This is a genomic window from Enterobacter cloacae complex sp. SHL022 (assembly GCF_049237785.1).
Lineage (GTDB): Bacteria > Pseudomonadota > Gammaproteobacteria > Enterobacterales > Enterobacteriaceae > Enterobacter > Enterobacter hormaechei_C.
Genome location: NZ_JBMKJH010000002.1, coordinates 496,338 through 552,641 on the forward strand (window position 1 = coordinate 496,338; position 56,304 = coordinate 552,641).

Consider the following 56,304-nt stretch of genomic DNA (forward strand, 5'->3'; position numbering starts at 1 on the left):
GATATTCAGGTGGAAGCCACCTTCCCGGACGGATCCAAGCTCGTCACCGTCCACAACCCGATCGTGTAAGGAGCGCGTGATGATCCCAGGTGAATACCGGATCCAGTCCGGCAACATTGCTCTCAACGTCGGGCGCGAAACCCGAAGTGTGATAGTGGAAAACCACGGCGACAGGCCGATCCAGGTGGGATCGCACTATCACTTTTACGAGGTCAACCCGGCGCTGAAGTTCGATCGCGAGGCCACCCGAGGCTACCGGCTGAACATCCCGGCGGGCACCGCTGTGCGCTTCGAGCCCGGCCAGAAGCGGGAAGTGACGCTGGTGCAGGTGACGGGCGCACAGCGCATTTTCGGTTTTCGCGGCGAGATCATGGGCGAGGTGAAACATGGCTGAGATTTCACGCCAGGCGTATGCCGATATGTTCGGCCCCACGACCGGGGATAAAGTGCGGCTGGCCGACAGCGAACTGTGGATCGAAGTAGAAGACGATCTCACGATCTACGGAGAAGAGGTTAAATTCGGCGGCGGAAAAGTGATCCGCGACGGCATGGGACAGGGGCAGATGACCGCCGACGACTGCGTGGATCTGGTGCTCACCAACGCGCTGATCGTCGATCACTGGGGGATCGTGAAAGCGGATATCGGCGTAAAAAATGGGCGGATCTTCGCCGTCGGCAAAGCCGGAAACCCGGACATTCAGCCCGGCGTGACGATCCCGATTGGCGCAGCAACGGAAGTGATCGCCGCCGAAGGCAAGATTGTCACCGCTGGCGGGATCGACACCCATATCCACTGGATCTGTCCGCAGCAAGCGGAAGAGGCGCTGGTCTCTGGCGTCACCACCATGATCGGCGGCGGCACCGGGCCCGCGGCAGGTACAAACGCCACCACCTGCACGCCGGGGCCATGGTATATCGCCCGCGTGTTGCAGGCTGCCGATACGCTGCCGGTGAATATTGGCCTGCTGGGCAAAGGGAACGGTTCAAACCCGGACGCGCTGCGCGAGCAGATCGCGGCAGGTGCCATCGGGCTTAAGATCCACGAAGACTGGGGTGCGACGCCTGCGGCCATCAACTGCTCGCTGGAGGTCGCTGAAGAGATGGATATCCAGGTGGCGCTGCACAGCGACACGCTGAACGAGTCCGGTTTTGTCGAAGATACGCTGGCCGCCATCGCCGGGCGCACCATCCACACCTTCCACACCGAAGGGGCGGGCGGCGGCCATGCGCCAGATATCATCACCGCCTGTGCGCACCCGAATATTCTGCCCTCCTCCACCAACCCGACGCTGCCCTACACGGTCAACACCATCGACGAGCACCTGGACATGCTGATGGTTTGCCATCACCTCGACCCGGATATCGCCGAGGACGTGGCGTTTGCCGAATCCCGCATTCGCCGGGAGACCATCGCCGCCGAAGACGTGCTGCACGATATCGGCGCGTTCTCACTCACCTCGTCAGATTCACAGGCAATGGGCCGCGTGGGGGAAGTGATTATCCGCACCTGGCAGGTCGCGCACCGCATGAAGGTTCAGCGCGGCGCGCTGCCGGAAGAGACCGGCGATAACGACAACTTCCGGGTGAAGCGCTATGTCGCCAAATACACCATTAACCCGGCGCTGACCCACGGCATCGCCCATGAAGTGGGCTCGATTGAGGCGGGCAAGCTGGCGGACCTGGTGGTCTGGTCCCCGGCGTTCTTCGGCGTCAAGCCCGCCACCATCGTCAAAGGTGGGATGATCGCCTGCGCACCGATGGGCGATATCAACGCCTCGATCCCCACGCCGCAGCCGGTGCATTACCGCCCGATGTTTGGATCGCTGGGCGCCGCGCGCCACGCCACGCGGCTGACGTTTGTCTCGCAGGCCGCCAGTGCGAACGGCATCCCGCAGCAGCTCAACTTGCAGAGCGCCACGGCGGTGGTGAAAGGCTGCCGGACGGTGAAAAAGGCGGACATGATCCACAACGCTCTGCAACCGAACATCACCGTCGACTCGCAAACCTACGAGGTGCGCGTCGACGGCGAACTGATTACCAGCGAACCGGCTGACGTTCTGCCGATGGCACAACGCTATTTCCTGTTTTGAGGAGTGATGATGATTTATCTGACCCAACGCCTGGACCACGCACACCCGACTACCGCCAGCGTCACGCTGCCGATTGACGTGCGGGTGAAAAGCCGCGCCCGCGTGGCCCTGAACGACGGTCGCGAAGCCGGGCTGATGCTGCCGCGCGGTTTGCTGCTGCGCGGCGGCGATCTGCTGACCACCGACGACGGCAGCGAGGTGATCGAAGTGATCGCGGCCCCGGAGTCGGTTTCCGTGGTGCGCTGCGCCGATCCGTTCCTGCTCGCCCGCGCCTGTTACCACCTGGGCAACCGTCACGTGCCGCTGCAAATTATGCCCGGCGAGCTGCGCTACCACCACGACCACGTTCTTGACGACATGCTGCGTCAGTTCGGGCTGGAGGTGACCTTCGCTAGCCTGCCGTTTGAACCGGAAGCGGGGGCTTACACCAGCGATGCCCACAGCCATGGCCACTCCCACTCTCATTCACATTAAGGACTCATCATGCGCAAGTATTTACCGCTGTTTCTGCTGGCATTTTCCGTTCCGGCGCTTGCCCATCCGGGCCACGGGACCGACAGCTTCCAGGCCGGATTTCTCCATCCGCTGACCGGGCTGGATCACCTGCTGATGCTGACGGGGGCTGGCGTGCTGTCCGCCCTGAGCGGCCGCAAGCTGCTGCTGCCGTTAGCAACGCTCGGCATGATGCTTGCTGGCGCCGTTGCGGGCAGCCTGCTCGGCGGTTTTAGCGGCATGGAAATGCTGATTATCGCCTCGCTGGCGGTCTGCGGCGTAATGATGTTCAAGACTGAAAATCGCCTGCTGCTGGCGGTGCCAGCCCTGGCGATGTTCCACGGCTGGGCGCACGGCGTGGAGATGTCCGGCCACAGCTTCTGGCTCTTCACCAGCGGGTTTATGTTAGCCAGCGCCACGGTGCTGTGCGCCAGCTTCGCGGCAGGGCTGCTGCTGCGCCGTCACGACGGCCTGCGTAAAACCTTCGGTGGCGGGCTGATCGTCTCTGCCCTGCTGGCGCTGATGAGCTGATGGAGCACGCCCGCCAGCGGCTGCGCCTGATGCAGCTCTCCAGCAGTAGCCTGCCGGTCGGATCGTTTACCTGGTCGCAGGGGCTGGAGTGGGCTGTCGAGGCCGGGTGGGTCACGGACGCTGAGGCCTTCAGGCGCTGGCAGATCCAGCAGATGGAGCAGAGCTTTTTCTGCGTCGACCTGCCGCTGTTTATCCGCCTTTATCGTGCCTGCGAGAAGCAGGACGTCGCGACAGCAAAACGCTGGACGGCATACCTGCTCGCCTGCCGGGAAACGCGCGAGCTGCGCGATGAAGAACGCAACCGTGGCGCGGCCTTTACGCGCCTGATTAAAAGCTGGGAACCCGCCTGCCCGCCAGAATGGTTGCCGCTGTTGACGCAGAGCCAGCTCTGCGGCATGGCGTGGCTCGGCGTGCGCTGGGGCATTAGCACGCGTGAGCTGGCGCTGAGCCTGGGCTACAGCTGGATTGAGAGCGCGGTGATGGCGGGCGTCAAGCTGGTGCCGTTTGGGCAGCAGGCCGCACAACAGCTGATTATCGACCTGAGCGACCATTTTGCCGCCGGGTTTGAACAGGCATTTTTACGTGGCGACGACGCGCTGGGGGCCGCTACGCCGCTGTCCGCCATCGCCTCCGCGCGCCACGAAACCCAATATTCACGACTATTCCGTTCCTGAGGAGTCAATATGGCTGATTACAAACATCCCCTGCGCGTTGGCGTGGGCGGCCCGGTAGGGTCGGGCAAAACCGCCCTGCTGGAAGCGCTCTGCAAGGCGATGCGCGATACCTATCACCTGGCGGTGGTGACTAACGATATCTACACCAAAGAGGATCAGCGCATCCTGACCGAGGCGGGTGCGCTGGAGCCAGAGCGCATCGTGGGCGTGGAAACGGGCGGCTGTCCGCACACCGCCATCCGCGAAGATGCTTCAATGAACCTGGCGGCGGTGGAAGCACTCAGCGAGAAGTTCGGCAATCTGGATCTGATCTTCGTCGAAAGCGGCGGGGATAACCTGAGCGCGACCTTCAGCCCGGAGCTGGCGGACCTCACCATCTACGTCATCGACGTGGCCGAAGGGGAAAAAATCCCGCGCAAGGGCGGGCCGGGGATCACCAAATCCGATTTTCTGGTGATCAATAAAACCGACCTCGCGCCGTACGTGGGGGCGTCGCTGGAGGTAATGGAACGCGACACTAACCGCATGCGCGGCGAGCGTCCGTGGACCTTTACCAACCTGAAAGCGGGTGACGGGCTGGCGACGATCATTGCGTTTCTGGAAGAGAAAGGGATGCTGCGGGTGTAGTGCGGGTTATTGCCGGGTGGCGGCTTCGCCTGACCCGGCCTACGGTTTTGTAGGCCCGGTAAGCGCAGCGCCACCGGGCAAAAAAACTCACGCCTCCGGCAGCTCCGCCAGCGGCCAGCGCGGACGCACGGACACGCTCAGGTCAGCCGTTGCGCCAGCGTTCAGGCGCACCATCCCGGCGTAGGCGATCATCGCCCCGTTATCGGTACAAAATTCAGGACGCGCGTAGAACACTTCCCCACGACGCTTTTGCATCATCTCTGCAAGCTTCGCGCGCAGCGTACGGTTGGCGCTCACGCCGCCTGCCATCACCAGGCGCTTAAAGCCGGTCTGATCCAGCGCGCGTTTGCACTTGATCATCAGCGTATCCACCACCGCATCTTCGAACGCACGAGCGATGTCGGCACGCGTCTGCTCGCTGTCGTCGTTATTGCGGATGGTGTTCGCCGCGAAGGTTTTCAAACCGGAGAAGCTGAAATCCAGCCCCGGACGATCAGTCATCGGCCGTGGGAAGACAAAGCGCCCTTCCGTGCCCTGTGCGGCCATTTTCGAGAGCATCGGGCCGCCCGGGTAATCCAGCCCCAGCAGCTTGGCGGTTTTGTCGAAGGCTTCACCGGCTGCATCGTCAATTGACTCGCCCAGCAGCTCATACTTGCCAATACCCGTTACGCTGATCAGTTGGGTATGACCACCGGAAACCAGCAGCGCCACAAACGGGAACGCTGGCGGATTGTCTTCCAGCATCGGCGCCAGAAGGTGCCCTTCCATATGGTGAACCGGAATGGCCGGAACATCCCACGCGAAGGCCAGTGAACGCCCTACCGTTGCGCCGACTAGCAGCGCGCCGACCAGGCCCGGTCCTGCGGTATAGGCCACGGCATCAATATCTTTTGCACTCAACCCGGCCTCTTTCAGCGCCGCCTGGATCAGGGGAACCGTTTTACGCACGTGGTCACGAGAGGCCAGTTCAGGCACGACGCCGCCGTAGTCAGCGTGCAATTTCACCTGACTATACAGTTGGTTGGCCAGAAGCCCTTTTTCGTCGTCGTAAATCGCGATGCCGGTTTCATCGCAGGATGTTTCAATACCCAGTACACGCATGACTTGTTTTACCTCGTTTCAATACCGCGCAGTGTAGAGCCTGGGCGGATTGTTGTAAAACTTTGTTCGCCCCAGGAAGAAGCCTCGTGTATACTCCTCACCCTTATTAAAGTCCCTTTCAAAATCGCATCGGTGCTTTACAAAGCAGCAGCATTTGCAGTAAAATTCCGCACCATTTTGAAATAAGCTGGCGTTGATGCCAGCGGCAAACCGAATTTATTAAAGGTGAGAGTTACATGCCGGTAATTAAAGTACGTGAAAACGAGCCGTTCGACGTAGCACTGCGTCGCTTCAAACGTTCATGCGAGAAAGCAGGTGTTCTGGCTGAAGTTCGTCGTCGTGAGTTTTATGAAAAACCAACGACCGAACGTAAGCGCGCTAAAGCTTCCGCTGTGAAACGTCACGCGAAGAAACTGGCTCGCGAAAACGCACGCCGTACTCGTCTGTACTAATCTGTTGAGGGCCACAGCCCTCAATTGACAGACAGAGTTGTAGTCGTAAGGCCGTGCTTCCGGAAGGAATGCGCGGCTTGTTTTCGTTTATAAGTCGCTTAAATTTTTGGGGCATATGGCCGGAAGAATCCCACGCGTTTTCATCAATGACCTGCTTGCCAGAACCGACATCGTCGATCTCATCGACGCGCGGGTGAAGCTAAAAAAGCAGGGCAAGAACTACCATGCGTGCTGTCCGTTCCATAACGAAAAAACCCCCTCTTTCACCGTAAACGGTGAAAAGCAGTTCTACCATTGCTTCGGCTGTGGCGCACACGGTAATGCCGTTGATTTTTTGATGAACTACGACAAGCTCGAGTTCGTTGAAACCGTCGAAGAGCTGGCGGCGATGCATAACCTTGAAGTGCCGTATGAAGCGGGCAGTGGGCCAAGTCAGATCGAGCGCCATCAGCGGCAAACGCTGTACCAACTGATGGATGGCCTGAATTCGTTTTACCAACAGTCTCTTAAGCACTCTGCGGCTGAGCCTGCGCGTCAGTATCTGAACAAGCGCGGACTGAGTGACGATGTGATTGCGCGTTTCGCTATTGGTTACGCCCCGCCCGGCTGGGACAACGTGTTAAAGCGTTTTGGCGGCAATAGCGAAGATCGTAAATCCCTCATCGACGCAGGCATGCTGGTCACCAACGACCAGGGACGAAGCTACGACCGCTTCCGTGAACGGGTGATGTTCCCGATCCGCGACAAGCGTGGCCGGGTGATAGGTTTTGGTGGTCGCGTGCTGGGTGATGCCCTGCCGAAATACCTTAACTCCCCGGAAACCGATATTTTCCATAAGGGCCGCCAGCTTTACGGTCTTTATGAGGCACAGCAGGATAATGCGGAACCTCCGCGTCTTCTGGTCGTCGAAGGCTATATGGATGTTGTTGCGCTGGCGCAGTACGACATTAACTATGCCGTTGCGTCGCTGGGAACGTCCACCACGGCGGACCATATCCAGCTGCTGTTCCGCGTCACCAACAACGTGATTTGCTGTTACGACGGTGACCGCGCAGGACGCGACGCCGCCTGGCGAGCGCTGGAAACCGCGTTGCCGTATATGACCGACGGGCGTCAGTTACGCTTTATGTTCCTGCCCGACGGTGAAGACCCGGATACGCTGGTGCGTAAAGAGGGCAAAGCGGCGTTTGAAGCGCGGATGGAGCAGGCTCAGCCGCTCTCCACGTTTCTGTTTAACAGCCTGATGCCGCAGGTTGATTTGAGTACCCCTGACGGGCGCGCGCAGCTCAGCACGCTGGCGCTGCCGTTAATCAGCCAGGTGCCCGGCGAAACGCTGCGCATCTATCTGCGTCAGGAGTTAGGCAACAAGCTCGGCATTCTGGATGACAGCCAGCTTGAACGTTTAATGCCGAAACAGGCTGAAAACGGCACGGTACGCCCCGCGCCTCAGCTAAAACGCACAACCATGCGTATACTGATAGGGTTGCTGGTACAAAACCCCGAACTTGCTCCGCAAGTGCCGTCGCTGGCGGGTTTGAACCACGAAAAATTGCCCGGGCTTGGCTTATTTTCAGAATTGGTCAACACTTGTTTGTCTCAGCCAGGTCTGACCACCGGACAACTTTTAGAGCATTATCGCGGCACAAAAGAGGCCGCTACCCTTGAAAAACTGTCGATGTGGGACGATATAGCAGATAAGGATATCGCAGAAAAAACGTTCACCGACTCACTCAACCATATGTTTGATTCGATGCTTGAGTTGCGCCAGGAAGAGTTGATAGCTCGCGAGCGCACCCATGGCCTAAGCAGCGAAGAACGCCGGGAGCTCTGGATGATTAACCAGGAACTGGCGAAGAAATAAAAAATTTAACGGCTTAAGTGCCGAATATCGATCGGGAAGCCCCCGGCAGCCGCACTGAGAGGCAGCGGCAAAAATATAAGTACGCCCTCGCTTTAAAGGTTGGCAGCCCATCGCCGACACCAATCAAACGAATTAAGTGTGGATACCGTCTTATGGAGCAAAACCCGCAGTCACAGCTGAAACTTCTTGTCCAACGCGGTAAGGAGCAAGGCTATCTGACCTATGCCGAGGTCAATGACCATCTGCCGGAAGATATCGTCGATTCAGATCAGATCGAAGATATCATCCAAATGATCAATGACATGGGCATTCAGGTGATGGAAGAAGCACCGGATGCCGATGATCTGTTGCTGGCTGAAACCTCCAACAACACTGACGAAGATGCGGAAGAAGCTGCTGCACAGGTCCTGTCCAGCGTGGAATCTGAAATCGGGCGTACCACTGACCCGGTCCGCATGTACATGCGCGAAATGGGTACCGTTGAACTGTTGACCCGCGAAGGCGAAATTGACATCGCAAAACGCATCGAAGACGGGATCAACCAGGTTCAGTGCTCTGTTGCCGAATACCCGGAAGCGATCACCTATCTGCTGGAGCAGTACGATCGCGTTGAAGCAGAAGAAGCGCGTCTGTCCGATCTGATCACTGGCTTTGTCGACCCGAACGCTGAAGAAGATATGGCGCCAACCGCCACTCACGTCGGTTCTGAGCTGTCTCAGGAAGAGATGGATGACGACGAAGACGAAGATGAAGAAGAAGACGACGACAGCAGCGATGACGACAACAGCATCGACCCTGAACTGGCGCGTGAGAAATTTGCCGAGCTGCGTACCCAGTACGAAGTGACGCGTGACACCATCAAAGCGAAAGGCCGCAGCCATGCCGCCGCTCAGGAAGAGATCCTGAAGCTGTCTGAAGTGTTCAAACAGTTCCGCCTGGTGCCAAAACAGTTCGACTACCTGGTGAACAGCATGCGCGTGATGATGGATCGCGTACGTACCCAGGAACGTATCATCATGAAGCTGTGCGTTGAACAGTGCAAAATGCCGAAGAAGAACTTCATCACCCTCTTCACCGGCAACGAAACCAGCGAAACCTGGTTCAACGCCGCTATCGCGATGAACAAGCCGTGGTCTGAAAAGCTGCACGACGTGAAAGAAGACGTACAGCGCGGCCTGCAAAAACTGCATCAGATTGAAGAAGAGACCGGCCTGACCATCGAGCAGGTGAAAGACATCAACCGTCGTATGTCCATCGGTGAAGCGAAAGCCCGCCGTGCGAAGAAAGAGATGGTTGAAGCGAACTTACGTCTGGTTATCTCTATCGCCAAGAAATACACCAACCGTGGCCTGCAATTCCTGGATCTGATTCAGGAAGGCAACATCGGTCTGATGAAAGCGGTAGATAAGTTTGAATACCGTCGTGGTTACAAGTTCTCCACCTATGCTACCTGGTGGATCCGTCAGGCGATCACCCGCTCTATCGCAGACCAGGCGCGCACCATCCGTATTCCGGTGCATATGATTGAGACCATCAACAAACTCAACCGTATCTCTCGCCAGATGTTGCAGGAGATGGGCCGCGAGCCGACGCCGGAAGAGCTGGCTGAACGCATGCTGATGCCGGAAGACAAGATCCGTAAAGTGCTGAAAATCGCTAAAGAGCCAATCTCCATGGAAACGCCAATCGGTGATGATGAAGATTCGCATCTGGGTGATTTCATCGAGGATACCACCCTCGAGCTGCCGCTGGACTCTGCCACCACCGAGAGCCTGCGTGCCGCTACGCACGACGTGCTGGCTGGCCTGACCGCCCGTGAAGCCAAAGTGCTGCGTATGCGTTTCGGTATCGACATGAACACCGACCACACGCTGGAAGAAGTGGGTAAACAGTTTGACGTGACCCGCGAACGTATCCGTCAGATCGAAGCGAAGGCGCTGCGTAAACTGCGCCATCCGAGCCGCTCTGAAGTGCTGCGTAGCTTCCTGGACGATTAATCGGTCCTGAAATGAAAAAGCTCCCAATCGGGAGCTTTTTTTTGTTTATTCCCTCTCCCTGTGGGAGAGGATCAGGGTGAGGGCATCAGGCCGCAGAGGAGCTAAAGCCCCCTCACCACAAGCGCCTCATCAAGTTCCCGATACGCCTCCACCAGCTTGTCCAGCGTCGCCCTGTTCAGCCCGCTGGGGTTCGGCAACACCCAAACCTGCGTTACGCCAATGGTAATGTTCTGCTTACCCCACTTCACACCGCGCTGGCTGAACGCCTGCTCGTAGGCCTGCTTGCCGAGGATCGCCAGCGCCGCGGGCTGATAGTCTTCAATTTTCGCGATCAGCTCACGCCCGCCAGCGCGCAGCTCATGCAGATTCACTTCGCTCGCCTGCACCGTGGGTCGCTCGACCAGCATGGTGATGCCACAGCGCGTATCCAGCAGCTGCTGCTCTTCTTCCGGCTTAAGCTGTTTGTCGGTAAATCCGGCCTGGTGGATCACCTTCCAGAAGCGATTTCCCGGATGAGCAAAGTGAAAACCGGTGTGCGCCGATGACTTGCCCGGATTAATACCGCAGAACACCACCCGCAGGCCAGGGGCCAGAATATCGTTGATCATCTCTACTCCTGTCTATGCATCTTAAGAAAAGTATAAAGGATTGATTATGCGTTGTTTATAAAAACAGCAGGCAGGTGTGAATGGCTGGATTGCTGAGGGGAGTTACTTTATAATTCACCGCCACGGCCCCTTAGCTCAGTGGTTAGAGCAGGCGACTCATAATCGCTTGGTCGCTGGTTCAAGTCCAGCAGGGGCCACCAAATTTTAGCTTTAGAATCATCCAGTTAAGCCACTCGATTGAGTGGCTTTTTTGTAAGTAATCCACCACACGTAGCCCGGCCTGCCGCTTCCCCTCACAAACCCTAAAAACTAAAGAAATCCCCCATCGCGCCGATCATCATCCGTGTGTATTATTTCCTGTAGCTTTTACAACAACTAACCTTAACTCAAATACTTAAGCGCCAGAGCGAAAGGCATCATGAGCACACCGATCAAACGGCTAGAAATCATTAAAAATGCCATTGAGCTGGAAGATGACGACATCATCCGGAGCCAGTTGAAACGTCTCAAAGAGGAAGCCTTTGACGATGAACTCCTGTCCATCGTCGCGGCGCTTGAGCAGAAAAACTACACCGCAGCCCTTCGCGCTATCACCACCTGGCTGCAAAGCCAGCGCGCCGTTACCCCGTGGCGTGACCCGCAACTGGCGGCCAGCAAGCTGGAGCTAAAAGCCCTGGAAGAGCGTCTGCGCGATCTGATTGATCGTCGTAACGCCCGGGTACAGCAGCTTGACGAATTCAACGATCTCTATTTCTCCCGCCTCGGGCCGTTGATGCAGCAGATCCTCGCCCTGCGTAAAACGCTGGCGGAGCTTAACCTGCGTCGTCAGCAGGCGGAGACGCGTCGCCGGGAAGAGGATTACCGCCGCTGCCAGAGCTATATGGCGCAGGCCGTAGAGGTTCTGACAACGCTCACCCGGCGCTGGCGAGATCTGCCTGCGGATTCCGTTCAGGCGGCAGAGGCGCGCAAGCATCTTCAGCAGCAAAGTAATCTGATTGCCAACCTGCTGGCCGAAGCGATGGAGCTGGAGACCGGTTTAACGCGTGAAGAAGAGCCAGCACGTCAGGCGCGCGATGAGGCCAACGAAGAGTACAAGAAGTATCGCGAACAGCATCATGATGCCGAAGTGCGCCTGCGTAAAGGCAAGGATCTCTCTGAAGAGGATCGGAACGAGCTGAAGCGGCTCTGGCGTCAGGCGAGCAAGTTATGCCACCCGGATCTGGTTGCCGATGATTTAAAAGAAGAAGCCAACAGGATGATGGTGCAACTCAACCAGGCCAAACAGCGCGGCGACGTGAAGGCCATTCGCTTGCTGGTCGCCCGTCTGCAACAAGGGTTTGAACCGATGATGGCGAGCGACAGGCTGAACGACCTGGAACGTATTCGTAAAAAGATGGCGCAGGTGCGTGAGCAAATCGACACCCTGGTGAACGAGCTGGCAGAGCTGGAGAAAGAAGAGTCCTGGCTGCTCGTCTCGTCGCTCAGCAATATGGAAGCCTACTTTGCCCAGCAGGAGAAAGCGCTGAAAGAGGTATGCGCCTCGCTCGAACATCAGGTGAGCGAAGCGCAGCTGGATCCCGCTGCCTGATTATTTGGCGTGCCAGTACGCGCTGGCACGCACCAGCTGTGGGTCAATTGCGTCGGTTTCAAACTGACGGCTCAGGCGTTTCACCCCCTTCCCCTCCCCGGTCAGCCAGATAAAGTAATCCTCTTCCGGCACGGCCAGCGCTGCAAGATGGTCGGCTACCGCCTGCTCGTTGTGGCCAATAACCCAGGTGATGTTGAACCCGCTCAGGTGCGCCAGATAGTCCTGGTACGTCGCATCGCCCACGGTGACGATGGCGTGGATCGCCGGGCGAACAGGCAGTTTTGCGATGCTTTCTAAACGGCGGCGCAGCGCGGGCATGCCCGACTCGTCGCACACGTACAGCTGCCAGGCGTAATCTTCCGGCACCACCAGCGAACCACGCGGACCGCCGATGGTCAGCTTGTCGCCCACCTTCGCCTCTACCGCCCAGTTGCTGGCAATGCCACCATCATGAACGAAGAAATCGAGCGCCAGCTCATGTTTTTCGTCATCGTACAGCGGGGTATAGTCACGCGCTTGCGGACGCACGCCGTCGCCCCAGTCGATGCCTTCATCAGTCACCACAGGCGGCACGAAAGTGGTGCCCGGTGCCGGGAAAAAGACTTTGGTATGGTCGTCAAAGCCGCGAGAGCTAAAGCCCTCCAGCGCCTCGCCGCCTAGCACAATGCGCTGAAATCCTGCACTGACTCGCTCAGTGCGCATCACGTTCAGCTCACGAAAACGCAGGTCATTGCGGACACGTTGAGGGTAACGGGTAGATGCCATGTTGATGCCCTTCTCAGGTGAATACGATATATCGGAATGAATTTTTAATGATAATGATTGCTATTAACTCAGAAATCAAGATTTTTTAGATTGCATCTGAATATATCTTAGATATAGTTTAGATATATCAAATTGAGGAAGAAACATGCGACACGAACACGACGGCGGCGGACGCCGGCCACGATTTTTTGGTCATGGCGATCTGCGGCTGGTGATCCTGGATATCCTGACCCGCAACGCGAGCCATGGTTATGAGCTGATCAAAGAGATCGAGAACCTGACGCAGGGACATTACACGCCAAGCCCTGGCGTGATCTATCCGACGCTGGATTACTTGCAGGATCAGGCGCTTATCACCATTACCGAAGAAGAGAACGGCCGTAAGCGGATTGCGATTAACGCCGCCGGAGAACAGTGGCTGGAAGATAACCGGGAACAGCTGGAGCAGATCCAGACGCGTATCAAGGCGCGCTCCGTCGGTTTCCAGCTGCGCAAAAACCCGCAGATGAAGCGGGCGCTGGATAACTTCAAAGCGGTTCTGGATCTGAAGGTTAATCAGGGAGAGCTCAGCGACGCGCAGTTAAAACAGATTATCGGCGTGATTGACCGCGCGGCACTGGAGATCTCCCAGCTGGATTAAGCCAGCACGCCGTCGCTCACGCGGAACACGCGGACCAGCTCTTTCAGGTGCATGGCCTGTTCGTTAAGGGATGCCGCCGCCGCAACGGACTCCTCCACCAGCGCGGAGTTCTGCTGGGTGGTGGCGTCTATCAGGCCAATCGCGCTGTTGATCTGCGAGATGCCTTCCGTCTGTTCGTGGCTGGCCTGGCGAATCTCACGCAGGATGACGTCCATCTCCTCCACGTTGCCGACCATGCCGTTGATAAGCCCGCTGGCTTTCTCCACAAGGTTCATGCCGTCCTGCGTCTGGCTTGTGGAGCTTTCAATCAGCTGGCGGATCTCACTCGCGGATGTTGCACTTTTCTGCGCGAGCTGGCGTACCTCGCCCGCCACCACCGCAAAGCCGCGACCATGCTCACCCGCGCGCGCTGCTTCGACCGCCGCGTTCAGCGCCAGAATGTTGGTCTGGAAGGCAATGGCGTCGATCAGGTCGATAATGTCGGACATCCTGTTCGATGTTTCGTTAATCAGGCGCATTTTACTGGTGACCTGCTTCATCATCTCGCCGTTGTTTTTGACTACGGCAGCCGCATCGGCAGACAGGTTCGTCGCTTCTCCGGTGTGAGACGCGGTGTTCTTCACCGTGGCGGTGATCTGCTCCATCGACGCGGCCGTCTGTTCAACGGAACTGGCCTGCTCCTCCGTGCGGGCAGCCAGATCCTGGTTGCCCGCGACAATCTGCGCGGCGGCGCTGGAGATGTTTTCCGATCCGGTTTGCACCTGCTGCACAATCTCCAGCAGGCGCGTTTTCATCTCCATCAGTGCGGTGAGTAGCAGTCCGGTTTCATCTTTACCGTGCGAGGTAATGCTGCCGGTGAGATCGCCATCGGCAATGGCCTCCGCAAAATTCACCGCGTCGTTCAGCGGGCGGGTAATGGATCGCACAATGAACCAGCCAGTCAGGCTGGCTGCCGCGACGCTAAAAAGCGTAATCAGGATCAGCAGGAGACGATTGGTGCGGAAATCACCTTCCACCTGCTCGCCCGCACTCTGCATTTCATGGTCCTGGATCGCAATCAACGCCTGCACTTTCGCTTTATAGGACTGTTGCAGGTTCAGGGTGTTGGTCATCATTTCGTTTATCGCGCCCGCACGGTCGTTATTCTGCACGGCCTGCAAAATGCGGTAGCGCGAGTCAAGATATTGCTGGCGCACGCCGTGGATATCGGCCAGCACCTGTTGGGATTTTTTATCCTTGAGAGCGTTGTCCAGCTCGCTCAGGATTGCGGCGATGCGCTCGCTGATCGCCTTCAGACGCTGCTCTGATTGCGCCGTGTACGTCCCCTGTTCGTCCAGCAGCATGAGCTGCTGCGTGCTGATAAATTCCTGGAAGTTGTCGATTAACTGGTTCGCTTTTACCGTCGTTGGATAATCGCTGGTAAGGATGGTTTGCATTCCATTGTTTGCCCGATTCAGGCTCATCAGAGACAAACTTGCGCTGACGACCATCAGGACAATAAATAATCCAAACGCCAGAAATAATTTCGTGCCGATCTTTACGTCATGTATGAACATATTTACCCCATCGATGTGATTATTTCTCAGACGATCGCTGTTATCGACAGGAAACTCTCTAACTTTATGACTTTGATCGTTTTTTTATTTCACACTTTCAATAAATCCGGGGCGTAGCAATTAAAAATCGGGTGCTTTTTTTAGTTACTTAATATTTCATTAACAACATAACTTATTCTGAAAAACAAAAAAGCCGTTTACCCCGGAGGAATAAACGGCTTTATCGAAGCATGCATTTCTTAATGCAGCACGGTAACCGCATCTTCAAGACGTCCGGCCCGGTGCTTAACCATCGCGGAAATCTGCGCGCTCTCTTCGACCAGGTCAGCATTTTTCTGCGTAATGCTGTCCAGTTCTGCCACGGCACGGGTCAGCTCTGTCAGGCCTGTCGCCTGCTCGGAGGTGGCGTGGCTGATCTGCGCGATAAGCTGCGTGACGTTTTTCACCTGCTCGACAATATCATCCATGGTACGTCCCGCGGCGTGGACCTGATCGGCGCCCGACTGCACTTTGCTGGCGCTGGCGTCGATCAGCTTACGAATATCGTTAGCTGCATTCGCGCTGCGGCTGGCAAGATGACGCACTTCGCCCGCCACCACCGCAAAGCCTTTCCCCTGCTCGCCCGCGCGTGCCGCCTCAACCGCGGCGTTCAGCGCCAGAATATTGGTCTGGAAGGCAATGTCATTGATAAGCGAGGTAATAGAGCCAATGCGCTGGGTACTGTCGGCAATGTCATCCATGGTTTTCACCACGGTCTGCATCACGGTGCCCCCCTGCGTGGCCGCGCTGCTGGCGGCCATCGACAGCTTGTCGACTTCGGCTGCGGTCTCAGAGTTACTCTGCACCGACGCCGCCATCTGGTTCATTGTTGCCACGGTCTGCTGCACGTTAGCCACGGTCTGGCGCGTGCGGTCGTTGAGATCTTCATTGCCCTGCGCCAGCCTGTCGCTGCCGTCGCGCACGCTCACCACCTGGCTGGAGACGTCGTTGATCAGCCAGCGGCACATCAGCCCCAGCTGTCCGACGGCCCGCAGCGTCAGCCCCAGTTCATCGCTGCGGTTAAGATGCTGCACGCTGTTACGCTCTCCGGTAGCGACCCTGAGCGCCTGCCGTGCGACGTTTTCCACCGGGCGGACAATCTGTTGTTCAAACACCAGGGTGCCAAGCAGCATCACCACGGCTGCCGCCACCAGCGAAGCCCAGCCCGCGGCACTGGCAACCAGCGTTGCGGCCATCACCGCAAAAAGTACCGCCATTACGCTGCGCACGCGCCAGCGCAGCGGCATCGCCGGTAATTTGCCGAGCCAGCCTTTGCGCACCACCAGCCCTTTATGAATGCGTTTTTTGCTACGTCCTTCGTTGAGCGCCTTATAAAGCGGCTCCACTGCGGCGACCTCGTCCTCGGTGGCGCGGGTACGAATGGACATATAGCCCGTCATCTGGCCGTTACGCACCATCGGTACCGCATTGGCGCGTACCCAATAGTGATCGCCATTTTTACGTCGGTTTTTGACAATCCCGCTCCAGGGTTCGCCCTTTTGCAGCGTGTACCACATGTCGGCAAAAGCCGCTTTCGGCATATCCGGATGGCGCACAATGTTGTGCGGTTGCCCGAGCAGCTCCTGGAGCGTAAAGCCGCTCACTTGCACAAAGGTGTCGTTAGTGTGGGTCATGTAGCTGTGGAGGTCGGTGGTCGACATAAGCGTGGTGTCATCGTCCAGCGGATATTCATTCTGGGTGACATAGTCAGGAGAGGACATAGTGAGCATCCCTTGCAGGTTATTTGAATGTTAATTTTGTGGCTTATGTTTTTTCGGCGATAAAAAATTTATCTTTAGTTGTTAAATATGATTGAGATCGCAAATCTCGGTTAAACCGCACTTTTCGTGCGTTTTTCTAATTAATTGATTTAAAATACTTTCGAGACGAAACTACCTACAAAGCATGATCCCCCGGCGCACACTTAAGGCGCATTTCCTGCCCTGGGGTAGTGCAATTGACGACACCCCATCCCCGGCTCGTTATCCCTTATCCCGTGCGGCGCGCAATGGCATGATTAAATATTGTGCAAATTTGATTTCACCTGGCGTTTATCCCGATTTTTGTTAAGGCATCTGAGGTGGCGTAATCCCTGCAATAATTAACTCAGTATCATGTGATACGCGATCCCCGGGAGCATATTTTGAACAGGTTACCTTCCAGCGCCTCGGCTCTTGCCTGTACCGCGCACGCACTGAATCTCATTGAAAAGCGAACGCTTGATCATGAGGAGATGAAACAACTTAACCGTGAGGTCATTGATTACTTTAAAGAGCATGTAAATCCTGGTTTTCTGGAGTATCGCAAATCTGTTACCGCCGGCGGGGATTACGGAGCCGTAGAGTGGCAAGCGGGCAGTCTGAATACGCTTGTCGACACCCAGGGACAGGAGTTTATCGATTGCCTGGGTGGTTTTGGTATTTTCAACGTGGGGCACCGTAATCCAGTTGTGGTTTCCGCCGTACAGAATCAACTTGCGAAACAACCTCTCCATAGCCAGGAACTGCTCGATCCGCTTCGCGCCATGCTCGCGAAAACGCTGGCAGCCTTAACGCCCGGCAAACTGAAATACAGCTTCTTCAGCAACAGCGGCACCGAATCGGTCGAAGCGGCGATTAAACTCGCCAAAGCGTACCAGTCGCCACGCGGGAAATTTACCTTTATCGCCACCAGCGGCGCGTTCCACGGGAAATCTCTGGGCGCGCTGTCGGCGACCGCTAAATCCACTTTCCGTAAACCGTTTATGCCGCTGCTGCCGGGCTTCCGCCACGTACCGTTCGGCGACATCAACGCCATGCGCACCATGCTCGGCGAATGCCGTAAAACCGGCGACGACGTGGCGGCGGTGATCCTGGAGCCGATTCAGGGTGAAGGCGGCGTCATCCTCCCGCCGCAGGGCTATCTGCCCGCCGTGCGTCAGCTGTGCGATGAGTTTGGCGCGCTGCTGATCCTCGACGAAGTGCAGACCGGGATGGGGCGCACCGGCAAGATGTTCGCCTGTGAGCATGAGAACGTTCAGCCGGATATTCTGTGCCTGGCAAAAGCGCTCGGCGGCGGCGTGATGCCGATTGGCGCAACGGTCGCCACTGAAGAGGTGTTCTCGGTGCTGTTCGACAATCCATTCCTGCATACCACCACCTTTGGCGGTAACCCGCTGGCCTGCGCGGCCGCGCTGGCGACCATCAACGTGCTGCTGGAGCAAAACCTGCCTGCGCAGGCGGAGCAGAAAGGCGACATGCTGCTGGACGGCTTCCGCCAGCTGGGCCGGGAATACCCGGATCTGGTACAGGATGCGCGCGGGAAAGGGATGCTGATGGCGATTGAGTTCGTTGATAACGAAACCGGTTATAGCTTCGCAAGCGAGATGTTCCGCCAGCGGGTACTGGTGGCGGGAACGCTTAACAACTCCAAAACCATCCGCATTGAACCACCGTTGACGCTCACCATTGAGCAGTGTGAGCAGGTGCTGAAGGCGGCGCGTAAGGCGCTGGCGGCGCTGCGGGTGAGTGTGGAAGAGGCGTAAAAAAAGCCGGGTGGCGCTACGCTTTCCCGGCCTACAACATACTGCATATGCAAGCCCGGTAAACGTAGCGCCACCGGGCTGCTTTTTATCGGTGAAACTCTGCCACCGTCATGGTGAAGCGAAGCACGGTATCGCTTTCATTGGCATAGCCGTGCGCCGCTTCCGTTTTCGCCACCGCCGACGCCCCGGCAGCTACCTGCGTTACCGTCTCGTCCACCGTCAGGGTTAACATGCCTTCGTTCACGTGCAACAGCTCAAACGTTCCCGCCGGATGTCCCGGAGAGGTGAACGTTTCTCCCGGATGCATCTCCCACTGCCACAGCTCAATCATATCCGGGCCTGCGGTGCCTGCCAGCAATCTGGCGTAACCGCCCTGTGCGCCCTGCCACAGAACCGGGATCGCCTCTTCCTGAATAATGTGTATCTGCGGCTCGCTGGAGACGTTAACGATATCTGCCACCGAGACGCCAAGCGCGGCGGCCAGTTTACACAGAATGGCAATGCTGGGGTTGGCAGCCCCTTTTTCGATCTCTACCAGCATGCCTTTGCTGACGCTGGCGCGGCGAGAAAGCTCGTCCAGCGACAGTTTTTTCTCTTTCCGCCAGCTGCGGATACGGTTCGCGACGGCCAGGCTTACCTGGGCAACATCGGCACCCGCATCGGTCATTATATTGACTTTATCAGTCATTGGTCACTACCATGATATAAAACAGTCAATACAGGATTATTTATGTCTCTTGTAACACCGTCAATAGATTCGCGACTTGTCGGGATCGCGCCCGGCTTTCGGGCGCTGAGCATTCTGGTTGAAGCTGCCCCGATTACCCAACCGGAGGTTACGCCCGCTGCGCTGGCGCAGGCCTGCCAGCAGATGCTCAATGATGATGTGCCCTGGGCAGAAAATCATCTCGCCGCCTGGGATGAGGTGTTTAAAGCCTTTGGTGCAAAACCCAAACGTACGCCCTGCTCGGCCTCGGCCCTGCGCAAGCGCGTGATGAGAGACGGTTCGCTGCCACCGCTCGACCCGGTGGTGGATATCTATAATGCCATCAGTATCCGCTACGCTATTCCGGTAGGGGGAGAAAATCTGGCGGCTTACTCGGGAGCGCCGCGCCTGACGCTGGCCGACGGCAGCGAGCCGTTTGATACCGTCAAAGAGGGTGAGCCGGTAGTCGAAAATCCGGAGCCAGGCGAAGTTATCTGGCGTGACGATCTTGGCATCACCTGCCGCCGCTGGAACTGGCGACAGGGGATACGCACGCGTCTGGACAGCCAGGCGCAGTCCATGTGGTTTATTCTCGAAAGCCTGCCGTCGATGCCGCTGGCGGCATTACAGGAAGCTGGCGATGAGCTGGTGAGCAATCTGCAAAAGCTGATGCCGGGCGCGACGGCGCGTATTCAGTTGCTGGAGCTGGCGTGAACAACGCCGGGTGGCGCTGCGCTTACCCGGCCTACAAAATCAACACCCCCCGTACCCGTAGGCCCGGTAAGCGCAGCGCCACCAGGCAAAACCGCTACTCCGGCAACAATCCGACAAAGCTGCGTTTTTTGCGCGGCTCCGACATCAGCTCCTCCAGCTTATCCACGCACGCGAGATAGTGCGGGGTTTGCTTATGCGCCAGCACCGCCTCTTCGTCTTTATAGGCTTCGTAGATAAAGAACCGGGTTTTCACCCGCGGGTCCTGCAATACGTCGAAGCGCAGGTTGCCCGGCTCCTTGATCGCCCCCTCGTGGTTGGCGCGAAATACCTCCAGAAACTCGTCCACCCGCTCGGGCTTAATGTTGATCTCCACCAGCGTCACGTTCATTTTGCTTCTCCCTGTTTCTCTTCCTGCCAGAACTGGAACGCCTCCCGGGCGCTCATGTTCTCATGAACCACTTTCTTCACCGCCTTCAGCATGGCGAGCGGCGCGCTGGACTGGAAGATGTTGCGCCCCATGTCCACGCCGGACGCGCCCTGGTCTATCGCGCGCCAGCACATCTCCAGCGCCTCGTGCTCCGGCAGCTTTTTGCCCCCTGCGATAACGATCGGCACCGGGCAGCTGGCGGTCACTTTTTCAAAACCCTCATCCACGTAATAGGTTTTGACGAACTGCGCCCCCATTTCGGCGGCGATGCGGCTTGCCAGCGAAAAATACCGAGCGTCACGCGCCATCTCTTTCCCCACGCCCGTCACCGCCAGCGTCGGCATGCCGTAGCGCGCCCCTGCATCGACCAGCTTGATGATATTGTTGATCGACTGATGCTCAAACTCGCTTCCGATGTACACCTGCGCCGCCACCGCGCAGACGTTCAGGCGCAGCGCGTCTTCCATCGCCACCGCCACGCACTCGTTAGACAGCTCGCCCAGAATCGAGTTACCGCCGGAGGCGCGCAGCACCACCGGTTTATTCGTCGCGGCAGGTACCTGGCTCCTGAGGATGCCGCGGGTGCACATCAGCACGTCGGTTTCGCCAAACAGCGGCGCGATGGTGAGATCGATACGCTCAAGGCCGGTGGTCGGTCCCTGAAAGTAGCCGTGGTCAAAGGCCAGCATCACCGTGCGGTTGCTCTGCGGGTTGAAAATGCGCGAAAGCCTCGACTGCATGCCCCAGTCCAGCGAGCCGCAGCCCTTCAGGGTGTACGGCACATTCTGCTGCGGCGTACCGATGCCAAAATCCTTGCCGTCTTTGATGTCGTCTAAATCAGCCATTTGCTCCCCCGTCAGAAATCGTATTTGCTGATGTTCTCTTTGGTGAACACCACGCGCTCCGGCAGCAGCACGATGCCGTTGCCCTTCGCCTCATACTGGTAGCCCTGCACGCTGTTCGGCTCGACCTTCAGCGTCCCGATATTTTTCACGTCTACGCTGTCGCCGACGTTAAGATCGCCTTTTTTCAGCAAACGATCGGCGACATTGACCGCAATTTTGCCCTGTTGCACCACATCCCACAGGCCGAAGGCTTTCACCGTGCCGCGCTCAACGTACGGACGCATCACGTTTGGCGTGCTGAAGCCGACAATCGCCACCCCTTCCCGTTTTAGGTTTTCCGCCGCCTGTGCCGCGGCTGGCAGGGCGTTGGCGTCCGGGGCGATGATCGCATCCAGATCCGGATAGGCCTTTAAGATCCCTTCGGCGGTTTGCAACGATTTGGTGGCGTCGTTATAGCCAAACTGCGTGGTGACGACCTGCCACTGAGGATGATCTTTCTCGATTTTGGCCTTCGCCTCTTTCACCCACTGGTTCTGGTCGGTGACGGTCGGGCTGGAGTAGAAGAACGCCACTTTCGCGTTCGGTTTGGTGACCTGCTTGCCCGCCATCTCCACCAGCAGGCCGCCCAGCTGTTCCGGCGTCCCCTGATTGATGTAGATGCTGCGGCACTCCGGTTTGGTGTCGGAATCCCAGGTCAGGACCTTGACGCCGCGCTGCATCGCGCGCTTCAGCGCCGGGCAGAGACCGTCCGGTGACACGGCAGAGACGATGATGGCGTTATAGCCCTGGTTGACGAAGTTATTGATGAGCTGCACCTGACCGGAGACGCTCGGCTCGGTCGGGCCGTCGTAGGTCACGTCCACGCCAAGATCTTTCCCCGCCTCTTTCGCGCCGTTGCCGCCGCTGGTGAAGAATCCCACGCCTACCAGTTTCGGGATAAAGGCAATGCGGTCCGCCGCCTGCGCCGAAGCGAAGCTGAGGGCCATTGCCAGGACGAGCAGTTTTGTTTTCATCTTACGCTCCGGATAGTTTTCTGAAGAGAGATCGCACCCATTCGCGGTGCAGACTCAGCGAACGCCCCATTACCACCACAACCAGTAGCGCCCCCGACAGCGCGCTCGACACCTGGTTGGGGATGCCGACCATCTGTAATCCCTGCTGGAGATACCCCACCAGCAGCGCCGCCAGCGCCGTACCGACAACAGAACCTGACCCGCCGTAGATATTTGCCCCGCCGAGTACGGCGGCGGTGAGCGCGGGCATCAGCAAATCGCGCCCCAGATCCGAACGCGCAGAGCCGAAATAGGAGACCATCACCAGCGCGGCCACCGCCGACGCCACGCCGACCAGACCGTACAGCGCGTAGGGCATGCCGTTCACCGACAGCGCCGCATAGCGCGCCGCGCGCGGATTCTGGCCGATTAAAAACAGATGGCGGCCAAAGCGCCCGCGATGGGTAATCAGCCAGAAGAAGGCGGTAATCACCGCGAACAGCACCAGCGGGATCGGCAGCCCCAGCACCGTGAGGTTAGCGAAGGCGGTAAAGCTGTCCGGGAAGCCGCCGATGCCCTCGTAGCCCGTCGCCCCCGCCATGCCGGAGAGCAGCAGCGCGCCGCCGCCGTAGAGGTAGAGCGTGCCGAGGGTAATGACTAAAGGGCTAATGCCGGTGTAGTGGATCAGCGCCGCATTCACCAGCCCACACAGCAGGCCAAGCAGCAGCGTCAGCGGAACGGCGATCGTCATGGGCCACCCCGCCTGCATCATCACCCCCAGCGCAATCGCGCACAGGCCGATGGTTGAGCCGAGGGAGATGTCGATCCCGCCGCTGATGATCACCAGCGTAAGCGGCAGCGCCACGATGCCAATACAGATGAAATCGCTGGTGCTGAACAGCAGCATGTTGATATCAAGCATGCGCGGGTTGATGGCGCCGAAGAGCAGGATCTCCAGCACCAGTAAAATCAGCAGCGCGCTTTCCCAGTTAAGCCTCATTTACGCCACCTCTTTTTTGCGTTTGGGAAACGGGGTAACGTGCTTTCCCCCTTTGTTACCGGGCTGGAAACGGCTGTATTTCAGCGCCCGCTGATGCCGCGCCAGTGCCTGACGCAGACGCCCGTCGAGCACCAGCACGCCCAGCAGCACCAGCCCGGCGATAAAGTCGTTCCACCACGCCGGGAGCCTGAACAGCACCAGCACGGTATCGATTTGGGTGAGGAAGAACGCGCCGAGGAACGCACCGACCAGCGTGCCGGTGCCGCCCAGCAGCGAGATGCCCCCCAGCACGCAGGCAGCGATGGCTTTCATCTCCAGCCCGCTGCCGGTCTGGTTGGGCACAAAGCCTATCTGCGCGGCAAACACAATCCCGGCGCAGGCCGCCAGCATGCCGTTGAGGGTAAAGGCGATCATGCGGGTGCGGTTCACCGCCACGCCCAGCTGGCGCGCGGCGGCGAGGTTATCCCCCACGGCGTAAAAATCCCGCCCAAAGGCGGTGCGCGACAGCGTCCACGCGCCGGTGGCCGCGATAATCAACACCAGCATGCCGAGCGGCGAAATGCCGACGGCGGCAGGCTCAGAGAGGGATTTCAGCCCCGGCGGCAGCCCTTCTATCCACTTCCCGCCGGTCCAGAGCAGCATCGCCCCGCGATAAAGCCCCAGCGTGCCGAGGGTGGCGACAATCGCCGGAATGCGCAGGCCCACCACCAGAAAACCGTTGAACGCCCCGGCCAGCGCGCCGATCGACAGCGCGAAGAGAATGGAAACGGGCAGGCTGTAGCCGCTGTTAAGCGCCACGCCGACGGCAATGGCGGACAACCCGACCGTGGAGCCGACGGAGACGTCAATATTGCGGGTCAGCATCACCAGCGCCGCGCCGATAGCCAGCAGGATCAGGATCTGCGAGCTGGCGAAGATCATCCCCAGCGTCTGTAAGCTCAGGTACGACGGGTTCAGCGCCACCAGCACGGCGAACAGCGCCAGAATGGCGAGAAACGCGCTCAGCTCGCGATTTTTCAGTAAGATCTTCATGATTGCCCTCCAAACGCCAGCGCCATCATCCGGTCGAGGCTGACGGCGTGGCGCGGCAGCTCGCCGCTGAGCACGCCCTGATGCATTACCAGCACCCGATCCGCGAGGCCGGGAAACTCATCGAGATCGCTTGAGATCATCAGCACCGCCACGTTCTGCGCCGCCACGCTTTTCAGCAGCTGATAAATATCGGCGCGCGCCGAGACGTCCACGCCGCGCGTCGGTTCATCGACGATCAGCAGCAGCGGGTTGGCCTCCAGACAGCGCGCCAGCAGCACCTTCTGCTGATTACCACCGGAGAGCGTGCGCACGGTTTGATCCGCATGGTTGAGCTTGATCCCCAGCGCCCGGTGATAGCGTTCCACTACCGCAGACTCCCGCTTTCGCTGCTGCCAGAGCGACGGCTCGTTCAGCGCCACGGTGTTCCAGCGGATCGGCGCGTCGAGAAACAGGCCGGACACCTGCCTGTCTTCCGGCAGATAGACCAGCCCTTTTTCCAGACGTGAACCCACCGGTTCGGTGGTGATCTCCTGGTTCTCCAGCCAGACGCGCCCCCCGCGAACCGGACGCAGGCCGTAGAGCGTTTCGGCAAACTCGGTGCGCCCGGAGCCTACCAGCCCGGCCAGGCCGACGATCTCCCCGGCGTAGATCTCAAGGCTGAGATCGATAAACCCTTCCCCGGTAAGATCCTCCACCCGCAGCACGGGAAAATCCTGCGCCTGGGTGCGGCGGTTGCCCGGCAGCGCCAGCCACAGCTTTTGCGTATCGCTCAGGGAGGTCTCCCGGCTTACCGGCGTCATGGCGGCGATCAGGGCGTTATCGTCAAACTGCGCGGTTTCGCCGCTGAGCACCACGGCGCCGTCGCGCATCACCGAGACGTGACTCGCCAGCTGCCGAATCTCCGGCAGCTTATGCGAGATAAAAACAATCCCGACGCCAAGATCCTGCAAGGCGCGGATCTGGCGAAACAGCCGTTCGGTTTCACCTGGCGTCAGCGAGGCCGTGGGTTCATCGAGGATCAGAATTCTGGCGTTGCGCATCAGCCCGCGCAGGATCTCCACCATCTGCTGGTCAGCCACCTCGAGGGTGCTGGCGGTGGCGTCGAGGTTAAGCTGGCATTGCAATTGCCGGAGTTTTTCCGCCAGACGTTTTTCCCGATCGCGCTCTCGCGGCAGACGAAACAGGATGTTTTCCCGCACCGTCAGGTTGGGAAACAGCAGCGGCTCCTGCGGCACCAGATAAATGCCTAACCTGTGCGCCTGAGCCGGGGTAAGCCGTGTAAAAGACTCACCCGCCACCGAAAGTTCACCGCAATCCGGGGTTTCTACCCCGGCGATGATCTTCATCAGCGTCGATTTTCCCGCGCCGTTACCGCCCATCAGCGCATGCACCTGCCCCGCAAGCAGCGTGAAATCAATGCCTTTTAAGACCGGCACGCCTGAAAACTGCTTGCTGATATCACGCGCGTCGAGAAGTGGTGTCATCATCGCTCCGCTATTGAACAAATGATTTTTAGATTTAATAATGTTCAAAAGCGTAGACGGTGAACTATATTTACAACCGTGCAGGGATCACAATTTTATCGATTGAGATTTAGATAAACCGGAATCGATCGAAATGATCCGTTTTGTCGCGTGGCTCACATTTTCACGTCGCGCCATCACGAACATATGATCTAAATTTTTATAAGAGTTCAATTATGAGCGATAAACGCACTGCGGAAGAAGGACGGTTTGCCGGGCTGGCACTGGCGGAAGAGGAGCTGGTGGCGCGCGTGGCCTGGTGCTACTACCACGACGGGCTGACCCAGAACGACATCGGCGAACGGCTCGGGCTGCCGCGCCTGAAGATCTCCCGCCTGCTGGAGAAGGGCCGTCAGTCCGGGGTGATCCGCGTGCAGATCAACTCCCGCTACGAGGGCTGCCTGGCGCTGGAAACCGAGCTACAGCAGCGCTTTGGCCTGAAGCTGGTGCGCGTGATGCCTGCCCTGAATACCCCGCCGATGAACGTGCGGCTGGGCATTGGCGCGGCGCAGTCGCTGATGGGCGTACTGGAGCCCGGCCAGCTGTTAGCGGTGGGGTTCGGTGAAACCACCATGAGCAGTCTGCAACACTTAAGCGGCTTTATCAGCTCGCAGCAGATCCGCCTGGTGACGCTCTCCGGCGGCGTCGGGCCGTATATGACCGGTATCGGCCAGCTGGATGCGGCCTGTAGCGTCAGCATGATCCCCGCCCCGCTTCGCGTGTCATCCGCTGAAGTCGCCGGGATCTTAAAGCGCGAAACCAGCGTGCGGGACGTGATCCTCGCCGCCACCGCGGCTGACGTGGCGGTGGTCGGGATTGGCTCGGTAAACCAGCGCCGCGACGCAACGATCCTGCGCTCCGGCTATATCAGCGAAGGTGAACAGCTGATGTACGCCCGCAAAGGCGCGGTGGGCGATATCCTCGGCTATTTCCTCAATGCCGAAGGGGAATGCGTCGAGGAGCTGGAGATCCACAAAGAATTACTGGGCGTCACGCTCGATGAACTGGCGCAGCTGCCCACCATCGTCGGCGTGGCCGGAGGGGAAGAGAAAGCCGATGCGATTTATGCCGCACTGAAAGGTCGCCGTATTAATGGCCTGGTGACGGAAGAGACGACAGCCCGCGCGGTGCTGGCTCTGGCCGGATAAGAGCAGCCCTGCGCTAACAGCGAGGCAAGCTCATGAGTTACCTTTTAGCGTTAGATGCAGGGACAGGCAGCGTTCGCGCCGTGATTTTCGATTTACAGGGCAACCAGATTGCCGTTGGCCAGGCCGAGTGGAAGCACCTGAGCGTGGAGAACGTGCCGGGCTCGATGGAGTTCGACCTCGACACCAACTGGCGGCTGGCCTGCCGGTGTATTCAGCAGGCGCTGGAGCGCGCACGGCTTAGCGCGGCGGATATTCAGTCCGTCGCCTGCTGCTCGATGCGCGAAGGGATTGTGCTGTACGACCGCAACGGCGAGGCTATCTGGGCCTGCGCCAACGTCGACGCCCGCGCCAGCCGCGAGGTGGCTGAACTCAAAGAGATCCACGACTACCGGTTTGAATCCGAAGTGTATGAGGTCTCCGGCCAGACGCTGGCGCTGAGCGCCATGCCGCGCCTGCTGTGGCTGGCGCACCACCGTCCGGATATTTACCGCAAGGCTGCGACTATCACCATGATCAGCGACTGGCTGGCGGCGAAGCTCTCCGGCGAGCTGGCGGTGGACCCGTCCAATGCGGGCACCACCGGTATGCTGGATCTCTTCTCCCGCGACTGGCGTCCGGCGCTGCTCGACATGGCCGGGCTGCGCGCCGATATCCTTTCCCCGGTGAAAGAGACCGGCACCGTGCTGGGGGCCGTCACGAAAGAAGCCGCGCAGCAGTGCGGCCTGCGTGAAGGCACGCCGGTGGTGATGGGCGGCGGCGACGTGCAGCTGGGCTGTCTGGGGCTGGGCGTGGTCCGCGCCGGACAAACGGCGGTGCTGGGCGGCACCTTCTGGCAGCAGGTGGTTAACCTGCCGCAGGTGCGCACCGATCCTGAGATGAACATCCGCGTAAACCCGCACGTCATCCCCGGCATGGCACAGGCGGAGTCGATCAGCTTCTTTACCGGGCTAACCATGCGCTGGTTCCGCGACGCCTTTTGCGCCGAGGAAAAGCTGATTGCCGAGCGGATGGGGATGGACACCTATTCCCTGCTGGAAGAGATGGCGAGCCGCGTCCCGGCGGGCTCCCACGGCGTAATGCCAATCTTCTCCGACGCGATGCATTTTAAGCAGTGGTATCACGCCGCGCCGTCGTTTATTAACCTCTCCATCGACCCGGAAAAGTGCAACAAAGCGACGCTGTTCCGCGCCCTGGAAGAGAACGCGGCGATCGTCTCGGCCTGCAACCTGGCGCAGATTTCGCGCTTCTCCGGCGTGACGTTTGAGAGTCTGGTGTTTGCGGGCGGCGGGGCCAAAGGCGCCCTGTGGAGTCAGATTTTAAGCGACGTTACCGGCCTGCCGGTGCGCGTGCCGGAAGTTAAAGAGGCAACGGCGCTCGGCTGTGCCATTGCCGCAGGAGCTGGCGCGGGGCTGTTTGCGGATATGGCTTCGACGGGCGAGCGGCTGGTGAAGTGGAGCCGCGAGTTCACGCCAAACCCGCAGCACCGGGAACTGTACGACGGCATGATGCAGAAATGGCAGGCGGTGTACGCCGACCAGCTCGGGCTGGTGGACAGCGGGCTGACCACGTCGATGTGGCAGGCACCGGGGCTGGTGCGGGCATCCCCCTCACCCCGGCCCTCTCCCTAAGGGAGAGGGAGATTAAGTCCCCTCTCCCTTAGGGAGAGGGGATCAGGCCACACCAATATTTGAATCCCATCACATTCACCGCATTCCCCTTTTCCCTTTTACTCCCCGCTGGCTAAATTAGTAACTCATCCGACCACATAACAATAATTTTACACTGGAAGAGACTATGAGCCGCTACCCGTCGTTATTCGCCCCTCTCGATCTGGGGTTCACCACCCTCAAAAACCGCGTGCTGATGGGCTCAATGCACACCGGGCTGGAGGAGCGTCCGGACGGGGCTGAACGTCTGGCAGCCTTCTATGCCGAACGCGCGCGCCACGGGGTGGCGCTGATTGTCACCGGCGGCGTAGCCCCTTCCCCTTCCGGGGTGACGATGGAGGGCGGCGCGGTGTTGAATGATGCGTCACAACTGTCGCACCACCGCATTGTGACCGACGCGGTCCACCGCGAGGGCGGCAAAATCGCCCTGCAAATTCTGCATACCGGGCGCTACAGCTATCAACCGAACCTGGTTGCCCCCTCGGCTATTCAGGCGCCGATTAACCGCTTTACTCCTCACGCCCTTAGCCACGACGAGATCCTGGCGCTGATCGACGATTTTGCCCGCTGCGCCGCGCTGGCAAGGGAAGCAGGCTACGACGGCGTGGAGGTGATGGGCTCTGAAGGCTATCTGATTAACGAATTTCTCGCCGCACGCACCAACCAGCGCGACGACGAATGGGGTGGCGACTATGCCCGCCGCATGCGTTTTGCCGTGGAGGTGGTGCGCGCGGTGCGTGAACGTGCGGGTGCGGATTTTATTATCATCTTCCGCCTGTCGATGCTCGACCTGGTGGAAGGCGGCGGCACCTTCGACGAAACCGTGCAGCTGGCGCAGGCAATTGAAGCCGCCGGTGCCACCATTATCAACACCGGGATTGGCTGGCACGAAGCGCGCATCCCCACCATCGCCACGCCGGTGCCGCGTGCGGCGTTCAGCTGGGTAACGCGCAAGCTGAAAGGCAAAGTCTCCGTTCCGCTGGTAACAACGAACCGCATTAACGACCCGCAGGTGGCGGACGATGTGATCTCCCGCGGCGACGCCGATATGGTCTCGATGGCGCGTCCGTTCCTCGCGGATGCCGAACTGCTCTCCAAAGCGCAAAGCGGTCGTGCGGATGAGATCAACACCTGCATCGGCTGTAACCAGGCGTGTCTGGACCAGATCTTCGTCGGCAAAGTCACCTCCTGCCTCGTTAACCCCCGCGCCTGCCATGAAACCAAAATGCCGATCGTTCCGGCGGTCAATAAAAAACGCCTGGCCGTGGTGGGCGCTGGCCCCGCTGGGCTGGCGTTTGCGGTCAATGCCGCCTCGCGCGGGCACAGCGTGACGCTGTTTGATGCGCTGGCGGAGATCGGCGGGCAATTTACTATCGCCAGACAGATCCCCGGCAAAGAGGAGTTCTACGAAACGCTGCGCTATTACCGCCGGATGATCGAGGTGACGGGTGTCGATCTGCGGCTTAACCAGTTTGTCAGCGCGGCGGATCTGATCGGTTTCGACGAGGTGATCCTCGCGAGTGGGATCGCCCCGCGCACCCCTGCGATCGAGGGTATCGATCATCCGAAGGTATTGAGCTATCTGGACGTGCTACGCGACAAAGCACCGGTTGGCGAGAAGGTGGCGATTATCGGCTGCGGCGGGATCGGTTTTGATACCGCGATGTATTTAAGCCAGCCGGGCGAGGCCACCAGCCAGAACATCGCCGAGTTTTGCGTAGAATGGGGCATTGATACCAGCCTGAGCCAGTCCGGCGGATTACGGCCGGAAGGGCCGCAGCTGCCAAAAAGCCCGCGCCAGATCGTGATGCTCCAGCGTAAGGCCAGCAAGCCGGGTGAAGGGCTGGGCAAAACTACTGGCTGGATCCACCGCGCCACCCTCCTCTCGCGCGGGGTGAAGATGATCCCGGCGGTGAGCTACCAGAAGATCGACGACGACGGGCTGCATGTGCTGATCGGTGGTGAACCGCAGCTGCTGCGCGTGGATCATGTGATTTTGTGCGCCGGACAGGAGCCAAAGCGCGATCTGGCCGATCCGCTGCGCGAAGCGGGTAAAACGGTGCATTTGATCGGCGGGTGCGACGTGGCGATGGAGCTGGATGCGCGGCGGGCGATTGCGCAGGGCACCCAGCTTGCACTGGTTATTTAGCGACGACGCCCCAGCTTCACCGATTTCAGCACCACGAATTTGTTATTGGTGGCAATGGTGACGCAGTTGCCGAAAATCTTCTTCAGCTTGTGGAAGTATTCCAGGTGGCGGTTCGCCACGATATACAGCTCGCCGTTGATTTTCAGGCAGCGGCGCGCGTGGTGGAACATCTCCCACGCGACGTTATCCGTCAGGGCGTGCTTCTGGTGGAACGGCGGGTTACAGAATACCGCGTTGAAGCGGAAAGGCTCTACGCCCGACAGCGCGTTATTGATCATAAACTCGCAGCGATCCAGCGCTTCAGGCAGGTTAGTTTCCACGTTCAGACGGCTGGAGGCCACCGCCATTGGCGATTCGTCGCTGAACACCACGCTGGCCTCCGGGTTCTTCGCCAGCAGCGTCAGGCCAATCACGCCATTGCCGCAGCCCAGGTCGACAATCTCACCCTCAAGATTTTCCGGCAGATGTTCCATAAAGAAACGCGCCCCGATATCCAGACCGGTACGGGAAAAGACGTTCGCGTGGTTGTGGATGGTCCAGTCGGTACCTTCCAGTTTCCAGCTCAGCGTTTCTGGCGCGTCGGCCAGCGCCGGTGCGCTGAAGGTGCAGTTGATCAGGCGTGCTTTTTTCCAGGCAAGCGTCGTGGTGGTCGGGCCGAGGACCTTCTCGAACAGCTCCAGCGTCGAGGTGTGAATATCACGTGCTTTGGCACCCGCGATAATGCGGGTTTCTGGCGTGACGACTTTACGCAGCGCGCGCAGTTGCTGCTCCAGCAGCGCCATGGTTTTTGGCACCTTAATCAGCACCACGCCCGGCGCCTGCGGGTAGTCCGCGGTGCTGTCGAGGAACTTCACGCTGGACTCTTCGATGTCGTTATGGCGCAGGTTTTCACGCGTCGCCAGTTCGCTTAAGTAAGAATCGCCGATACTGTAAGGCGCATGTTCCGCCAGCGCGCAGGCCAGCGCGCCAAACGCGTCATTCAGGATCAGAACCGGGCCGCTGATTTCAGTCTCATCCAACTGTTGCAGCAGATATTCATCCGCCGCTTCCCACGCCTGAAGCGGGTTCACGTCGTCCGTTTCCGGGAAACGTTTAAGGTTGAGTGAACGGAAACCGTTGTCTAAGTGGCTCATCGGCCCTCCTGAATGGTAAAATTTGGCGTATCCCTGAAAAGGGTGCGTGAGTATACCCGTTTTCACACTATTTTGGGGTTTTGATGAACCAGCTGACTTATCTCCAGGGCTATCCGGAGCATTTACTTTCCCAGGTTCGTGACCTGATTGCCGCGGGAAAGCTCGGTGCGGTGCTGGAAAAACGCTACCCGGGCACGCATGATTTCGCGACTGACAAAGCCCTCTGGCAGTATACGCAGGATCTGAAAAACCAGTATCTTAAGAGCGCCCCGCCGATCAACAAGGTGATGTACGACAATAAGATCCATGTGCTGAAAAACGCGCTCGGCCTGCACACCGCCATCTCCCGCGTGCAGGGCGGCAAGCTGAAGGCTAAAGCGGAGATCCGCGTCGCGACCGTTTTCCGTAACGCGCCGGAAGCCTTTCTGCGGATGATCGTGGTGCACGAGCTGGCGCACCTGAAAGAGAAAGAGCACGACAAAGCCTTCTATTCCCTGTGCTGCCACATGGAGCCACAGTACCACCAGCTGGAGTTTGATACCCGGCTGTGGCTGACGCATTTATCGTTAAAGAGTAATGCGCAGTAGCGCACGCGAAATGTCATGATGACGTGCTACAGTGGTTTTAAGTTCCCTGCTACGGAGTACGTAAACGTTTATGATACGTTTCGCAGTCATCGGTACGAACTGGATCACGCGCCAGTTCGTCGACGCCGCCCACGAAACCGGCAAATATAAGCTCACCGCAGTCTATTCCCGCAGCCTTGAGCAGGCGCAGAGTTTTGCGAATGACTACCTGGTTGAACATCTGTTCACCTCGCTCGATGAGATGGCGCAAAGCGACGCCATTGACGCGGTCTATATTGCCAGCCCGAATTCTCTGCATTTCCCGCAAACGAAGCTGTTCCTCAGCCACAAAAAACACGTGATTTGCGAGAAGCCGCTGGCCTCGAATATTGAGGAAGTGGAAGCCGCCATTGCGCTTGCCCGGGAAAACCAGGTGGTGCTGTTTGAAGCGTTCAAAACCGCCAGCCTGCCGAACTTCCTGCTGTTGCAGCAGTCCCTGCCGAAAATTGGCAAAGTGCGTAAAGCCTTTATCAACTACTGCCAGTATTCCTCGCGCTACCAGCGCTACCTGGACGGCGAAAACCCGAACACCTTTAACCCGGCCTTCTCGAATGGCTCGATTATGGATATCGGTTTTTACTGCCTGGCCTCTGCGGTCGCCCTGTGGGGTGAACCGCACGGCGTAACGGCCACCGCCAGCCTGCTGGAGAGCGGCGTGGATGCACATGGCGTTGTGGTGCTGGACTACGGTGATTTCAGCGTGACGTTGCAGCACTCGAAGGTCAGTGACTCCGTACTGCCAAGCGAAATTCAGGGCGAAGACGGCTCGCTGGTGATCGAAAAAATCTCCGAATGCCAGAAGCTAAGCATCGTTCCCCGCGGCGGCAAAGCGCAGGAGCTGACGCAGCCTCAGCATATTAACACTATGCTCTATGAGGCAGAGGTCTTCGCCCGTCTGGTAGAAGACAACGAAGTGAACCACCCGGGGCTGGCAATCAGCCGCACCACGGCGAAGCTGCAAACGGAGATCCGCCGACAGACTGGCGTGATTTTCCCCGCAGACGGCGTGAATGTGGAAGCCGTCGCGTAAAGCTGTGTAATGAAATCGTGCAGACCATTGACGAAACCGATGGTCTGACATAATTTGTTACCTGCAAAGGGGAGTAACTTCTTCGCCGGTGGATCGTCATTACGATGCGTGCAAAACCGCATCCGGTCGCCGGGCAACCTTCGAGGTTGTAAGTGAGACCTTGCCGGAAGGCGAGGTCTATGCATAAAAAGCTAACGGCTATCGTCTTCTGACCATAGCCGTTTTTGTTTTTTATGTGTAAGGAAAATAGTATGCATTCTGTCGGCACTCCAATGCTGTGGGGCGGATTCGCGGTTGTCGTGCTCATCATGCTGGCGATCGACCTCTTTTTGCAGGGTCGTCGCGGCGAACACGGCATGAGCGTCAAGCAAGCCGCCGTCTGGTCGCTGGTATGGGTTACCCTCTCACTTCTTTTCTGCGCCGCCTTCTGGTGGTATCTGGCCTCAACCGAAGGCCGCGCGGTGGCCGATCCTCAGGCACTCGCCTTCCTCACCGGCTATCTGATTGAAAAAGCACTGGCGGTTGATAACGTCTTCGTCTGGCTGATGCTGTTCAGTTACTTCGCCGTGCCTGCGGCTCTGCAACGCCGCGTGCTGGTGTACGGCGTTCTGGGCGCTATTGTCCTGCGTACCATCATGATCTTCGCCGGTAGCTGGCTGATTACCCAGTTCGAATGGCTGTTGTATGTATTTGGTGCGTTCCTGCTGTTCACCGGGGTCAAAATGGCGCTGGCGAAAGAAGACGATACCGGTATCGGTGATAAGCCGTTGGTGAAGTGGTTCCGGGGTCATCTGCGCATGACGGACAAGATCGAGAGCGAGCATTTCTTCGTGCGTAAGAACGGCCTGCTGTTCGCCACCCCGCTGCTGCTGGTGCTGATTCTGGTCGAGCTGAGCGACGTGATTTTCGCGGTGGACAGTATCCCGGCTATCTTCGCAGTTACCACCGACCCGTTCATCGTTCTGACCTCGAACCTGTTCGCCATCCTCGGCCTGCGTGCGATGTACTTCCTGCTGGCAGGCGCGGCAGAGCGCTTCTCAATGCTGAAGTACGGCCTGTCGGTGATTCTGGTGTTTATCGGTATCAAGATGCTGATCGTCGATTTCTACCATATCCCGATCGCCATTTCGCTCGGCGTGGTGTTTGGCATTCTGCTGGTGACGCTGATTATCAATACCTGGGTTAACCGCCAGCACGATAAGAAGCAGCAGGTTTAGTGCAACGTTCGGTGCGGGCTGATGCCCTCACCCCACCCCTCTCCCACAGGGAGAGGGGGAAATGCAATGCAGGCCGGGTAAGCGTAGCGCCACCCGGCGCTTTCGTTAACCAATAGTTAAAAAACATGACGCAACACGTAAAATCCAGCATTTTACGCTTCCCTCCTTTCACGTATTCCCTATACTCGACCAGGCAAACATTTACTTACATCCGGAAATAAATGTGACTTAGAGCACATCCAGGATGGAACGCAATTTCACTCAGGAATAACGTATGAGCACACAATCACGCGGTCTGTTCGCGCGCCTGGCGCAGGGCAGTCTTGTAAAACAAATTCTGGTCGGGTTGGTACTGGGTATTCTGCTGGCCATGGTGTCGAAACCTGCCGCGGAGGCCACGGGACTGCTCGGGACGCTGTTTGTGGGCGCCCTGAAGGCCGTCGCCCCGGTACTGGTGCTGATGCTGGTGATGGCGTCGATTGCCAACCACCAGCACGGACAAAAAACCAACATTCGCCCTATTCTGTTCCTGTATCTGCTGGGAACCTTCTCTGCTGCCTTAACGGCCGTTGTGTTTAGCTTCCTGTTCCCGTCTACGCTGCACCTGACCAGCGCGGCCGGTGATATCACCCCGCCGTCCGGGATTGTGGAAGTCCTTCGCGGCCTGCTGATGAGCATGGTCTCTAACCCCATCACCGCACTGATGAGCGGAAACTACATTGGCATCCTGGTCTGGGCGATTGGTCTGGGCTTCGCGCTGCGTCATGGCAACGAGACCACGAAAAACCTGGTCAACGATTTGTCCAATGCCGTGACCTTCATGGTGAAGCTGGTGATTCGCTTTGCACCAGTCGGTATCTTTGGTCTGGTTTCTTCGACGCTGGCCACTACCGGTTTCGACGCACTGTGGGGCTACGCGCAGCTGCTGGTCGTCCTGGTCGGCTGTATGCTGCTGGTGGCGCTGGTGATCAACCCGCTGCTGGTGTTCTGGCAGATCCGCCGCAACCCGTATCCGCTGGTGCTGACTTGCCTGCGCGAGAGCGGCGTGTATGCCTTCTTTACCCGCAGCTCGGCGGCGAACATTCCGGTCAACATGGCGCTGGCGGAGAAGCTGAACCTGGATCGCGATACCTATTCCGTGTCGATCCCGCTGGGTGCGACCGTGAACATGGCGGGTGCGGCGATCACCATCACCGTGCTGACGCTGGCGGCGGTGCATACGCTGGGTATTCCGGTGGATCTGCCAACCGCGCTGCTGCTGAGCGTCGTTGCATCACTGTGTGCCTGTGGCGCATCCGGCGTGGCGGGCGGATCGCTGCTGCTGATCCCGCTGGCCTGTAACATGTTCGGTATCCCGAACGAGATTGCCATGCAGGTTGTCGCGGTCGGCTTCATTATCGGCGTATTGCAGGATTCCTGCGAGACTGCGCTGAACTCCTCTACCGACGTGCTGTTTACCGCCGCAGCCTGTCAGGCGGAAGATGCGCGTTTAGCGAAGAACGCCCTGCGCAGTTAAAAAGAAAAGCCCGGTGGCGGCTACGCCTTACCGGGCCTACAAGGTAAATGCAAAACGGCAACATGTGTTGCCGTTTTTAGTGTTTGCACCCTCTCCCTGTGGGAGAGGGCCGGGGTGAGGGCACCAGCCCGCACCCGACTTAAAGCGTCACACCACTCTTAAAGATCGCCAGCTCGCGGAAGTCGTTCTTCTCGTTACAGGTCTGCCTGCCGTTAGCAAACTCCACGATAGTATCCACGAACTCCGTCAGCAGCTGTGGCATCGCTTTGCCGTGGATCAGCTGGCCCGCGTCAAAGTCGATCCAGTGCTTTTTCTTCGCCGCCAGTTCGCTGTTAGTGGCGATTTTCACCGTTGGCACAAATCCGCCGTACGGCGTACCGCGTCCGGTACTGAACAGCACCATATGGCAGCCGGCTCCCGCCAGCGCGCTGGTGGCGACCGCATCGTTACCGGGCGCGCTCAGCAGGTTCAGACCGTGCGTTTTCAGGCGCTCGCCGTAGCGCAGAACGTCAACCACCTGGCTCGCGCCCGCTTTCTGGGTGCAGCCGAGGGATTTCTCCTCCAGCGTGGTGATTCCGCCCGCCTTGTTCCCCGGCGACGGGTTCTCGTAAATCGGCTGATTGTGGGCAATGAAGTACTGTTTGAAGTCGTTCACCATGGTGACGGTCTTCTCAAACGTCTCTTCGTCGCGACAGTGGCTCATCAGAATGCGCTCTGCGCCGAACATCTCCGGCACTTCGGTCAGCACCGTGGTGCCGCCGTTGGCAATCACGTAATCCGAGAAGCGGCCCAGCATCGGGTTAGCGGTAATGCCGGAAAGCCCGTCAGACCCGCCGCACTCCAGGCCAAACTTCAGTTCGCTCAGCTTGCCCGGCTCGCGCTTGTCGTGACGCATCACCTCGTACAGCTGGTGCAGTTGTTCAACGCCCGCTTCCACTTCGTCGTCCTGGTGCTGACACACCATAAAGTGCACGCGCTCAGGATCGAACTCGCCCAGCGTATCGCGGAAGGCGTCAACCTGATTGTTTTCACAGCCGAGGCCAATCACCAGCACCGCCCCCGCGTTCGGGTGGCGCACCATATTTTGCAGCATGGTGCGGGTATTGATGTGGTCGTCGCCCAGCTGGGAACAACCATAGGTGTGGCTGAACAGATGCACGCCGTCGGTGCCTTCAGCATTGTTAGTCTCTTTCAGGAAACGCGTCTGAATTTGACGCGCGATCCCGTTCACGCAGCCGACGGTCGGGAGGATCCACAGTTCATTGCGGATCCCCACCTCGCCGCTGGCGCGGCGGTAGATCTGCACCTCACGATCGGCCGCCTGTCCTTCTTCTGCCTGGAAGTCAGGTTGATAGCTGTACTCGTCCAGATCGCTGAGATTGGTGCGGGTATTGTGGGAATGAATGTATTCACCCGGCGCAATATCCGCCAGCGCATGACCGATGGGCAAACCGTACTTCACCACGTTCTCCCCTTTCGCGATGGGGATCAGGGCAAACTTATGTCCACGTCCAATGGCCTGGCGTAACGTCACCGACTGGTTGTCGAAGGTCACTTCCGTCCCTTCGGCTAAATCGGCCAGCGCGACGGCAACGTTATCCAGCGAATGGATTTTGATGTATTGCATATCAACCTCAAACGGCCTTAGTTCAGTTCAATGGCGAAGTAGTCACGCGCATTGTTAAAGCAGATGTTTCTCACCATTTCGCCCAGCAGCTGGATATCCGCTGGCGCTTCGCCCGCGTGCACCCAGCGGCCAATCATCTGGCACAGAATGCGGCGGAAATATTCATGGCGGGTATAGGAGAGGAAACTGCGGCTGTCGGTCAGCATGCCAACGAAGCGGCTCAACAGGCCGAGCTGCGCCAGCTGCGTCATCTGACGCTCCATGCCGTCTTTCTGATCGTTAAACCACCAGCCGGAACCGAACTGCATCTTGCCCGGCATCCCTTCGCCCTGGAAGTTGCCGATCATGGTGCCCAGCACTTCGTTATCGCGTGGGTTCAGGCAGTAAAGGATGGTTTTTGGCAGCAGGTTTTGCTCGTTCTGTTTGCTCAGCAGTTTTGACAGCTCTTCCGCCATCGGACGGTCGTTGATGGAGTCAAAGCCCACGTCCGCGCCCAGCAGTTTGAACTGACGCTGGTTGTTATTACGCAGCGCGCCGATGTGATACTGCTGAACCCAGCCGCGGCGGGCATATTCCGCACCGAGGAATACCAGTACCGCCGTTTTAAACTGCGCCACTTCGTGCTCACTCAGGGCTTCGCCGGAGAGACGACGCGCCAGAATGCTGTCCAGCTCAGCTTCGCTGGATTCCGCGAACAGCACTACGTCCAGCGCGTGGTCAGACACTTTACAGCCGTGTGCGGCAAAGTGATCCAGACGTTTGGTCAGCGCGGTTTGCAGATCGCCAAAGCGACGGATATCGGTGTCAGACACTTCCGCCAGCTTCGCCATGTAGTCGTTAAAGGTCGGCAGCTCGATGTTGAAGGCTTTATCCGGGCGCCAGCTTGGCAGCACTTTGATGTCAAACGTGCTGTCCTTCGCGACAACCGCGTGGTGCTCCAGAGAGTCGACAGGATCGTCGGTGGTGCCCACCATCTTCACGTTCATCTGCTTCATGATGCCGCGCGCCGAGAAGCTATCCTGCGCCAGCAGGTCGTTGCACTGATCCCAGATTTCATCCGCCGTGGCGGGAGAGAGCAGCTTGCCGGTGATACCAAACGGACGACGCAGTTCAAGGTGAGTCCAGTGGTATAACGGGTTACCGATGGTGTGGGGAACAGTAGCGGCCCAGGCGTCAAACTTCTCGCGATCGGTCGCGTCGCCGGTACACAGGCGCTCGGCCACGCCGTTGGTGCGCATTGCGCGCCACTTATAGTGGTCACCCTTCAGCCAGATATCATACAGGTTTTTGAAACGGTAATTTTCGGCAACCTGCTGCGGCGGTAAATGGCAGTGGTAGTCGAAAATCGGCTGGTCTTTTGCGTAGTCGTGGTACAGGCGGCGAGCAAATTCGGTATCTAACAGAAAATCGTCGGTCATAAACGGTGTCATTATCGTCTTCCTCATTACGGGAGCGTCAGAAAGCTTATGTTCAGATGCTGCAAAGTTATCACACCAATTTCCAGAGTCCGACGTTTTTTTCGTGAGTTAGATCAATAAACGTCGACAAATAAATTACCCTCAAAGGGGTAAACCCTCTCTCAGGCCGCGCCAGTTCTGGCTTTGCGCGTGCCGCATAATGTCCCTACAAAGATTCACACTTTTGTGATGTCACTCACCTTTTAAAGTTGTATGACAAGTTATCTTTTCGCCGTCGCAAACTATAAGCCGACGGAATGCATTACCGGTGTTTGATACATCGGATTTAACGGTACGGAAGCCGACTTAGCACGATTACTAATGGCAAGGTTCGGGCCGTTCCGGGACAGGTTCCCGGTTACGCCCCTCCCGTTACAGAACAGCTCCCGGCAACGGTTGAGTTGTTGCCGTGTCCCGACACGGAAATAACATAACGATGAGGTTTTACATGCGTAAAATTAAAGGGTTACGTTGGTACATGATCGCACTGGTGACGCTCGGCACCGTGCTGGGCTACCTGACACGTAACACCGTGGCAGCAGCGGCGCCAACGTTGATGGAAGAGTTACATATCTCCACGCAGCAATACTCTTACATCATTGCGGCTTACTCTGCCGCTTACACCGTAATGCAGCCTGTTGCAGGTTATGTTCTTGATATTCTGGGTACAAAAATTGGTTATGCCTTCTTCGCTGTAGCCTGGGCCGTCTTCTGTGGGGCGACCGCGCTGGCCGGCAGCTGGGGCGGACTGGCGCTGGCGCGTGGTGCGGTAGGTGCTGCCGAAGCGGCGATGATCCCCGCGGGTCTGAAAGCCAGCTCTGAATGGTTCCCGGCAAAAGAGCGTTCTATCGCTGTCGGTTACTTCAACGTGGGCTCCTCCATCGGGGCGATGATTGCTCCGCCACTGGTGGTGTGGGCGATTGTGATGCACAGCTGGCAGATGGCGTTCATCATCTCCGGTGTGCTGAGCTTTGCCTGGGCCATGGCGTGGCTGATTTTCTATAAACACCCGCGCGACCAGAAAAAGCTGTCTGACGAAGAACGTGACTACATTATTAATGGTCAGGAATCCCAGCATCAGACCGACAACGGCAAAAAGATGTCCGTCTGGCAGATCCTGGGCACCCGTCAGTTCTGGGGTATCGCCCTGCCACGCTTCCTGGCAGAACCGGCCTGGGGTACGTTTAACGCCTGGATCCCACTGTTCATGTTTAAAGTTTACGGCTTTAACCTGAAAGAGATCGCGATGTTCGCCTGGATGCCAATGCTGTTTGCAGACCTGGGCTGTATCGTCGGCGGCTACCTGCCACCGCTGTTCCAGCGCTGGTTTGGCGTGAACCTGATTGTGTCCCGTAAGATGGTGGTCACCATGGGCGCCCTGCTGATGATCGGCCCGGGTATGATCGGCCTGTTCACCAGCCCTTACGTGGCTATCGCCCTGCTGTGTATCGGGGGCTTTGCTCACCAGTCTCTGTCCGGTGCGCTGATTACGCTCTCGTCCGACGTGTTTGGTCGTAACGAAGTCGCCACCGCCAACGGCCTGACCGGGATGGCCGCCTGGACCGCAAGTACACTGTTTGCGCTGGTGGTCGGCGCGCTGGCGGATACGATTGGTTTCAGCCCACTGTTCGCGGTACTGGCTGTCTTCGACCTGTTGGGTGCGGTGGTTATCTGGACGGTGCTGAAAAGCAAATCCGCAGATGAACTTGCGAAAGAGTCCCTCGGGGGACCGGCGACGCAGAGTTAGCGTTGTTGTGCCGGGTGGCGGCTCCGCCTTACCCGGCCTACAAAATCCAATAAAATAGTAGGTCGGGTAAGCGTAGCGCCACCCGGCAAGAACGACGCAAAAGCCGCCTCCGGGCGGCTTTTTTGATGGCGAAATCTGGAGACTGGCACGCAAAAGTGGTATAACAAATCATTCGCCGTACCCTGCCTGGAGCGCATATGGAAATCACCGAATCACGTCGTTTATATCAACAACTTGCCGCCGAGCTGAAAGATCGCATCGAGCAAGGGGTCTATCTTGTCGGTGATAAACTTCCCGCTGAGCGTTTCATTGCGGATGAAAAAAGCGTCAGCCGCACGGTGGTCCGCGAAGCCATCATCATGCTGGAAGTGGAAGGGTATGTTGAGGTACGCAAAGGTTCCGGCATTCATGTGATTTCCAGCCAGGCGAAACACTCCCCCACCCCGGACGAAAGTCTGGAGTTTGCCAGCTACGGTCCGTTTGAGCTTCTCCAGGCTCGCCAGCTGATTGAAAGCAACATTGCGGAATTTGCTGCGACGCAGGTGACCAAGCAGGACATCATGAAGCTGATGGAAATCCAGGATCACGCGCGTAAAGAAAAATGTTTCCGCGATTCTGAATGGGACCTGCAATTCCACGTCCAGGTCGCCCTTGCGACTCAGAACACGGCGCTGGCGGCAATCGTTGAAAAAATGTGGACTCAGCGCGTTCACAACCCGTACTGGAAGAAATTGCACGATCATATTGATTCCCGCACGGTAGATAACTGGTGTGACGATCATGACCAGATTCTTAAGGCCCTGATTCGTAAAGATCCGCATGCGGCGAAACTGGCAATGTGGCAGCATCTGGAGAACACCAAACAGATGCTGTTTAATGAAACAAGTGATGACTTTGAATTTAACGCTGACCGCTATCTTTTTGCCGATAATCCGGTCGTTCACCTCGATACCGCGACCAATCTCGCAAAATAACGCCCCGAACTGCTGGCAGGCGCACCGCCGCGCCTTCCGGCCAGACAGGGTAAGAAAACCTCTATAGTGTCAGCCTTTGTAAAATTTCTCGCTCCCCTCCGTGGCTTACGCCAAAATCGTGTTTCCCCTCAAATTCTGTGACGCAGAACGTCGGGCTTTGTTACAATTGGATTCACTTCGTTATTTTGTAAGTTAGTGCTTGCTAACCAGCCAATTAACAGGGAACAGTGTTGGCCACACATCAATGTGTCCGCGAGCGACCATAATGAAATCATAACAATGTCGCCGTGCTGTATTTCCCGAATTACAGGCGTGACGTTAACCGATTTCCAGGAACACTGAATGGAACTTTTGACCCAACTACTGAACGCCCTCTGGGCTCAGGATTTCGAAACGCTGGCCAACCCGTCCATGATTGGCATGCTCTACTTTGTATTATTTATGATCCTGTTCCTTGAGAACGGTCTGCTGCCTGCTGCCTTTTTACCGGGCGACAGCCTGCTGGTGCTGGTCGGGGTGCTTTGTGCAAAAGGGGCGATGGCTTTCCCGCAAACGGTCCTGCTTTTAACCATTGCCGCCAGCCTGGGCTGCTGGGTGAGTTACATTCAGGGGCGATGGCTGGGTAACACGCGAATCGTTCAGAACTGGCTTTCGCACCTTCCGGCCCATTACCACCAGCGAGCGCACCACCTTTTCCATAAGCATGGGCTTTCCGCCTTGCTGATTGGCCGCTTTATCGCATTCGTACGCACCCTACTGCCCACCATTGCGGGCCTGTCCGGCCTGAGCAGCACGCGCTTCCAGTTCTTTAACTGGATGAGCGGCTTGCTGTGGGTGCTGATCCTGACCACGCTCGGCTACGCGCTGGGTAAAACGCCGGTCTTTATGAAATACGAAGACCAACTGATGTCTTGCCTGATGCTGCTGCCCGTCGTTCTGCTGGTGTTTGGCCTGGTCGGGTCCCTGGTCGTACTGTGGAAGAAGAAATACGGGGCCAGGGGTTAACGATGGTTATCTCCCCGCTCGCGCTGCGCCGCTTCTCTTACGCCATCGTCGCGCTGATGATGTTCAGCGCTCTTATCCTGCTGTGGTCTGCGCTACAGCATCAGGAGTCGACGCTGGCTATCCGTCCTGTGAGCCAGGGAACCAGCGTGCCGGATGGTTTTTCCATCTGGCATCATCTCGACGCAAACGGGATCCGCTTTAAGAGCATCACGCCGCAAGACGATGTGCTGCTGATAAAATTTGACTCCAGTGCGCAAAGCGCCGCGGCGAAAGCCGTGCTGGACCGCACGCTGCCGCAGGGTTACATCATTGCGCAACAGGATGATGACAGCCACGTCGCCTCCTGGATGTCACGGTTACGCGACACGTCGCATCGATTTGGTTAACGACTAATATTCCGAATATTTTCACCTACTTTGGTGAAACTCCCGTTTACTTACTATGCTTAAGTACGCGGAGCACCCCTCAAATGTTCTCCGCTTAGTTCTGGAACACGGCTTACGCCGTAACACAATGGAAGGTTTCTATAATGAAATACCGCATCACCCTGGCTCTGGCCCTTTTTTCTTTAAGCACAGCTTCCTTCGCTATGTCTCTTTGTCAGGAGAAAGAACAGGATATCCAACGCGAAATCAGTTATGCCGAAAAGCATAACAATCAGCACCGGATCGACGGACTGAAAAAAGCGTTGAGCGAAGTGAAAGACAACTGTACGGACAGCAAGCTGCGTGCCGATCATCAGGAAAAAATCGCTGAACAGAAGGACGAGATAGCCGAGCGCCGTCAAGACCTGCAAGAAGCGAAAGAGAAAGGTGATGCGGAAAAAATTGCCAAGCGCGAGAGGAAGTTGCAAGAGGCGCAGGACGAACTGAAAGCGCTGGAAGCTCGCGATTATTGAGTTAACGGAAATCTCAACAGGAGAGAATCATGTCAAAAGATACAACTTCAGAAAATCTGCGCGCTGAACTGAAATCCCTGGCGGACACCCTGGAAGAGGTGCTGAACTCTTCTGCCGATAAATCGAAAGAAGAAGTCAGCAAACTGCGCAGCAAAGCGGAGCAGGCACTGAAAGAGAGCCGTTACCGTCTGGGTGAAACCGGTGATGCGCTGGCGAAACAGACCCGCGAAGCGGCTGCGCGCGCAGACGAATATGTACGTGATAATCCATGGACGGGTGTGGGTATTGGCGCCGCAGTGGGTGTGGTGCTGGGTGTCCTGCTGACGCGTCGTTGATTATGGAAGATCCACGTCACGCACAAGGGCCTGCTAAAAACGTCCTCGGCATTGGCCAGCGTATTCTTACGACGCTGGTCGGGATTGCCGAAACGCGCGTCCGGCTTGCGGTAGTGGAGCTGGAAGAGGAGAAAGCCAACCTCTTCCAGATGCTGCTCATGCTTGGGCTTACGATGCTCTTTGCCGCGTTTGGTCTGATGAGCCTGATGGTGTTAATCATCTGGGCTATCGATCCACAGTATCGTCTGAACGCGATGATTGCGACTACCGTGGTTCTGCTGGTGGCGGCGCTGATAGGCGGTATCTGGACCCTGCATAAAGCGCGCACGTCGACCTTCCTGCGTCATACGCGCCAGGAGCTGGCCAACGACCGCGCCCTGCTGGAGGATGATAAGTCGTGAGCGACAAAGCCGAACGTCAAAAGCGGAAAGCGTATCTGTTGAGCCAAATCCAGCAGCAGCGACTGGATCTGTCTGCCAGCCGTCGCGACTGGGTTGAAGCCACGCATCGGTTTGACCGCGGCTGGAACACGGTCCTGAGCCTGCGTTCATGGGCGCTGGTCGGCAGCAGCGTGATGGCGATCTGGTCGGTTCGGCATCCTAACATGCTGATCCGCTGGGCACGTCGCGGCTTTGGCGCCTGGAGCGCCTGGCGTCTGGTGAAAACCACGCTGCGACAGCAGCAGTTGCGGTGAAAAAAGCAAAACGGTAACCCTGGTTACCGTTTTTTGTTTTTGCCCCCTCTCCCTGTGGGAGAGGGATGGGGTGAGGGCACCAGCCCGCACGCTCCCTTACTCAATATCTTTGAAGAAGATTAACAGTTTTCCTTGCTAACAATTGCCATCCGCCCCGTTTACACTCCTCTCCATCGACAGCAAAGACGCGGTATCTACCCGAATTTGCACGCAAATAACGTTTAGCCGCTGATGTGGTTTCCTGGAGAGTAAAATGAAAAAATTAGAAGATGTTGGTGTACTGGTAGCGCGTATTCTGATGCCAATTCTGTTCATCACCGCAGGCTGGGGCAAAATTACCGGCTATGCGGGCACTCAGCAGTATATGGAAGCGATGGGCGTGCCGGGGTTCCTGCTGCCACTGACCATTCTGCTTGAGTTCGGCGGCGGCCTGGCAGTGCTGTTCGGTTTCCTGACACGCACCACGGCGCTGTTCACCGCAGGCTTTACCCTGCTGACCGCGTTCATCTTCCACAGCAACTTTGCGGAAGGCGTGAACTCCCTGATGTTCATGAAAAACCTGACCATCGCGGGTGGCTTCCTGCTGCTGGCTATCACGGGCCCGGGCGCCTACAGCATCGACCGTCTTCTGAATAAGAAGTGGTAAGCACGCTATACTGATTACATTCAAAGCGAGGAGACATCTCCTCGCTTTTGCTATCTGACGGAGGAGAAAAAAATGGGACAACTCGTAGACGGCGTCTGGCAGGATGTCTGGTATGACACCAAATCCACCGGTGGACGCTTTAAGCGCTCTGTTTCGGCCTTCCGTAACTGGCTGACCGCCGACGGCGCACCCGGCCCGAGCGGCGAAGGCGGCTTCGCGGCGGAGAAAGATCGTTATCATCTGTACGTTTCTCTCGCCTGTCCGTGGGCGCACCGCACGCTGATTGTGCGCAAGCTTAAAGGCCTCGAATCGTTAATTCCGGTTTCGGTGGTCAACCCGCTGATGCTGGAAAACGGCTGGACGTTCGACAGTGACTTCCCTGCCGCGACGGGTGATGAGCTTTATCATCACGATTTCCTGTATCAGCTCTATCTGCGCGCCGATCCGCACTACACCGGACGCGTAACGGTGCCGGTGCTGTGGGACAAGAAAAACCAGACGATCGTCAGCAATGAATCCGCTGAAATCATTCGCATGTTCAATACCGCGTTTGACGCGCACGGCGCCCGCGCCGGGGATTACTACCCGGTTGAGCTGCGCGAGAAAATTGACGAGCTGAACGGCTGGATCTACGACAACGTCAACAACGGCGTCTATAAAGCGGGCTTTGCCACCAGTCAGGAAGCGTACGACGAAGCGGTCGGCAACGTGTTTGGATCCCTGGAGCGCCTGGAGCAGATCCTCGGCCAGCATCGTTATTTAACGGGCGATCGCCTCACCGAAGCAGACATCCGCCTGTGGACGACGCTGATCCGCTTCGATCCGGTGTATGTCACCCACTTCAAGTGCGACAAGCATCGCATCAGCGATTATCTGAACCTGCACGGTTTCCTGCGCGACATCTATCAGATGCCGGGGATTGCGGAGACGGTCAATTTTGACCATATTCGCACCCATTATTTCCGCAGTCATAAGACCATCAACCCAACGGGCATTATCTCCATTGGCCCGTGGCAGGACCTGGATGAACCGCACGGGCGCGACGTGCGTTTCGGATAATTATTTAGGGAATCAATTGATTCCCTTTTTTAATTCACAGCATACATCTATCCTTACCTCGATCGCTTAGAAAACAAGTGATTGACTGATTAAGAGGCAAGGAAAAATGGACTGGTATTTAAAGGTACTGCGCAACTATTTTGGTTTTGGTGGCCGTGCCCGCCGTAAAGAGTACTGGATGTTCGTTCTGGTGAACTTCGTCTTGATTATGGTGCTGGGCATTGTGGACAAGATCCTCGGCTGGGAACGCGAGGGGGGTGAAGGCATTCTCACCACCATTTATGGTGTGTTAGTTCTGCTGCCTTCATGGGCCGTACTGTTTCGTCGTCTCCACGACACCGATCGTTCGGCGTGGTGGCTGCTGTTGCTGTTGATCCCGCTTATCGGCTGGATCGTGATTTTGATTTTCAACTGTCAGAGCGGAACGCCGGGCGAAAACCGCTTTGGTCCGGATCCTAAGGCAAGCGCGTAAATTCTGCCCGGTGGCGCTTACGCTTACCGGGCCTACGCTTATTTGTTGTGGTGGGCAAAGAGCTTGGGAATTTCACGCAAACACCACGATTTGGCTTCGCCCATGCTGTCGCGACGCCACGCCATAATAATATCCACTTCGCTGGTGTATTCCGGGCTGACGACGCGCAACCGCCCTTCTGCAATGTCCTTTTCGACAAACGGGTACGGCATAGTCGCCACGCCCAGCCCCGCCAGGAGCGCCTGTCGCTTATCTTCCAGCGACGTTACCGTCAGTCGCGGCTGTTTATCCAGCAACTGTACCGTTAACACCGGGCGTTCTCGGGCGGTATCCGCGACCGCCACGCCGCGGTATTTCACGCGCGTGACCTCAGAGAGCGGCTCCGGCTCCTGATGGATAGGGTGATCCGGCGCGGCGACGTAGACGTTCATCACGCTGTAGAGCTTGCGCGAATTGATTTCTGACGATGAGCGGAAATGCATGTCTGGCGCAATCACGATATCCGCCCTGCCCGTCTCAAGACGCTCCCACGCCCCGGCCAGCACCTCGGTGATGATCGACAGCTGGGTATTGGCTTTCGCGGCCAGTCTGTCCACCAGCGGAAACAGCGCTTCGGTGGGCACCAGCGCTTCGGTCACTAACGTCAGATGGGTTTCCCAGCCGCGGGCCAGCGCTTCGGCATCGGTCGTCAGCTTATCCGCTGCTTCCAGCAATACGCGGCCGCGCTCCAGCAGCATCCGCCCAACGTTGGTGAATTTTGTTCGATGACCGGAGCGATCGAAGAGCACAACATCCAGCTCCTCTTCCAGCTTTTGCATGGTGTAGCTCAGCGCAGACGGAACGCGCCCCAGTTCATCTGCCGCCGCGGCAAAACTGCCGCGCCTGTCAATCGCGTCCATGACGCGAAGCGCCTCAAGCGTCAATGCTCTCTCTTTAGCCATCTCGTTCTCATTCAGGAAATTTGAACATACCAGGCAGAATATCTGGCTAACAATGCAGCGTCCATACCTTTACCATTGATTTAGTGTAAAGAGAGGTCAAGTTTATGATTACGACAAGAACAGCGAAACAGTGCGGACAAGCCGATTTCGGTTGGTTGCAGGCCCGCTACACCTTTTCCTTTGGACACTACTTTGACCCTAAACTCCTCGGTTACGCTTCACTGCGTGTATTGAATCAGGAAGTGCTCGCCCCGGGCGCGTCCTTCCAGCCGCGCACGTACCCGAAAGTCGATATCCTGAACCTGATCCTGGAAGGCGAGGCAGAATACCGCGATAGCGAGGGCAATCATGTCCAGGCGAAGGCTGGCGAGGCGCTGTTAATTTCTACTCAGCCAGGTATTAGCTACAGTGAGCATAACCTCAGCAAAGATAAAACGCTGACCCGCATGCAGCTGTGGCTGGATGCCTGTCCGGAGCGGGAAAATCCGCTGGTGCAAAAGATCGATCTGAAGGGCGATCAACAGCAGCTGATTGCCTCGCCAGACGGCAGCAAAGGCAGCTTGCAGTTGCGCCAGCAGGTGTGGCTGCATCATATCGAACTGAAAAAAGGTGAACAGGCGAGCTTCCAGCTTCATGGCCCGCGTGCCTATTTGCAGTCCATTCACGGAACGGTGCATGCGGTCACGCATACGGAAGAGAAAGAAGCGCTCACCTGCGGTGACGGGGCGTTTATTCGTGACGAAGCGAATATCACTCTGGTTGCCGATACGCCGCTGCGCGCGCTGTTGATTGATTTGCCGGTTTAAGATCAACACGCCCCTCGCTCGATCGGTTCCCTCTCCCTATGGGAGAGGGTTAGGGTGAGGGGTAACGGGTTGGATTAAATCACAACACCTTACTCGCCATAATCTCAATGATCTGCCGGTCCGTCGCCTGCATTGAGCGGCACGCCAGGGCGCACAGGTTAGAGATCGACTGTTCCACGTCGTGCGCCACAATCCCCTCGTTACCCGTCACGGCAGTATCATCCAGCGCCATCATCACGGCTTTCCAGGCGCTGGTGACGCTGGTCGAGACCTTCATTGCACAGCTGTTAGAAGCCCCATCGCAGATCATCCCGCTCACGTCGCCGATCATACTGCCGATCGCCATGGCAATGGTCTGGTAAGATCCGCCCATCAGCCACGCCATCCCCGCCGCTGCCCCCATTCCGGCGGTTGTCGCCGCGCACAACGCGGACAAGCGCGGAAGCTGGTAATGGATATAGATAGCCGACAGATGCGAGAGCATCAGCGCCCGCGCCAGCCGTTCGTCATCAGCCTGAACGTGCTCAGCCACCACCACTACCGGCATGGTGGCGGTGATGCCCTGATTCCCGGAACCCGAGTTGCTCATCGCTGGCAGCGTCGCGCCTCCCATGCGGGCATCCGAGGCTGCGCTGGTGCGGATAATAATGTCTGAACCCAGATCCTGCGCCATCCAGCCGCGTGCGCGCTGTTTATTGAGCGTCGCGCCAATATGCAGCCCCCAGTTGCCACGCAAACCTTCGCGGGAGAGCGCATCGTTCAGCCGCCCCGCATCGAGGATAAAGCGGATCGCGTCGAACGGCACCTGCTCCACAAACTCAAGGATCTGTGACAGCGTGGTGGTCGAGAGCACCGCCAGCGGATCGTCGTTGTTCTGGCTCTGACGATCGTCAAGCCTGAAGCACGTTTCGCCCTGACAAACTACCTCCACCACGCGAGTATGCCCGCCAGCGATGGTCACCATCGCCGAGGATTCACCGGCGTAAACGCAGGCGCGTGAATAAAGGATCTCATCGCACGGCTCCTGCAATTTTACCTGCACCAGACCCGCGTTCAGCAGTGCTTTGGCGCGCGTTAGCGCCTCGGCCGACGCGTCTTTCAACACCTCCAGCCCGGCGTGTGCATTACCGCCTGTCGCCCCCAGCGCGGCCGCGATGGGTAAACCGACCATACCGGTGCCGGGCACCGTTACGCCAAGCCCGTTTTTCATCAGGTTCGGCGATACCCACGCCTCGATACGCGTTACCTCACCGGAAAGCTGTCCGGCAGCCATCGCACACGCCAGCGCCAGCGAGACGGGTTCGGTACAGCCCAGCGCAGGCTTTACCTCTTCCTGCACGGCGCGAATAAAATGGTTCCATAAAGGATTAATTTGCTCAGACATCGTTACGACCTTATTTAACCTCATGAGAAGGCGAGGAAAGGAGAAACACAAAGCAGCAGCCCGGTAATTACGATAATTACCAGCGATACGCCTTTATATTTATGAAGTGCGGGCACTTTGTAGACCAGCCACGCCGGAATTAAGCAGCCCACCATCCCGAAAATAGGGCTACAGATGGAGGTGAAGCTCAGCACCGGCGCGTTTAATACAATCGCGCTCCAGGCCAGTAGGATGGCGAACAGCATAATTCCGCGCTGGACGGCATTTTCATTGATTTTTTCCGCCGGCATTTTGCGGCGCAGGATGTTCATCACGATGCCCTGCGTCGCCTCACGAAAGCCGAGATAGACGCCAAAGAACGCGGTCATCACGGCGAAAATGTTGAGGATCACGCTGACGATTTTGACCCAGCCCGCACCGTCACCGCTGATGAACTGTGCTGCGATTGCCAGGGCGGAAATATTCTGCTCGTAGGCTTTTACCGCCTCGTCGTGCCCCATCGCCAGCGTGAAGGAGACCGCGTAGAAAAAGACCGTCACAAACAGCACGCCAAAGGCGATATTCATTGCCCGCAGCGCTTTATGACGCGCCACCTCTACGGATTTTTCCCGTGAACGATAGGAAATCACCATCGGGCTTAAAGTCTGAATAAACAGAATGGAGGTTAAGGTGAAAGGCAGCGTAATAATGGCGTTTTTAATCAGCAGCCCCATCGGCGGCAGCATACCGACGTTGGCTAAATGCCAGAGGCCAATCATCGAAAGACCCAGCGCCGCCACTACAAATAATTTGGTCAGCACCATCAGGCTGGAGACTTTAAACAGCAGTTTTTCTCCGCGCGACGAGATGGCGACCAGAATGCAGATCAGGAATAAGCCGTAGAACGGATTTTCCGACAGCAAACCGTCGGTTACGCCGAAGGTGTGCAAATAGGAGGCGCTGTCGTTGGTGATAGCCGTGGAATAGACAAACATCCAGATCACCAGCATCACGAAATAAAGCGCACCCAATAAGATGCCCCAGTTTTTACCTAAATAACCGCTAATGACGCTCGGGTAATCTTTGCATTCCGGTGATTCCGCCAGCGTATTAATAAACAGGCGCTGGAACAGGTACATAGCCGGATAACCAATTATCGACGAGAGTAAAAACACCCACAGCCCCATTAACCCGACCTGCACCGGAAGAAAAACGATGCCCGCGCCGATAGCCATCCCGATACTCATGATGACCCAGCCCGTATCGGTGCTGTCAAATTTGATCGCCTCTCGCCATTCGCTTTCGCTCATTCCCGCCCGCCTTGCCGCAGGGGAATCACTCACAATCACACTGCTGTTTGTTGCCATATTCATTGGGCACTCGCTTATTTTGTAGGGTAACTGGTTGTTTTTATAAGATTCCGATCGCCAGCGATTGCGAGTCAGAAGGTGCAGGTGTGAGTTATTGATATGGGGAGATCATATCCGGAGAGCTGGAGAAAAAAGTCACAAGTTTTATAGGGATTTCATAAGGCGCGAGGAAAATATTACTTCTGAACAGTAGAAAAGAGAGTGAGTTTTCTAAAATCGACCGAGTTCACAAAATTAAAAGCCTCCTCATTAGAGGAGGCTGAAGATGGAGCATGCATTACATCGCCTGCGTAAACGTCCTCGAAATCACATCCTGCTGCTGCTCGCGCGTCAGAGCATTAAACCGCACCGCATAGCCTGAAACGCGGATCGTCAGGTTCGGATAGTTCTCCGGATGGGCGATGGCATCCAGCAGCATCTCCCTGTTCATCACGTTGACGTTCAGGTGCTGACCGCCCTCAATGGTCGCTTCGTGGTGGAAGTATCCGTCCAGCAGCCCGACAAGGTTGGTTTTGCGCACCGGCTCGTCCTTGCCCAGTGCCTGCGGCACGATGGAGAAGGTGTAGGAAATCCCGTCTTTGGCATAGGTGAACGGCAGCTTGGCGACCGAGGTTAACGACGCCACCGCCCCTTTTCTGTCGCGCCCGTGCATCGGGTTGGCGCCAGGCGCAAACGGCGTGCCGCCGCGACGTCCGTCCGGCGTGTTGCCGGTCTTCTGGCCGTAAACCACGTTGGAGGTAATAGTCAGGATCGACTGAGTCGGCACCGCGTTGCGATACGTCGGCAGCGCCTGGATCTTCTTCATAAATCGCTCCACCAGGTCGCAGGCGATGCTGTCCACGCGATCGTCATTATTGCCGTACTGCGGATAGTCCCCTTCTATGACGAAGTCCACCGCCAGGCCGGTGTGGTCGCGCACTGGTTTCACCGTGGCGTATTTAATCGCCGACAGGGAATCCGCCGCCACCGACAGCCCGGCAATGCCGCAGGCCATGGTGCGATAGACGTCACGATCGTGCAGCGCCATCAGCGACGCTTCGTAGCTGTACTTATCATGCATGTAGTGAATGAGATTCAGCGCGCTGATGTACTGCACCGCCAGCCAGTCCATGAAGTGATCGAGGCTCGCCATTACGGTGTCGTAATCCAGTACCTCATCCAGCAGCGGCTCGGTTTTCGGACCGACCTGGATCTTCAGCTTCTCATCCACCCCGCCGTTGATTGCGTACAGCAGCGTTTTCGCAAGGTTGGCGCGTGCGCCGAAGAACTGCATCTGCTTGCCGATCACCATCGGGCTGACGCAGCAGGCAATGGCGTAGTCGTCGCTGTTGAAGTCGGTGCGCATCAGATCGTCGTTCTCGTATTGCAGCGAGGAGGTGACGATCGACACCTGTGCGGCGTATTTCTTGAACGCGATCGGCAGTTTTTCGGACCAGAGGATCGTCAGGTTTGGCTCCGGCGCAGGCCCCATGGTGTGCAGGGTATGCAGGTAGCGGAAGCTGTTTTTAGTCACCAGCGTGCGCCCGTCCAGCCCCATGCCGCCAATCACTTCCGTGGCCCAGATCGGATCGCCGGAGAAGAGCGTGTCGAACTCCGGCGTGCGCAGGAAGCGCACCATGCGGATCTTCATGATGAAGTGGTCGATCAGCTCCTGGGCCTGCACCTCATTCAGCCTTCCTGCCTGCATGTCGCGTTCAATGTAGATATCGAGGAACGAGGCCGTGCGCCCCAGCGACATCGCCCCGCCGTTCTGGGATTTCACTGCGGCAAGGTAGGCAAAGTAGACCCACTGCACCGCTTCCTGCGCATTCATCGCCGGACGTGAAATATCAAAGCCATAGTTCGTCGCCATCTGCTGGATCTGCAGCAGCGCACGTTTATGCTCCGCCAGCTCCTCGCGCAGGCGGATCGTGGCCTCCAGTTCTTCTCCGCGCTCCAGTTTCCCCTGGAGATCGGCGAACTGAAGTTCACGCTCGCGCACCAGATAGCTGATGCCGTACAGCGCCACGCGGCGGTAGTCGCCGATGATGCGTCCGCGCCCGTAGCCGTCCGGCAGACCGGTCAGTACCCCCGATTTGCGGCAGCGCATCATCTCCGGGGAGTAAACGTCAAACACGCCCTGGTTGTGGGTTTTGCGCAGGTCTGTGAAGAGATATTCAAACTGCGGATCCATCTCGCGACCGTAGGCTTCGAACGAGCTGCGGATCATGTTGATCCCGCCGTACGGATGCAGGGCGCGCTTGAGCGGCTTGTCGGTTTGCAGGCCGACGATCGTCTCCAGCTCCTGATCAATATAGCCCGGCCCGTGCGCGGTAATGGTAGTGGCGATGTTGGTGTCGAAATCCACCGGAGCGTGGGTGGCATTCTCCTGACGAATGCCGACCATCACCTTCTGCCACAGCGCCGTCGTTGCTGGCGTCGCCTGCGCGAGGAAAGCTTCATCGCCTTCATAAGGGGTGTAGTTATGCTGAATAAAATCGCGCACGTTGATGGCGTTTTTCCATTCTTCACCACGAAACCCGGCCCATGCGTCGCTGTAGGGCGCGACGCCCGTATCGATTGTTACTTTCATCAGATTCTCGCTTTATCAGGCGTAAGCCGCAGCCGGAGTAACCTTCCCAAGACGGAGGGCGTCCAGCGCGATCATTTTTTCTTCATTGGTAGGGATCACCGCGCAGGCCGCGCGGGACGACTCGGTGGAGATCACGCGCTCGCCCGCGCTGCCCGGCAGGGCATTTTTGGACTCGTCGAGGATGATGCCAAACACCTTCAGATGCTCCGCCACCAGCGCGCGGATAAGCACGGAGTTCTCACCGATCCCGCCGGTAAACACCACGCCATCCAGACGGTGCAGGGACGCGGCATGACCGGCGATATGCCGCGCAATCCGGTGGACAAAGGTCTTTATTGCCAGCCGCGCCCGCTCGTTGCCGTCATGCCAGGCTTTCTCCAGCGCGCGCAAATCGGAGGAGATACCGGAGATCCCCAGCAGCCCGGACTCTTTGTTGACCACGCGCTCCAGATCCTCGAACGACTGGCCGGTCTGCCGGGCAATCCACGCCATCGCGCCAAAATCCACGTCTCCGCAGCGCGTGCCCATCACCAGTCCTTCAAGCGGCGTCATCCCCATGGACGTGTCCACGCTTACGCCGTTACGCACCGCGCAGATGGACGCCCCGTTGCCGAGATGGGCAATTACCAGGCCGCTGTCATCGGGAGAGAGCCCGAAAAGCGCGTGCGCCTGCGCCGACACATAGCGGTGAGAGGTGCCATGGAAACCGTAGCGGCGCACGCCCAGCTCTTCAAAATAGCGGTACGGCAAGCCGTACAGATACGCCTGCGGCGGCATGGTCTGGTGGAAGCTGGTATCAAATACCGCCACCTGCTGCACGCCGGGGAACAGGCGCTCGGCGGCTTCCACGCCGCTCAGGTTGGCGTAGTTATGCAGCGGCGCCAGCGGGGAGACCTGGCGGATCTGCGCCATCACCTCTTCCGTGATCAGGGTCGACTCGCTGAAGAGGTCACCGCCGTGGGCAATGCGATGGCCAATCAAAGCCACGCTGCCCATCAGGTTGCGTTTCTCCAGCTCAAGGGCGATGGCGGCCAGCGCCCCTTCGTAGTCCTGGTGAGCCAGTCTGACCGGCTCACCCCCATTCACGGAAATAAAGGCTTTTTCTGTGTTGATGCCGTCCGCAATGCCCGTCATCAGGGCATCGCAGCTTGCGGCGTCCAGCACCGAGAACTTAACAGAGGACGATCCGCAGTTAATGACCAGTACTACCGGAAACTCAATCATGGTATGGCTCCGCTCTTCCTGAGCTTTGGTTTAAAACAGTTTGTACACGATGTTCAGAATGGTCAGCAGACCGACCACGGTTACGAAGATGTTCTCGGTCCGGCCTTTGTATTTCGCCAGCGCCGGTGCCTTGCGGATGGCGTACATCGGCAGCAGGCACAGCAGAGAGGCGATAATTGGCGCGCCCATGGCTTCAATGAGGTCCAGAATGTTCGGGTTGGCGTAGGCCACAATCCAGGTGGATCCCATGATGAAGACCATGCTGATGGTGTTCAGCTTGCCGACGGAGACGTTCTTCTTGTCGCCCTTGTAGCCGAACTTGATGATCAGGCCGTTCAGCCCCTCCAGCGTGCCCAGATAGTGGCCGAAGAAGGATTTAAAGATAGCGACCAGCGCGATGATGGACGCGCCGTACTCCAGCACGGTGGCGAACGTGGATTTACTGCCTGACATCGAGGCAAAGTGGTTCGCCAGGTAAGAGAGCACCGGAATGTTCTGCGCTTTGGCGTCCGCCATGTTCTGCGGAGAGAGTGTAAACAGGCAGCTAAAGGCGAAGAACATCACCACCGCCACCATCAGCAGGCTGGCGCGACCGATGATTTTGGAACATTTCTGCTCGGTAAACTCTTTCCCGAACTCCGGTTCGTACTCTTCGCGCTTGGAGACCACAAACGAGGAGACGATAGGCGAGAAGTTGAAGGAGAAGACCATGATGGAGATCCCCAGCCACACCGTGACCAGAATGCCGTCATGACCGGTGAAGGCGATATCGCTCAGGTTAACCTGGTCGATCACCGCCGAGTTCCAGTACGGGATCAGCGAGAGAGAAATCAACACCAGGCTGG

Annotated in this window: 54 protein-coding genes and 1 tRNA gene (2 of these 55 running past the window's edge); 34 read left to right on the plus strand and 21 right to left on the minus strand. The window is 57.7% G+C overall.

Translation table 11 applies throughout. The features are described from left to right. The 7 genes in view from ACOTZD_RS06595 to ureG are tightly spaced (at most 10 nt apart) and all read left to right on the plus strand, a layout consistent with a single transcriptional unit that may run on beyond the window. Positions 1-69 carry the 3' end of an urease subunit gamma gene (locus tag ACOTZD_RS06595; RefSeq protein WP_003862556.1) on the plus strand. 234 nt of this gene lie to the left of the window's left edge, so the window shows 69 of its 303 coding nt (coding positions 235-303); the start codon falls outside the window, past its left edge; it ends in the stop codon at positions 67-69. Between the two features lie 10 nt (positions 70-79). After that, the gene (locus ACOTZD_RS06600; protein ID WP_003862557.1) at positions 80-394 is read left to right on the plus strand and encodes an urease subunit beta; all 315 of its coding nucleotides are present in this window, start codon (positions 80-82) and stop codon (positions 392-394) included. Continuing rightward, a complete protein-coding gene (gene ureC / locus ACOTZD_RS06605; protein WP_174402132.1) occupies positions 387-2,090 on the plus strand; it encodes an urease subunit alpha in 1,704 nt (567 codons plus the stop codon). The genes ACOTZD_RS06600 and ureC overlap by 8 nt, the downstream gene beginning before the upstream one ends. Positions 2,091-2,099: 9 nt before the next feature. After that, positions 2,100-2,564, plus strand: a complete 465-nt coding sequence (gene ureE / locus ACOTZD_RS06610; protein ID WP_045895132.1) for an urease accessory protein UreE — start codon at positions 2,100-2,102, stop codon at positions 2,562-2,564. A gap of 9 nt (positions 2,565-2,573) precedes the next feature. Beyond that, positions 2,574-3,113, plus strand: a complete 540-nt coding sequence (locus tag ACOTZD_RS06615) for a HupE/UreJ family protein (RefSeq protein ID WP_003862561.1) — start codon at positions 2,574-2,576, stop codon at positions 3,111-3,113. Next, the gene (locus tag ACOTZD_RS06620) at positions 3,113-3,787 is read left to right on the plus strand and encodes an urease accessory protein UreF (RefSeq protein ID WP_032607933.1); all 675 of its coding nucleotides are present in this window, start codon (positions 3,113-3,115) and stop codon (positions 3,785-3,787) included. Before ACOTZD_RS06615 ends, ACOTZD_RS06620 begins: the two co-directional genes overlap by 1 nt. 9 nt (positions 3,788-3,796) lie before the next feature. Next, a complete protein-coding gene (gene ureG / locus ACOTZD_RS06625; protein ID WP_014071813.1) occupies positions 3,797-4,414 on the plus strand; it encodes an urease accessory protein UreG in 618 nt (205 codons plus the stop codon). Positions 4,415-4,501: 87 nt separating this feature from the next. On the opposite strand, the gene tsaD is transcribed toward ureG, so the two are convergent. After that, a complete protein-coding gene (tsaD, locus tag ACOTZD_RS06630) occupies positions 4,502-5,515 on the minus strand; it encodes a tRNA (adenosine(37)-N6)-threonylcarbamoyltransferase complex transferase subunit TsaD (RefSeq protein WP_022651877.1) in 1,014 nt (337 codons plus the stop codon). A gap of 236 nt (positions 5,516-5,751) precedes the next feature. Here tsaD and rpsU point away from each other — a divergent pair, with 236 nt between their 5' ends. The 3 genes from rpsU to rpoD all read left to right on the plus strand — a co-directional run bounded on the left by rpsU (position 5,752) and on the right by rpoD (position 9,825). Continuing rightward, entirely contained in the window at positions 5,752-5,967 is a 216-nt protein-coding gene (rpsU, locus tag ACOTZD_RS06635; RefSeq protein WP_001144069.1) for a 30S ribosomal protein S21, read from the plus strand. Positions 5,968-6,082: 115 nt separating this feature from the next. Next, a complete protein-coding gene (gene dnaG, locus ACOTZD_RS06640; RefSeq protein ID WP_003862574.1) occupies positions 6,083-7,828 on the plus strand; it encodes a DNA primase in 1,746 nt (581 codons plus the stop codon). A 152-nt stretch (positions 7,829-7,980) separates the two neighbouring features. After that, the gene (gene rpoD / locus ACOTZD_RS06645) at positions 7,981-9,825 is read left to right on the plus strand and encodes an RNA polymerase sigma factor RpoD (protein ID WP_006812010.1); all 1,845 of its coding nucleotides are present in this window, start codon (positions 7,981-7,983) and stop codon (positions 9,823-9,825) included. A gap of 101 nt (positions 9,826-9,926) precedes the next feature. Here the strand turns inward: rpoD and mug are convergent, their stop codons facing one another. After that, positions 9,927-10,433 (minus strand): G/U mismatch-specific DNA glycosylase, encoded by a 507-nt coding sequence (gene mug / locus ACOTZD_RS06650; protein WP_032607936.1) that lies wholly within the window; start codon positions 10,431-10,433, stop codon positions 9,927-9,929. A 124-nt stretch (positions 10,434-10,557) separates the two neighbouring features. Here mug and ACOTZD_RS06655 point away from each other — a divergent pair. Both ACOTZD_RS06655 and ACOTZD_RS06660 read left to right on the plus strand, forming a co-directional pair. After that, positions 10,558-10,633: transfer RNA gene (locus ACOTZD_RS06655), tRNA-Ile, on the plus strand. 218 nt (positions 10,634-10,851) lie between these two features. After that, positions 10,852-12,021 carry a DNA repair ATPase gene (locus ACOTZD_RS06660; RefSeq protein ID WP_003862593.1) on the plus strand — a complete coding sequence of 390 codons (1,170 nt, stop codon included), beginning with the start codon at positions 10,852-10,854 and terminating at the stop codon, positions 12,019-12,021. Here the strand turns inward: ACOTZD_RS06660 and ACOTZD_RS06665 are convergent, their stop codons facing one another. Next, positions 12,022-12,786, minus strand: coding sequence for a siderophore-interacting protein (locus ACOTZD_RS06665; protein ID WP_023323763.1), 765 nt, complete (start codon positions 12,784-12,786; stop codon positions 12,022-12,024). A 145-nt stretch (positions 12,787-12,931) separates the two neighbouring features. Here ACOTZD_RS06665 and ACOTZD_RS06670 point away from each other — a divergent pair, with 145 nt between their 5' ends. Further along, positions 12,932-13,426, plus strand: coding sequence for a PadR family transcriptional regulator (locus tag ACOTZD_RS06670; RefSeq protein ID WP_003862595.1), 495 nt, complete (start codon positions 12,932-12,934; stop codon positions 13,424-13,426). Here ACOTZD_RS06670 and ACOTZD_RS06675 read toward each other — a convergent pair. Together ACOTZD_RS06675 and ACOTZD_RS06680 are read right to left on the minus strand one after the other, a co-directional pair. Next, positions 13,423-14,982 (minus strand): methyl-accepting chemotaxis protein, encoded by a 1,560-nt coding sequence (locus tag ACOTZD_RS06675; protein WP_022651882.1) that lies wholly within the window; start codon positions 14,980-14,982, stop codon positions 13,423-13,425. The genes ACOTZD_RS06670 and ACOTZD_RS06675 overlap by 4 nt on opposite strands. 239 nt (positions 14,983-15,221) lie before the next feature. Continuing rightward, the gene (locus ACOTZD_RS06680) at positions 15,222-16,742 is read right to left on the minus strand and encodes a methyl-accepting chemotaxis protein (RefSeq protein WP_058652650.1); all 1,521 of its coding nucleotides are present in this window, start codon (positions 16,740-16,742) and stop codon (positions 15,222-15,224) included. 422 nt (positions 16,743-17,164) lie between these two features. Here ACOTZD_RS06680 and ygjG point away from each other — a divergent pair, with 422 nt between their 5' ends. After that, the gene (ygjG, locus tag ACOTZD_RS06685) at positions 17,165-18,544 is read left to right on the plus strand and encodes a putrescine aminotransferase (RefSeq protein ID WP_022651884.1); all 1,380 of its coding nucleotides are present in this window, start codon (positions 17,165-17,167) and stop codon (positions 18,542-18,544) included. An 85-nt stretch (positions 18,545-18,629) separates the two neighbouring features. Here the strand turns inward: ygjG and ACOTZD_RS06690 are convergent, their stop codons facing one another. Next, entirely contained in the window at positions 18,630-19,232 is a 603-nt protein-coding gene (locus tag ACOTZD_RS06690) for a helix-turn-helix domain-containing protein (protein ID WP_023314879.1), read from the minus strand. Between the two features lie 42 nt (positions 19,233-19,274). Between ACOTZD_RS06690 and ACOTZD_RS06695 the strand changes: the two genes are divergently transcribed. Then, positions 19,275-19,964, plus strand: coding sequence for a B3/4 domain-containing protein (locus tag ACOTZD_RS06695; protein WP_058658696.1), 690 nt, complete (start codon positions 19,275-19,277; stop codon positions 19,962-19,964). Positions 19,965-20,058: 94 nt separating this feature from the next. On the opposite strand, the gene lsrG is transcribed toward ACOTZD_RS06695, so the two are convergent. The 6 genes from lsrG to lsrA are packed head-to-tail and all read right to left on the minus strand — an operon-like array spanning position 20,059 to position 25,744. Next, on the minus strand, positions 20,059-20,352 hold the full coding sequence (gene lsrG / locus ACOTZD_RS06700) for a (4S)-4-hydroxy-5-phosphonooxypentane-2,3-dione isomerase (protein ID WP_003862606.1): 294 nt from the start codon (positions 20,350-20,352) through the stop codon (positions 20,059-20,061). Then, positions 20,349-21,236, minus strand: a complete 888-nt coding sequence (lsrF, locus tag ACOTZD_RS06705) for a 3-hydroxy-5-phosphonooxypentane-2,4-dione thiolase (RefSeq protein WP_023314882.1) — start codon at positions 21,234-21,236, stop codon at positions 20,349-20,351. The genes lsrG and lsrF overlap by 4 nt, the downstream gene beginning before the upstream one ends. 11 nt (positions 21,237-21,247) lie before the next feature. After that, positions 21,248-22,249, minus strand: coding sequence for an autoinducer 2 ABC transporter substrate-binding protein LsrB (gene lsrB / locus ACOTZD_RS06710; RefSeq protein ID WP_003862610.1), 1,002 nt, complete (start codon positions 22,247-22,249; stop codon positions 21,248-21,250). Between the two features lies 1 nt (position 22,250). After that, the gene (gene lsrD / locus ACOTZD_RS06715) at positions 22,251-23,228 is read right to left on the minus strand and encodes an autoinducer 2 ABC transporter permease LsrD (RefSeq protein WP_045350481.1); all 978 of its coding nucleotides are present in this window, start codon (positions 23,226-23,228) and stop codon (positions 22,251-22,253) included. Then, positions 23,229-24,260 carry an autoinducer 2 ABC transporter permease LsrC gene (gene lsrC, locus ACOTZD_RS06720; RefSeq protein WP_003862614.1) on the minus strand — a complete coding sequence of 344 codons (1,032 nt, stop codon included), beginning with the start codon at positions 24,258-24,260 and terminating at the stop codon, positions 23,229-23,231. Further along, the gene (gene lsrA, locus ACOTZD_RS06725) at positions 24,257-25,744 is read right to left on the minus strand and encodes an autoinducer 2 ABC transporter ATP-binding protein LsrA (RefSeq protein WP_058659857.1); all 1,488 of its coding nucleotides are present in this window, start codon (positions 25,742-25,744) and stop codon (positions 24,257-24,259) included. The genes lsrC and lsrA overlap by 4 nt, the downstream gene beginning before the upstream one ends. Positions 25,745-25,959: 215 nt before the next feature. Between lsrA and lsrR the strand changes: the two genes are divergently transcribed. The 3 genes from lsrR (at position 25,960) to ACOTZD_RS06740 (ending at position 30,747) form a co-directional block, all read left to right on the plus strand. Continuing rightward, positions 25,960-26,931: a transcriptional regulator LsrR gene (lsrR, locus tag ACOTZD_RS06730; RefSeq protein ID WP_023295481.1), complete on the plus strand. Its 972-nt coding sequence runs from the start codon at positions 25,960-25,962 to the stop codon at positions 26,929-26,931. Between the two features lie 32 nt (positions 26,932-26,963). Beyond that, positions 26,964-28,559, plus strand: a complete 1,596-nt coding sequence (gene lsrK, locus ACOTZD_RS06735; RefSeq protein ID WP_022651887.1) for an autoinducer-2 kinase — start codon at positions 26,964-26,966, stop codon at positions 28,557-28,559. A 166-nt stretch (positions 28,560-28,725) separates the two neighbouring features. After that, the gene (locus tag ACOTZD_RS06740) at positions 28,726-30,747 is read left to right on the plus strand and encodes an NADPH-dependent 2,4-dienoyl-CoA reductase (RefSeq protein WP_174402134.1); all 2,022 of its coding nucleotides are present in this window, start codon (positions 28,726-28,728) and stop codon (positions 30,745-30,747) included. On the opposite strand, the gene rlmG is transcribed toward ACOTZD_RS06740, so the two are convergent. Beyond that, complete coding sequence (gene rlmG, locus ACOTZD_RS06745; RefSeq protein WP_174402135.1) at positions 30,744-31,880, minus strand: 23S rRNA (guanine(1835)-N(2))-methyltransferase RlmG; 1,137 nt, start codon at positions 31,878-31,880, stop codon at positions 30,744-30,746. The genes ACOTZD_RS06740 and rlmG overlap by 4 nt on opposite strands. 83 nt (positions 31,881-31,963) lie before the next feature. Here rlmG and ACOTZD_RS06750 point away from each other — a divergent pair, with 83 nt between their 5' ends. From ACOTZD_RS06750 to sstT, 4 genes are all read left to right on the plus strand, one after another. Next, positions 31,964-32,467, plus strand: coding sequence for a YgjP-like metallopeptidase domain-containing protein (locus ACOTZD_RS06750; protein ID WP_003862622.1), 504 nt, complete (start codon positions 31,964-31,966; stop codon positions 32,465-32,467). A gap of 70 nt (positions 32,468-32,537) precedes the next feature. Beyond that, entirely contained in the window at positions 32,538-33,536 is a 999-nt protein-coding gene (locus ACOTZD_RS06755; protein WP_003862623.1) for a Gfo/Idh/MocA family protein, read from the plus strand. Positions 33,537-33,787: 251 nt separating this feature from the next. Further along, a complete protein-coding gene (locus ACOTZD_RS06760) occupies positions 33,788-34,753 on the plus strand; it encodes a TerC family protein (RefSeq protein ID WP_003862625.1) in 966 nt (321 codons plus the stop codon). 274 nt (positions 34,754-35,027) lie between these two features. Beyond that, positions 35,028-36,269 (plus strand): serine/threonine transporter SstT, encoded by a 1,242-nt coding sequence (gene sstT, locus ACOTZD_RS06765; protein WP_003862628.1) that lies wholly within the window; start codon positions 35,028-35,030, stop codon positions 36,267-36,269. Between the two features lie 139 nt (positions 36,270-36,408). Here sstT and ACOTZD_RS06770 read toward each other — a convergent pair whose 3' ends face one another. Together ACOTZD_RS06770 and uxaC are read right to left on the minus strand one after the other, a co-directional pair. Next, positions 36,409-37,896, minus strand: a complete 1,488-nt coding sequence (locus tag ACOTZD_RS06770; protein ID WP_045332923.1) for a UxaA family hydrolase — start codon at positions 37,894-37,896, stop codon at positions 36,409-36,411. 17 nt (positions 37,897-37,913) lie between these two features. Beyond that, positions 37,914-39,326 carry a glucuronate isomerase gene (gene uxaC / locus ACOTZD_RS06775; protein ID WP_023323772.1) on the minus strand — a complete coding sequence of 471 codons (1,413 nt, stop codon included), beginning with the start codon at positions 39,324-39,326 and terminating at the stop codon, positions 37,914-37,916. A gap of 475 nt (positions 39,327-39,801) precedes the next feature. Here uxaC and ACOTZD_RS06780 point away from each other — a divergent pair, with 475 nt between their 5' ends. The 11 genes from ACOTZD_RS06780 (at position 39,802) to ACOTZD_RS06830 (ending at position 47,183) form a co-directional block, all read left to right on the plus strand. Then, a complete protein-coding gene (locus tag ACOTZD_RS06780; protein ID WP_003862634.1) occupies positions 39,802-41,100 on the plus strand; it encodes an MFS transporter in 1,299 nt (432 codons plus the stop codon). 197 nt (positions 41,101-41,297) lie between these two features. Then, a complete protein-coding gene (gene exuR / locus ACOTZD_RS06785) occupies positions 41,298-42,074 on the plus strand; it encodes a transcriptional regulator ExuR (RefSeq protein WP_003862635.1) in 777 nt (258 codons plus the stop codon). Between the two features lie 342 nt (positions 42,075-42,416). After that, positions 42,417-43,079 (plus strand): DedA family general envelope maintenance protein YqjA, encoded by a 663-nt coding sequence (yqjA, locus tag ACOTZD_RS06790; RefSeq protein WP_003862638.1) that lies wholly within the window; start codon positions 42,417-42,419, stop codon positions 43,077-43,079. A 2-nt stretch (positions 43,080-43,081) separates the two neighbouring features. Then, positions 43,082-43,465: an EnvZ/OmpR regulon moderator MzrA gene (gene mzrA / locus ACOTZD_RS06795; RefSeq protein WP_003862640.1), complete on the plus strand. Its 384-nt coding sequence runs from the start codon at positions 43,082-43,084 to the stop codon at positions 43,463-43,465. A 143-nt stretch (positions 43,466-43,608) separates the two neighbouring features. Continuing rightward, the gene (locus tag ACOTZD_RS06800) at positions 43,609-43,977 is read left to right on the plus strand and encodes a DUF1090 domain-containing protein (RefSeq protein WP_017382428.1); all 369 of its coding nucleotides are present in this window, start codon (positions 43,609-43,611) and stop codon (positions 43,975-43,977) included. Positions 43,978-44,006: 29 nt separating this feature from the next. Next, positions 44,007-44,312 (plus strand): DUF883 family protein, encoded by a 306-nt coding sequence (locus tag ACOTZD_RS06805; protein WP_003862645.1) that lies wholly within the window; start codon positions 44,007-44,009, stop codon positions 44,310-44,312. 2 nt (positions 44,313-44,314) lie between these two features. Beyond that, complete coding sequence (locus ACOTZD_RS06810; protein ID WP_003862647.1) at positions 44,315-44,713, plus strand: phage holin family protein; 399 nt, start codon at positions 44,315-44,317, stop codon at positions 44,711-44,713. Continuing rightward, on the plus strand, positions 44,710-45,006 hold the full coding sequence (locus ACOTZD_RS06815) for a YqjK-like family protein (RefSeq protein ID WP_003862649.1): 297 nt from the start codon (positions 44,710-44,712) through the stop codon (positions 45,004-45,006). The genes ACOTZD_RS06810 and ACOTZD_RS06815 overlap by 4 nt, the downstream gene beginning before the upstream one ends. Before the next feature lie 253 nt (positions 45,007-45,259). Then, positions 45,260-45,652 (plus strand): DoxX family protein, encoded by a 393-nt coding sequence (locus tag ACOTZD_RS06820; protein WP_003862651.1) that lies wholly within the window; start codon positions 45,260-45,262, stop codon positions 45,650-45,652. Between the two features lie 72 nt (positions 45,653-45,724). Beyond that, positions 45,725-46,711, plus strand: a complete 987-nt coding sequence (locus ACOTZD_RS06825; RefSeq protein ID WP_003862653.1) for a glutathione S-transferase family protein — start codon at positions 45,725-45,727, stop codon at positions 46,709-46,711. Positions 46,712-46,817: 106 nt separating this feature from the next. Next, positions 46,818-47,183: a DUF805 domain-containing protein gene (locus ACOTZD_RS06830; RefSeq protein ID WP_000384149.1), complete on the plus strand. Its 366-nt coding sequence runs from the start codon at positions 46,818-46,820 to the stop codon at positions 47,181-47,183. A gap of 38 nt (positions 47,184-47,221) precedes the next feature. On the opposite strand, the gene yhaJ is transcribed toward ACOTZD_RS06830, so the two are convergent. Beyond that, positions 47,222-48,124 carry a DNA-binding transcriptional regulator YhaJ gene (gene yhaJ / locus ACOTZD_RS06835; RefSeq protein ID WP_003862655.1) on the minus strand — a complete coding sequence of 301 codons (903 nt, stop codon included), beginning with the start codon at positions 48,122-48,124 and terminating at the stop codon, positions 47,222-47,224. 104 nt (positions 48,125-48,228) lie between these two features. Here yhaJ and ACOTZD_RS06840 point away from each other — a divergent pair, with 104 nt between their 5' ends. Next, complete coding sequence (locus ACOTZD_RS06840) at positions 48,229-48,930, plus strand: pirin family protein (RefSeq protein WP_003862658.1); 702 nt, start codon at positions 48,229-48,231, stop codon at positions 48,928-48,930. Positions 48,931-49,009: 79 nt separating this feature from the next. On the opposite strand, the gene ACOTZD_RS06845 is transcribed toward ACOTZD_RS06840, so the two are convergent. The 5 genes from ACOTZD_RS06845 to tdcC form a co-directional block, all read right to left on the minus strand. Continuing rightward, positions 49,010-50,314 carry a serine dehydratase subunit alpha family protein gene (locus ACOTZD_RS06845; protein WP_022651889.1) on the minus strand — a complete coding sequence of 435 codons (1,305 nt, stop codon included), beginning with the start codon at positions 50,312-50,314 and terminating at the stop codon, positions 49,010-49,012. A gap of 20 nt (positions 50,315-50,334) precedes the next feature. After that, entirely contained in the window at positions 50,335-51,666 is a 1,332-nt protein-coding gene (locus ACOTZD_RS06850) for an amino acid permease (RefSeq protein ID WP_022649483.1), read from the minus strand. Between the two features lie 274 nt (positions 51,667-51,940). Then, complete coding sequence (gene pflB / locus ACOTZD_RS06855; RefSeq protein ID WP_045350489.1) at positions 51,941-54,235, minus strand: formate C-acetyltransferase; 2,295 nt, start codon at positions 54,233-54,235, stop codon at positions 51,941-51,943. Positions 54,236-54,250: 15 nt separating this feature from the next. Then, entirely contained in the window at positions 54,251-55,459 is a 1,209-nt protein-coding gene (gene tdcD / locus ACOTZD_RS06860; RefSeq protein ID WP_022651900.1) for a propionate kinase, read from the minus strand. 30 nt (positions 55,460-55,489) lie between these two features. Next, positions 55,490-56,304 carry the 3' portion of a threonine/serine transporter TdcC gene (tdcC, locus tag ACOTZD_RS06865; RefSeq protein ID WP_003862666.1) on the minus strand. 517 nt of this gene lie beyond the right edge of the window, so the window shows 815 of its 1,332 coding nt (coding positions 518-1,332); its start codon lies beyond the right edge, outside the window; its stop codon occupies positions 55,490-55,492.

What these genes read in the sequence shown, in the direction of transcription:
- ACOTZD_RS06600 (WP_003862557.1), top strand. Translation starts at nt 80, where the DNA reads ATGATCCCAGGTGAATACCGGATCCAGTCCGGCAACATTGCTCTCAAC.
- ureC (WP_174402132.1), top strand. Translation starts at nt 387, where the DNA reads ATGGCTGAGATTTCACGCCAGGCGTATGCCGATATGTTCGGCCCCACG.
- ureE (WP_045895132.1), top strand. Translation starts at nt 2,100, where the DNA reads ATGATTTATCTGACCCAACGCCTGGACCACGCACACCCGACTACCGCC.
- ACOTZD_RS06615 (WP_003862561.1), top strand. Translation starts at nt 2,574, where the DNA reads ATGCGCAAGTATTTACCGCTGTTTCTGCTGGCATTTTCCGTTCCGGCG.
- ACOTZD_RS06620 (WP_032607933.1), top strand. Translation starts at nt 3,113, where the DNA reads ATGGAGCACGCCCGCCAGCGGCTGCGCCTGATGCAGCTCTCCAGCAGT.
- ureG (WP_014071813.1), top strand. Translation starts at nt 3,797, where the DNA reads ATGGCTGATTACAAACATCCCCTGCGCGTTGGCGTGGGCGGCCCGGTA.
- tsaD (WP_022651877.1), bottom strand. Translation starts at nt 5,515, where the DNA reads ATGCGTGTACTGGGTATTGAAACATCCTGCGATGAAACCGGCATCGCG.
- rpsU (WP_001144069.1), top strand. Translation starts at nt 5,752, where the DNA reads ATGCCGGTAATTAAAGTACGTGAAAACGAGCCGTTCGACGTAGCACTG.
- dnaG (WP_003862574.1), top strand. Translation starts at nt 6,083, where the DNA reads ATGGCCGGAAGAATCCCACGCGTTTTCATCAATGACCTGCTTGCCAGA.
- rpoD (WP_006812010.1), top strand. Translation starts at nt 7,981, where the DNA reads ATGGAGCAAAACCCGCAGTCACAGCTGAAACTTCTTGTCCAACGCGGT.
- mug (WP_032607936.1), bottom strand. Translation starts at nt 10,433, where the DNA reads ATGATCAACGATATTCTGGCCCCTGGCCTGCGGGTGGTGTTCTGCGGT.
- ACOTZD_RS06660 (WP_003862593.1), top strand. Translation starts at nt 10,852, where the DNA reads ATGAGCACACCGATCAAACGGCTAGAAATCATTAAAAATGCCATTGAG.
- ACOTZD_RS06665 (WP_023323763.1), bottom strand. Translation starts at nt 12,786, where the DNA reads ATGGCATCTACCCGTTACCCTCAACGTGTCCGCAATGACCTGCGTTTT.
- ACOTZD_RS06670 (WP_003862595.1), top strand. Translation starts at nt 12,932, where the DNA reads ATGCGACACGAACACGACGGCGGCGGACGCCGGCCACGATTTTTTGGT.
- ACOTZD_RS06675 (WP_022651882.1), bottom strand. Translation starts at nt 14,982, where the DNA reads ATGTTCATACATGACGTAAAGATCGGCACGAAATTATTTCTGGCGTTT.
- ACOTZD_RS06680 (WP_058652650.1), bottom strand. Translation starts at nt 16,742, where the DNA reads ATGTCCTCTCCTGACTATGTCACCCAGAATGAATATCCGCTGGACGAT.
- ACOTZD_RS06690 (WP_023314879.1), bottom strand. Translation starts at nt 19,232, where the DNA reads ATGACTGATAAAGTCAATATAATGACCGATGCGGGTGCCGATGTTGCC.
- ACOTZD_RS06695 (WP_058658696.1), top strand. Translation starts at nt 19,275, where the DNA reads ATGTCTCTTGTAACACCGTCAATAGATTCGCGACTTGTCGGGATCGCG.
- lsrG (WP_003862606.1), bottom strand. Translation starts at nt 20,352, where the DNA reads ATGAACGTGACGCTGGTGGAGATCAACATTAAGCCCGAGCGGGTGGAC.
- lsrF (WP_023314882.1), bottom strand. Translation starts at nt 21,236, where the DNA reads ATGGCTGATTTAGACGACATCAAAGACGGCAAGGATTTTGGCATCGGT.
- lsrB (WP_003862610.1), bottom strand. Translation starts at nt 22,249, where the DNA reads ATGAAAACAAAACTGCTCGTCCTGGCAATGGCCCTCAGCTTCGCTTCG.
- lsrD (WP_045350481.1), bottom strand. Translation starts at nt 23,228, where the DNA reads ATGAGGCTTAACTGGGAAAGCGCGCTGCTGATTTTACTGGTGCTGGAG.
- lsrC (WP_003862614.1), bottom strand. Translation starts at nt 24,260, where the DNA reads ATGAAGATCTTACTGAAAAATCGCGAGCTGAGCGCGTTTCTCGCCATT.
- lsrA (WP_058659857.1), bottom strand. Translation starts at nt 25,744, where the DNA reads ATGACACCACTTCTCGACGCGCGTGATATCAGCAAGCAGTTTTCAGGC.
- lsrR (WP_023295481.1), top strand. Translation starts at nt 25,960, where the DNA reads ATGAGCGATAAACGCACTGCGGAAGAAGGACGGTTTGCCGGGCTGGCA.
- lsrK (WP_022651887.1), top strand. Translation starts at nt 26,964, where the DNA reads ATGAGTTACCTTTTAGCGTTAGATGCAGGGACAGGCAGCGTTCGCGCC.
- ACOTZD_RS06740 (WP_174402134.1), top strand. Translation starts at nt 28,726, where the DNA reads ATGAGCCGCTACCCGTCGTTATTCGCCCCTCTCGATCTGGGGTTCACC.
- rlmG (WP_174402135.1), bottom strand. Translation starts at nt 31,880, where the DNA reads ATGAGCCACTTAGACAACGGTTTCCGTTCACTCAACCTTAAACGTTTC.
- ACOTZD_RS06750 (WP_003862622.1), top strand. Translation starts at nt 31,964, where the DNA reads ATGAACCAGCTGACTTATCTCCAGGGCTATCCGGAGCATTTACTTTCC.
- ACOTZD_RS06755 (WP_003862623.1), top strand. Translation starts at nt 32,538, where the DNA reads ATGATACGTTTCGCAGTCATCGGTACGAACTGGATCACGCGCCAGTTC.
- ACOTZD_RS06760 (WP_003862625.1), top strand. Translation starts at nt 33,788, where the DNA reads ATGCATTCTGTCGGCACTCCAATGCTGTGGGGCGGATTCGCGGTTGTC.
- sstT (WP_003862628.1), top strand. Translation starts at nt 35,028, where the DNA reads ATGAGCACACAATCACGCGGTCTGTTCGCGCGCCTGGCGCAGGGCAGT.
- ACOTZD_RS06770 (WP_045332923.1), bottom strand. Translation starts at nt 37,896, where the DNA reads ATGCAATACATCAAAATCCATTCGCTGGATAACGTTGCCGTCGCGCTG.
- uxaC (WP_023323772.1), bottom strand. Translation starts at nt 39,326, where the DNA reads ATGACACCGTTTATGACCGACGATTTTCTGTTAGATACCGAATTTGCT.
- ACOTZD_RS06780 (WP_003862634.1), top strand. Translation starts at nt 39,802, where the DNA reads ATGCGTAAAATTAAAGGGTTACGTTGGTACATGATCGCACTGGTGACG.
- exuR (WP_003862635.1), top strand. Translation starts at nt 41,298, where the DNA reads ATGGAAATCACCGAATCACGTCGTTTATATCAACAACTTGCCGCCGAG.
- yqjA (WP_003862638.1), top strand. Translation starts at nt 42,417, where the DNA reads ATGGAACTTTTGACCCAACTACTGAACGCCCTCTGGGCTCAGGATTTC.
- mzrA (WP_003862640.1), top strand. Translation starts at nt 43,082, where the DNA reads ATGGTTATCTCCCCGCTCGCGCTGCGCCGCTTCTCTTACGCCATCGTC.
- ACOTZD_RS06800 (WP_017382428.1), top strand. Translation starts at nt 43,609, where the DNA reads ATGAAATACCGCATCACCCTGGCTCTGGCCCTTTTTTCTTTAAGCACA.
- ACOTZD_RS06805 (WP_003862645.1), top strand. Translation starts at nt 44,007, where the DNA reads ATGTCAAAAGATACAACTTCAGAAAATCTGCGCGCTGAACTGAAATCC.
- ACOTZD_RS06810 (WP_003862647.1), top strand. Translation starts at nt 44,315, where the DNA reads ATGGAAGATCCACGTCACGCACAAGGGCCTGCTAAAAACGTCCTCGGC.
- ACOTZD_RS06820 (WP_003862651.1), top strand. Translation starts at nt 45,260, where the DNA reads ATGAAAAAATTAGAAGATGTTGGTGTACTGGTAGCGCGTATTCTGATG.
- ACOTZD_RS06825 (WP_003862653.1), top strand. Translation starts at nt 45,725, where the DNA reads ATGGGACAACTCGTAGACGGCGTCTGGCAGGATGTCTGGTATGACACC.
- ACOTZD_RS06830 (WP_000384149.1), top strand. Translation starts at nt 46,818, where the DNA reads ATGGACTGGTATTTAAAGGTACTGCGCAACTATTTTGGTTTTGGTGGC.
- yhaJ (WP_003862655.1), bottom strand. Translation starts at nt 48,124, where the DNA reads ATGGCTAAAGAGAGAGCATTGACGCTTGAGGCGCTTCGCGTCATGGAC.
- ACOTZD_RS06840 (WP_003862658.1), top strand. Translation starts at nt 48,229, where the DNA reads ATGATTACGACAAGAACAGCGAAACAGTGCGGACAAGCCGATTTCGGT.
- ACOTZD_RS06845 (WP_022651889.1), bottom strand. Translation starts at nt 50,314, where the DNA reads ATGTCTGAGCAAATTAATCCTTTATGGAACCATTTTATTCGCGCCGTG.
- ACOTZD_RS06850 (WP_022649483.1), bottom strand. Translation starts at nt 51,666, where the DNA reads ATGAATATGGCAACAAACAGCAGTGTGATTGTGAGTGATTCCCCTGCG.
- pflB (WP_045350489.1), bottom strand. Translation starts at nt 54,235, where the DNA reads ATGAAAGTAACAATCGATACGGGCGTCGCGCCCTACAGCGACGCATGG.
- tdcD (WP_022651900.1), bottom strand. Translation starts at nt 55,459, where the DNA reads ATGATTGAGTTTCCGGTAGTACTGGTCATTAACTGCGGATCGTCCTCT.